The following is a 55,717-nucleotide window of genomic DNA, read 5'->3' on the forward strand; positions in this document are numbered from 1 at the left end:
CGGAAAGCTGTTCGTAGGCATCGTGGATGGCTTTTTCCAGCTCCGGCTGGAAAGGCGTGTCGATAATCCACTGGCGGATCTGCGCCCCGGCTTTGGCGAGCTCGGAAACGTCGTCGATATCCGTTTTATCCAGCAGTTCGTAAATGCGCTGGTTCACGCCGCTCTGGTCGAGAAAGAGGTTAAACGCCTCGGCGGTCGTTGCAAAACCGTTCGGCACGGAGACACCCACGCCGGAAAGGTTGGTAATCATTTCACCCAGGGAGGCGTTTTTGCCCCCGACCCTGTCTACATCATTCATGCCGAGTTGGTTATACCAAAGCACCAGCGGTGACGAGCCATTGTTGGACATCGAAACAATCCTTTTATGAAATATGAGTGGGCACAGAACTTCCTGACTTCATATTAAGATTGGCATATTTAGCCCCCCGAGTGAAACGGGTGAATCGTTCAAGCAAAATAAAAATATGAAATTTTCAGATAGTTTCCCGAAAAAGCTAAACCTTTGATTATTCATTTAATCCTTATTTTTATTATGGTTTATCTGCGCCTTATATTTTTGACTCATACGGTTCATTAAAAATAAAAACACCATTTCATTTTAATTTTGCGACAACGGCTATCACGGAATGCGTTGTTTTAATTTATGCTTTATAAAATTGTCGCAAAGATTGGGTGCAAAAAATGGATAACGCGGTAGACAGGCAGGTATTTTATATTTCTGACGGCACGGCGATTACCGCCGAAGTGCTGGGCCACGCGGTGATGTCGCAGTTCCCGGTCGCTATCAACAGCATCACGCTGCCGTTTGTGGAAAACGTAAGCCGTGCCAACGCGGTGAAGGAGCAGATCAACGCGATTTATCAGCAAACCGGCGTTCGCCCGCTGGTTTTCTATTCCATCGTGCTGCCCGAAATTCGCGACATTATCGTGCAAAGTGAAGGCTTTTGTCAGGATATCGTCCAGGCTTTAGTGGCTCCGCTACAGCAGGAATTGAAGCTCGAACCGACGCCCGTCGCCCATCGCACCCACGGCTTGAACCCCGGCAATTTAATTAAATATGACGCCAGGATCGCCGCCATTGACTACACGCTCGCTCACGATGACGGCATTTCCATGCGCAATCTCGATCAGGCGCAGGTGATCCTGCTGGGCGTCTCCCGCTGCGGCAAAACGCCGACAAGTTTGTATCTCGCCATGCAGTTCGGCATTCGCGCGGCGAACTACCCGTTTATCGCCGACGATATGGACAATATCCAGCTTCCGGCGGTGCTGAAACCGTTGCAGCATAAGCTCTTTGGCCTGACGATTAATCCCGAACGCCTGGCCGCCATTCGCGAAGAACGACGCGAAAATAGCCGCTACGCCTCGATGCGCCAGTGCCGCCTGGAAGTGGCGGAAGTCGAAGCGCTGTTTCGCAAAAACCAGATCCGTTACCTAAATAGTACAAATTATTCCGTCGAAGAAATGGCCACAAAAATCCTTGATATCATGGGCCTGAATCGGCGCATGTACTAAGAAACTAGTACACAAGACGAGTTTTATGTGTCAGGATTGGCGTATTGCGGTGCCGTTAATCCCTTTATGCGGTTGAAATTGGCATAAATTGGTTTATCGTGATCGCCATCACTTCCCGGCACTTTCGCCGCGCAGAAGACAAAATTTCTGAGACACACAATGAATAAAACAGATGAACTGCGAACCGCGCGCATCGACAGTCTTGTCACACCTGCTGAACTGGCAGAGCGCTTCCCGGTCTCTCCGGAGGTCGCTCAAAACGTTATCGCCTCCCGCCGCCGCATTGAAAAAATCCTCAACGGTGAAGACAACCGCCTGCTGGTCATCGTTGGCCCATGCTCAATTCATGACCTGGACGCGGCGATGGATTACGCGCGCCGCCTCGAGACGATGCGCCAGAAGCATGGCGATCGTCTGGAAATCGTCATGCGCACCTACTTTGAAAAACCGCGCACCGTGGTCGGCTGGAAAGGCCTTATTTCCGATCCGGAACTTAACGGCAGCTACCGCGTCAATCACGGCATCGAACAGGCCCGCCGCCTGCTATTGCAGGTGAACGAACTCGGCGTGCCGACGGCGACCGAATTCCTCGATATGGTGATCGGCCAGTTTATTGCCGACCTGATTAGCTGGGGCGCCATCGGCGCACGCACGACCGAAAGCCAGATCCACCGCGAAATGGCCTCCGCACTTTCCTGCCCGGTGGGCTTTAAAAACGGTACGGACGGCAATACGCGAATTGCCATTGACGCCATTCGCGCCGCTCGCGCCAGCCACATGTTCCTCTCGCCGGATAAGCACGGTCAGATGACAATTTATCAGACCAGCGGCAATCCGTTTGGGCATGTGATCATGCGCGGCGGCAAGCAGCCGAACTACCACGCCACGGATATCGCCGCCGCCTGCGATAGCCTGCAGGAGTTCGATTTGCCGGAGCAGCTGGTTATCGACTTCAGCCACGGCAACTGTCAGAAGCAGCATCGCCGCCAGCTGGAAGTCTGCGAGGACGTGTGCAATCAGATCCGCAACGGTTCACGCGCGATTGCGGGCATCATGGCGGAAAGCTTTATCCGTGAAGGCACGCAGAAAATCGTCGCCGGCCAGCCGCTGGTTTACGGCCAGTCGATTACCGACCCGTGCCTGAGCTGGGAAGATACCGAGACGCTGCTGGCGATGCTTGCCGACGCGACGAGTAGCCGTTTTTAGTTAATATTTTTGGTGGATGGCGCTTGCGCTTATCCACCCTACAAAACCTAACTCATGTAGGTCGGGTAAGCCCAGCACCACCCGACATCACCATGGCCCAACCGTAGGTCGGGTAAGGCGCAGCGCCACCCGACATCACCATGACCCAACCGTAGCTCGGGTAAGCGCAGCGCCACCCGACATTCTCCATTCGCAGCAAAATTGATCCATTCACAGATTTATTACAAATAACGCTTGCCGCTGAAACAGGCTTTATTGATAATGATTATCATTGTTACATTAATTGTCATTTGTATACAGAGTGGATCGTATGGACAAACCGTTCACCCCTGCCGCCTCCCAGCCCCTGGCTGAACCCCGTCAGATTGACAGTAAGCTCCTGCTGGGCCCTGATGGTCGTGTCGTCATCGTGCACGAAGGACAGCAGTATCTGTTACGCCAAACCCAGGCCGGGAAGCTCATCCTGACCAAATAAACCAAAGTTTGATTCGCAAGCCACCCAGGTTATCCCCAGGCAGCCAGCGCTTTTCGTTTTTTCCTTATGGAGAGTTGCGCTATGCCATTTTTACACACAGCCGGATTCCGCCTGTCAATGCTGACCGTCGCGGTGTTCGCCGCCCTGCCCGCCTGCGCGAAGGACGACCAGGTTACCGTGGTGGCCACCGGTAACCAACGCAGCACCTTTGAAGCGCCGATGATGGTTAGCGTCATCGATGCCGATACCCCCGAGGGGCAAACGGCCTCTTCCGCCGCCGACATGCTGCGCAAAGTGCCGGGCATTACGCTTTCCGGCACCGGCCGCACTAACGGCCAGGATGTCTCCATGCGCGGCTATGACCGTCGCGGCGTGCTGATGCTGGTTGACGGCGTACGCCAGGGCACGGATACCGGGCACCTGAACAGCACTTTCCTCGATCCGGCGCTGGTAAAACGCGTTGAAATTGTCCGTGGCCCTGCGGCCCTGCTGTACGGCAGCGGCGCGCTTGGCGGCGTGATTTCCTATGAAACCGCCGACGCCAGCGACCTGCTTTTCGAAGGGCAAAACAGCGGCTACCGCGTGTTCGGCACGGGGGCAACCGGCGATCATAGCATCGGCATGGGGGCCAGCGCCTTTGGCCGCACCGACGATCTGGACGGCCTTGTTTCCTGGGCGAGTCGCGATCGCGGGGATATTCGCCAGAGCGACGGCGATACGGCACCGAACGACGAAAACATCAGCAATTTCCTGACAAAAGGCACCTGGCGCATCGACCCCGCGCAGTCGCTTTCCGGCTCCCTGCGCTACTACAACAACAGCGCTCAGGAACCCAAAAACCCGCAGACCACCGACGCCAGCTCGTCTAACCCGATGACCAATCGCTCCACCATCCAGCGCGACGCGCAGCTGAAATACCATCTTGGCCCGCAGGACAACGACTGGCTGAACGCCGATGCCACCGTCTACTGGTCGGAGGCGCGCATCAACGCTGAAACCCAGGTAGACGGCGGCGAGTTCCGCAAGCAAACCACCAAAGGCGGCAAGCTTGAGAACCGCAGCCGCCTGTTTAACGACAGCTTTGCCTCGCACCTGCTGACCTACGGCGGCGAATACTATCGCCAGGATCAGCGCCCTGGCGGCAACACCACCGGCTTCCCGCAGGCGAAAATCGACTTTGGTTCCGGCTGGCTGCAGGATGAAATCACCCTGCGCGATATCCCGGTTTCCCTGCTTGCCGGCACCCGCTACGACAACTACAGCGGCAGCAGCGACGGCTACGACGACGTGAATGCCGACAGGTGGTCATCTCGCGGCGCGATGTCCATCACGCCAACCGACTGGCTGATGATTTTTGGCTCCTACGCGCAGGCCTTCCGCGCGCCGACCATGGGCGAAATGTATAACGACGCCAAACACTTCTCCATCGGCAGCTTCTACACCAACTACTGGGTGCCAAACCCGAACCTGCGCCCGGAAACCAACGAAACCCAGGAGTACGGTTTTGGGCTGCGCTTTGACGATTTGATGCTTGCCAACGACGGCATTGAGTTCAAGGCCAGCTACTTCGACACCAACGCGAAGGACTATATTTCCACCACCGTGGACTTCGCGAAGGCCACCACCATGTCCTACAACGTGCCGAACGCCAAGATCTGGGGCTGGGACATGACGGCGAAATACACCAGCGATCTGTTCAGCCTCGACGTGGCCTACAACCGCACGCGCGGCAAAGATCGGGACACCGGCGACTGGATCTCAAGCCTGAACCCGGACACCGTGACCAGCATCCTGGACGTTCCCGTGGCGCAAAGCGGTTTTTCCGTAGGCTGGGTGGGCACCTTCGCCGAGCGTTCCACGCATATCAGCAGCAGCTACAGCGCGCAGCCGGGCTACGGCGTCAACGATTTTTACGTCAGCTATCGCGGCCAGCAGGCGCTGCGCGGCCTGACCACCTCGCTGGTGTTTGGTAACGCCTTCGACAAAGAGTACTGGTCGCCTCAGGGTCTTCCTCAGGATGGCCGCAACGGCAAAATCTTCGTGAGTTATCAATGGTAAGGAGCATCGCATGACGCAACGCTATGACAGCTGGCTGCAGCTTAAGCAGCAGCATCCAAAGAAATATGCCCGCGATATCGCAAAGCTGATGGGCATCAGCGAAGCCGAGCTGGCCCACGCCCGCGTCGGCCATGACGCCTGGCGTTTAAAAGGCGAAGCGCGCGAAATTATTACGGCGCTGGAAAGCGTCGGCGAAACCAAGTCTATCTGCCGCAACGAATATGCGGTTCACGAGCAGGTTGGCCGCTATGAAAATCAGCATCTTGAAGGCCATGCGGGCCTGGTGCTCAACCCGCGCGCGCTGGATTTGCGCCTGTTCCTCAACCAGTGGGCAAGCGCCTTCCACGTTCGTGAAGCCACCGCGCGCGGCGAACGCCAGAGCATTCAGTTCTTCGATCGCCAGGGCGACGCGCTGTTAAAGGTCTATACGACCGATAACACCGATTTCACCGCCTGGGGGCAGCTGCTGGCGACGTTCATCTACGCCGATAACCCGCCGCTTGCGCTGAGCGCGGCGGAGGAAGCCATCATGACTCCGGCCCCTGACGTCGCGCAGGTCGAAGCGGAATGGCGCGCCATGAACGATGTTCACCAGTTCTTCGGCCTGCTCAAGCGCCACCAGCTTACGCGTCAGCAGGCTTTCCGCCTGGTGGCGAACGATCTGGCCCAGCAGGTGGATAATTCCGCGCTTGAGCAGCTGCTGCGCCAGGCGAAGCAGGACAAAAACGAGATTATGATTTTTGTCGGCAACCGTGGCTGCGTGCAGATTTTCACCGGTACGATCGAAAAAATTGTGCCGATGGACAGCTGGATCAACATCTTCAACCCCGCGTTCACGCTGCACCTGATGGCCGATACCATCGCCGAAAGCTGGGTAACCCGTAAGCCAAGCGGCGACGGCTTTGTGAGCAGCCTGGAGCTGTTTGCCGCCGACGGTACGCAAATCGCCCAGCTCTACGGCCAGCGCACCGAAGGCCAGCCGGAACAGCAGCAGTGGCGCACGCAGCTTGCGGCGCTGACCAACAAAGGGCTGGCGGCATGAAACGCTGGCTAGCCGTCCTGCTTGCTCTGCCGATCTTCGCCACGGCGGCCGAGCGCGTGGTGACTATCGGCGGTGACGTTACGGAAATCGCCTTTGCTTTGGGGGCCGGCGGGCAGGTTATCGCCCGTGATACCACGAGCCTCTATCCGGCGGCGGCCGCTAAGCTGCCGGACGTGGGCTATATGCGCCAGCTCAGCGCGGAAGGAATTCTGGCGATGCGCCCGGATCTGGTGCTGGCAAGCGCGCAGGCCAGCCCGTCGCTGGCGCTTGAGCAGGTTGCGGCGAGCGGGGTCGAAGTGGTGACGATCCCGGCGGAAAACTCGCTCGAAGGCATTGAAACTAAAATCACCGCCGTCGCTAAAGCGCTGGGTAAAACCGCGCAGGGCGAAGCGCTGCGTAAGGAAGTCAGTGACAAACTGGCTTCCGTCCCCTCGCAAAAGCTGCCGGTGAAGGTGCTGTTTATCATGAGCCACGGCGGCATGTCCGCAATGGCCGCGGGGCAGCAGACCGCCGCCGATGCGGCCATTACCGCCGCCGGGCTGCGCAACGCGATGCAGGGATTCAACCGCTATCAGGCGCTGTCTCAGGAAGGGACGATTGCCAGCCAGCCGGACTTAATTCTGGTGACGAAAGACAGCGTAAAAAGCCTCGGCGGTGAGAGCAACGTTTGGGCGCTGCCGGGCCTGGCGCAGACACCGGCGGGTAAGCACCATCGGCTTGCGATCGTAGATGATATGGCGCTGCTCGGCTTCGGCCTGCAAACGCCGGATGCGATCCTCGCCCTGCGCAAGCAGGCGGAGCGGCTCCCGTGATGCGCCGCCCTCTACCACGCCAGACGCTGCTCGCTCTGGGGCTGGCGCTCCTTGCCCTGGCGCTGGTCGCCACTAATATGGGAGCGATGAGACTGTCCATCTCGGTGCTGTGGCAGGCGCACGATGACGCGCTGCGCCATATCTGGCTTAACATTCGCCTGCCGCGGGTGCTGCTGGCGGCGCTGGTAGGGGGCGCACTCGCCCTGTCCGGCTGCGTAATGCAGGGACTGTTCCGTAACCCGCTGGCCGATCCGGGCCTGCTCGGCATCAGCAGCGGTGCCGCGCTGGCCGTAGGTTTGTCGGTGGTTTTACCTTTGGCTTTACCCGCCGTTCTGGCGCTTTACGTGCCGATGCTGGCGGCTTTTCTTGGCAGCCTTGCCGTGACGCTGGTGATTTTTCTGCTTAGCCGCCGGGGCGATAACAGCCTTTCGCGCCTGCTGCTCGTCGGCATCGCGATTAACGCCCTGTGCGGTGCGGCGGTCGGCGTGCTTTCGTGGTTCAGCAACGATACACAGCTTCGCCAGCTTTCGCTTTGGGGCATGGGCAGCCTCGGCCAGGCGCAGTGGTCCACGCTGCTTGCCACCGCATCATTTGTGCTGCCCGCCTCGCTCGGCATCGCGTTCTTAGCCCCTCGCCTGAATCTGCTCCAGCTGGGCGACGAAGAGGCGCATTACCTGGGCGTGGACGTTAAGCGCACGCAGCGACGGCTGCTTATTCTCAGCGCGCTGCTGGTTGCGGCGGCGGTTGCGGTGAGCGGCGTGATCGGCTTTGTCGGCCTGGTGATCCCCCATCTGGTCCGCATGTGGCTTGGGGCGGATCACCGCTGGCTGATCCCCGGCTCTGTTCTTGCCGGAGCGATGCTGCTGCTGGTAGCCGACACCTTAGCCCGCACGCTGGTGGCCCCCGCCGAAATGCCGGTTGGCCTGCTGACCAGCCTGCTCGGCGGCCCGTGGTTTTTAGCGATGATTTTCCGTCAACGGAGAGCAACCGATGGCTGAGGTTTTACGGGCGCAGCGCGTTTCCCTGCGGGCGGGGGCGAAGCTTCTGCTCAATGACATTACCCTTTCTTTAATTCCCGGCGAGGTCGTCGCGCTGATTGGCCCCAACGGCGCGGGAAAATCGACGCTGCTGCGCGTGCTGACCGGGTATCAGTTACCGGACGGCGGCAGCATCAGTCTGGCAGACCGCCCGCTCGAAGCCTGGCCGAACGAAGCGCTTTCCCGCCGACGAGCGGTGATGCGACAGCGCAGCGGCATGGCGTTTAGCTGGACGGTGGAAGACGTTATCGCCATGGGCCGCGCGCCGTGGCCGGGCGGCGACACGCAGGATATCGTTAATGAAGTCATGGGCTTAACCGGCTGCGATTGCCTTGCCGGGCGCGATTTCTGCCAGCTTTCCGGCGGCGAGCAGCAGCGCGTACAGCTGGCGCGCGCGCTGGCTCAGCTGTGGCATAACGGGCAGCCGCACGGCTGGCTGTTTCTGGATGAGCCCACGTCGGCCCTCGATCTCTACCATCAGCAGCACGTACTGCGGCTGCTGCGCAGGCTGGCGCTGATGGGCACGCTTGCGGTTTGCGTCGTGGTGCACGATTTGAATCTCGCGGCGCTGTGGGCGGATCGTATCGTGCTGCTGCACGGCGGCAGGCTTGTGGCTGAAGGCACGCCGCAGGAGGTTTTAAACGAGGCAACGCTCAGGCACTGGTATCAGGCGGACCTCAAGGTGTTCAGCGATCCCGAACACCCGGTGCCGCAGGTGTGGTTAGAGCCGTGAGCGGGGTGGAATGCGTTGTAATGTCGGATTGGAATGTCGGGCTGGAATGTCGGATGGCGCTGCGCTTATCCGACCTACAAATTCTGAGTGGGTTGTCTGGGTGCAATGTCGGATGGCGCTGCGCTTATCCGACCTACAAATTCCCGGCCAGGTAGGTCGGGTAAGCGCAGCGCCACCCGACAAAATCCTTACCGTCGGTCGGATAAGCATCGACGCCACCCGGCTATTATCAGCTTGAGCAACTCACTTCTAGCCGCTTGCCCCAGTCAGGCGGGCGCTGGGTTAAATCCCCTTCATGATCCTCAAAGGGTTTGCTTAACGCCAAATGCAGGCGTTCAAGCTCGCCGATATCCCCCTGCTCCGCCGCGCTAATCGCCCGTTGCGCAAGCCAGTTGCGCAGCACCACGGCCGGGTTCGCGGCCTTCATGGCGCTTTGCCTTTCTTCGTCGCTCACCTGTTCAATTTGCAGCCTTTCACGATAGCGGGTAAACCAGCTATCAAACCCGGCGCGGTCAATAAATTCATCCCGCAGCGGCGAGTTTGCGTCTTTTTGCTCGGTCAGGCTGAGCATGCGGAAGGTGCGCGTGTAGTCGCTGCCCTCTTTTTCCATCAGGCCAAAGAGTTCGGTGAGGATTTCGTTGTCCGCCTTTTGCTCGGTGGTGAAGCCGAGCTTTGCGCGCATCCGCTGGCCGAAGGCGCGCATCAGTGCAAACTGATAGTGGTCGAGCGCGTCATTAAGCTTATCAACCGCAATAAACGGCGACAGGGACTGGCCGAGGCGCTGCAAATTCCATAGGCCGACGGCGGGCTGATTGTCGAAGGCGTAGCGGCCCTGGTGGTCGGAATGATTGCAGATGTAGTCCGGCTGGTAGTCATCCAGGAAGCCGTACGGCCCGTAGTCCATGGTCAGGCCGAGGATCGACATATTGTCGGTGTTCATAACGCCATGCGCGAAGCCAACCGTCTGCCAGTGGGCAATGAGCCGCGCGGTGCGCTCTACCACGTCGCGGAACCAGCGTTCGTAGCGATCCGCCTGCCCCACCAGCTCGGGCCAGTGGTGTTCGATAACGTAATCTGCAAGCTGCTGAACTTTTTCCGGCTCGCGGCGGTAGTAGAAGTGTTCGAAGTGGCCGAAGCGGACGTGGCTTTGCGCCACGCGCACCAGCATCGCCCCCTGCTCGGTTGTCTCACGGCGAACGGGCGTGTCGCTGGTGACGATAGTGAGCGCGCGGGTGGTGGGAATGCCCAGCGCGAACATCGCTTCGCTGGCGAGAAATTCACGAATGGTTGAACGCAGTACCGCGCGGCCGTCGCCCATTCGCGAATAGGGGGTCAGGCCTGCGCCTTTCAGGTGCCAGTCGAATTTACGCCCGTCTTCGAGCTGCTGTTCGCCCAGCAGGATACCGCGACCGTCGCCGAGCTGGCCTGCCCAAACGCCGAACTGGTGCCCGCTGTAAACCTGTGCCACGGGCTGCATGCCCGGAAGGAGGGTTTCGCCGCTCCAGATGCCAACATTCGCGGCGTGAAACAGGTCGGCAGACAGCCCCAGATCGTCGGCGAGCTGGCGGTTGTGATAGAGCAAACGCGCGTTGTGCAGCGGCGTCGGGCTGAGTTCGCTATAAAAGCCGGGTAATTCGTCACGCCAGGTATTGTTGAACACGGGGTTTTCAGTCATGAGTCCTCCAGACTGATAGTGTAGTGCCTTCGCCGGCATTTAAACACGGCACGGCGGCAGGGTCTTTATGGCTATAAGCCTTATTGCGGATGGATGAGTTCCGGTAATGATTCCGCTGGCACCGCGGGCCACAGATTGCCCAGCATGGCGCTAAACCCAAGCGAGTTTACCTTAAGGCGTGAGGCTTCATCATTTATGCCCGTGATGATTAACGCGCGGCACGAGGGGGAAAGCTGACCGATAATGGCGAGCATAAACGGGGCAAAGGATCCCGCGTTGATTTGCTTAAGAATGAAGCCCTTGTCGAGAATGACCGTGGTAAACAGGCCGTCAAAAATAGACGTTGTGGTGGCAATTCCGGCACCAAAGTTCGCCAGCGCAAGCGGGAATAGCTGGCTTAATTCACGCAGGCGAAGATTGCCGCTGCCGAGATTTAAATCTGCAAAATTCTCATTAACGGTGAACTCAATGAAGGGCAATCGGCCTAGGCGGGTAATTAACTGTCGGTCAGAAAGAATAGCATCCACATTATTTTCATTTATATTAACCCAGACTTTTATCTTCTGAGTCATTAACAAATCTTGATAGTTTTCGAGTAATGCTATTTTTTCGCAGAACAATGTTAATTCTTGTTCTGCGCTAATATGTGGGAGAACCAGCTCGGTTGGAATACGAACCGGCGTATCAACGCCGATAAAGTTGGTGATTAATTCTATACCAAAAAGTAAACCTTCCGGCTTAAAGGCTGGCTGTAAATAAAAATGCGAACGATAAACAATATCCAGAGAGACGATCATATTGCCAGCCGTGATTCTACAAGGGGGAACGGCATCGTCACGCGATGAACACCCAGCATGAGCTGGATTGATTTTTCTAGCATTAATATAGGTTTCATCCCTGAAGCTTTTAAGAATTTTCCTTAAGTATATATTTAGCTTATCCTGGATATTGGCTTATTGCTAGTTTTACCTTACGCGGCGAACTGAATCTCGGTGGACAATCTGCGGCGTGAAAGTTTCATTCAGGCAGTTTTTATCAAGCAATTTTCGGGTGGCAAACCTGGCCATTTCACTAATCGGAAAATGTACGCTGGTTAATGCCGGACGCACAAATGCTGCTCTTTCTCCACTGTCATAACAAATAAGGGATATATCTTGCGGAATGCGCAAACCGCGTTCGGTAATTGCCAGCATTGCGCCAATGGCCATTTCCTCATTACAGCAGTAAATAGCCGTGGGCCGGGTATCGGCAAGGAGCTGTGATGTCCGCAGATGGCCGCTGGGCATGTCGTAGGCTCCTTCCAGCACCGCAACGGGCGTGAGCCCCGCCCTGTCCATAGCATCTAAAAATCCCTGCCGACGCAACAGGCTGGATTCGCGACTCGTCGGCCCGTGCAGGCAGGCGATGGCGGTATGACCCGCATCGGTAAAGACCTGTGTCGCCAGCGCGCTTGCCGCGCGATGGTCAAAGACGACGCAGCGATCTTCCAGACCGGGGACATCTCTATCTAAAACGATAAATCTTTTCCCCTGCTCGGCTAGATGCAGCAGCGCTTCATCCTCCAGCGCGCGAATATGCAAAATCAGCCCGTCGCAGCGCAGGTTATACAGGCGCTGCATGGCGCTCAGCTCTTTGTCCGCGAAGCTGCGTCCCTGTGTGACCAGCAGCTGTTTGCCCTGCCGCTCCGTTTCGCTTTGTACGGTATCCATCAGCGCCCCGAAAAAACCACCGCGATAGGACGTGGTGACCAGACCAATGGTGTTGCTCTGGCTTGAGGCAAGGGCCCGAGCCGCCGGATTCGGTGAATAGCCCAGCGCTGCTATCGCCGCTTCAACTTTAGTACGCGTCTGGGCCTTAACGTTGGTATCACCGTTTACCACGCGTGAAACGGTAGCGCGCGAGACGCCGGCGTTTGCGGCAACATCTTCCAGGGTAACCATGGGGATCCTTAACAAAGAGTCGGGAAAACTGCTTTTTGATATTACCTGATATAGGGCGCGTTGCCTGGGCTAACCCCGGATTTATGGAAGAGAGTCACGCTTTGGAGAAAAAAGATGTGCGGCTGGCCCAACGAGGGCCAGCGCAAAGCTAGATACGGCGCGCCTGCCAGAATTTCTTGCGCCAGTAGACGTTATCCAGCGAAGAGCGCATGACGCCCCGGCTGGTTGAGGCGTGGATAAACTGATTATCAGTGTCGTAAATGCCGACGTGCAGCCCGTTTTCGCCGGAGCCGGTTTTAAAGAACACCAGGTCACCCGGGAGCAAATCGTCTTTATCGATTTTGGTGCCGACTTCAGCCTGCTGGCTGGTCATACGCGGGAGCTGCAGATCGAACTGGTCGCGAAACGTTGTCAACACGAAGCCGGAACAGTCAACGCCACGACGGCTCATCCCGCCGTAGCTGTACGGCGTGCCGCGCCAGCCGCTGAGCTGGTCGTTAAGTTTGGCGATGACGGTGATGGAGTCTGAAAGCCGCGCGTTTGGCGGTGGAGCATTGTGGCTACACCCCGCGAGTATCAGACAGGCCACTACAATAAACCAGACACGCATCTCAGGCAGATCCTCAGCCGTTTATAATTTCCGGTAATTTAGCGCTTACCCATGATTTGTTGCAAGTTTTACCCCTCCGTTAGCGGGGTAATTAGCATACTATGCCCCTCTATTTGCAATCTTCGGAAGTGCATATCGTAAGCTTTGGTTAAGTTTTGCGGGGAAAGTACGGCGTCGCGGCTGCCCTGGGCGACCATTTTACCGGCCCGCAATAGCCAAACCGTGTGCGCATGGCGCAGGGTGTGGTTAAGGTCGTGGCTGCTCATGACCACCGCAACGCCCGCCTCGCACAGCTGCATTAGCAGCCGGTCGAGCGCCACCTGTTGGGCAACATCGAGGCTGTTCATCGGCTCATCCAGCAGCAGCAGACGCCCCGCCGGGTTGATATCGGGATGGATTTGCAGTATTACCGCCGCCAAACGCACGCGCTGCCATTCCCCGCCGGAAAGCTGATTCACCGGGCGAGTGAGCTTGTCCTTCAGCCAGAAGGCCTCGGCAAGCTGCATCATTACGGCTTCGGCCTGAGCGGCCCCCTGATGCAGCTGAAGATAATGCCAGACCGGCATAGCAAAGGGAGGAAGCTGCTGCTGCGTGAGATAAGCACGCGCCCGCGCCAGCGCAACTGATGTCCAATCATCCAGCGGCGAACCGTTGAGTACAATCCGCCCTTTTCCCTCGGACAAGCCCGCCATATGCGTTATCAGGGTGCTTTTCCCGGCACCGTTAGGCCCTACGAGATGAATCAGCTCACCCGGTTTCACCGTGGCGGAAATCGGCCCAAGCCGCTCCGCCACCGAAACGTCGTTTAACTGCAAAAGCGACATTGCCTACTTCGCCAGCGCCATTTTGATGGCTTCCATGACGATAGGATCTTCCGGCGTCATGTCCGGCGAGAAGCGCTGCACCACCTGCCCGTCACGACCGACGAGGAATTTTTCGAAGTTCCACAGAATGTCGTCCGGGTACAGCGGCGCTCGGCCTTTGCTGCTCATGCGTTCATAGAAGCCGCTGTTTTCCGGGGCAACGGCCGTTGGCGCCGCATCGATAAGCTTCTGGTAAAGAGGATGGCGATTTTCACCGTTCACGTCGATTTTGCTGAACATCGGAAAAGTCACGCCGTAGGTGGTGCTGCAAAAAGTTTTAATCTCTTCTTCGCTGCCCGGCTCCTGGCCCAGGAACTGATTGCAAGGGAAGCCCAATACGCTAAATCCCCTGTCCGCCCAGGCTTTATGAATGTTCTCCAACTGCTCATACTGCGGCGTCAGCCCGCATTTAGAAGCAACGTTGACCAGCAGCAGCACCTGGCCTTTCCAGCGTTCCAGTGTGGTAATTTCACCATCAATAGTTTTAATTTCAGTATTCAGAATGTCTTGCATAGCGTCCCCTTAATGATCAAGTGCGGCGTCGTTACCCGCATAAACAAGCATAGCCTGCTAAGCTATCGCCCGGCCTTTAATAATAGCCAGATAAACACCGGTGCGCCCAGCGTTGCGGTAACGACACCGATAGGAAGTTCGGCTGACGTCAGCGCCAGGCGCGCGATGATATCCGCCCCAAGCAGCACCGAAGCCCCTGCCAGCGCGCTGGCGGGCAGCAAAACGCGATGATCGGTCAATCCTTTGAGACGAAGCATGTGTGGGATAACGAGGCCGATAAAGCCGATGGCTCCGGCAAGCGCGACGCTCACGCCGACCAGCCAGCCGGTGGCAATCACCAGAATGTTGCGCCACATCCACACCGACAGGCCGAGCTGACGCGCGGAGGTTTCGCCCAGCGCCATTAGGTTCAACGGCGCGTAGCTGCGACACAGCCAAACCATCACCGGAAGCAGCGTCACCATCAGCCACCACTGCCGCCAGTCCACGCCGCCAAACCCGCCCATCATCCAATACATGAGCTGACGCAGGTCGAGGCTGGTGCTGAAGTAAACTGCCCAGGTCATCAGCGCGCTACAGATAATCCCAAGCGCGACGCCCGCAAGCAACAGGCGGCTGGTGGAGAGATGGCGGCGAGAAAAACGCAGCAGGATAAGCGTAATAAGCAGCGCCCCGGCAATGGCGCACAGCCCCAATGCCCAGGTCGGGAACATGCCTTGCCCAAGCAAGACGGCGGCAATCAGCGCCACGCCCGCGCCGTTAGAGACGCCAAGCAAACCGGGCTCCGCCAGCGGGTTTTCAAAAAGCGCCTGCATGATGGTGCCTGAAACGGCGAGAGCGGCTCCTACCAGCAGCACGGCAAGCGTGCGCGGCATTCTGATTTGCCAGATGAATAACTTTGCATCCTCGCTCCACCACGTTAGCGGAGAGAACCACCTGTCCCCCGCGCACAGGCTCAGCACGCCCATGCCCGTCATGACCATCATCAGGATAATGAGCCACAGGCGTTCAAGGCGGCGCTGTCGGGAGACAAAAGTGAGCATTAGCGTGAAAGGTCCATTGAGCGGCAGTCAGGCTGCTGATTTTACGGGGAGTTTGTCGGGAAGGACAAGCAAAGAAAAAGGCCGCGGATGCGGCCTTTTTGGTTAACTCAGGTTACTCGTCTTTTGGCGACGCGTTTTCAACCCGACTCTTCAACTTCTGACCAGGTCGGAAAGTCACCACACGGCGGGCCGTGATGGGAATGTCTTCACCAGTCTTCGGGTTACGCCCGGGACGTTGGTTTTTATCGCGTAAGTCAAAATTACCGAAGCCTGATAGTTTAACCTGCTCGCCGTTTTCCAGAGCGCGACGGATCTCTTCGAAAAACAGCTCTACCAGCTCTTTAGCGTCTCGTTTGCTAAGCCCAAGCTTATCAAACAGATATTCTGACATTTCAGCTTTTGTAAGCGCCATACGTTCAATCCCTCAATGATGCCTGGAATCGCTCTTTTAATGCCTCTACGCATTTTGCAACGGTAGCGGCAATCTCCTCTTCTTCGAGTGTACGGCCGGTATCCTGAAGGATAAGGCTAATGGCCAGGCTCTTATAACCTTCGGCTACGCCCTTGCCACGGTACACATCAAACAAGTTTACGCCAACTACCTGATTTGCGCCAACTTTCTTACATTCGACCAAAATATCTGCTGCGGGAACGTTTTCAGCAACCACGACAGCGATGTCGCGGCGGTTCGCTGGGAAGCGAGAAATTTCCTGCGCCTCAGGCACCGCGCGGTCTGCGACCTTGCTCCACAACACTTCAAACACAAGCGTGCGGCCATTGAGTGAAAGCTTGCGCTCAAGCTCCGGATGCACAACACCAATGAAACCAATGCATTCGCCATGTAAATAAATAGCAGCACTTTGGCCAGGATGCAGGGCCGGGTTGCTTGCCGCTCTGAATTCAATGTCGGCCAGTTTGCCCGTCAGATCGAGAACGGATTCCAGGTCACCTTTCAAATCATAGAAGTCGACCGTATTACGCGCCAGATCCCAATGCTCTTCATAGCGGTTGCCGCAGATAGCCCCCGCCAGCATAAGATCCTGGCGAATGCCAAGGTCTGCCTGAGTATCAGGGACAAAGCGCAGGCCGGTTTCGAAAATACGCACGCGGCTTTGCTGGCGGTTCTGGTTATAGACCACGGTATTCAGCAGGCCGGTCAGCAGAGACAGGCGCATCGCGGACATGTCGCTTGAGATAGGATTAGGAAGAATCAGATTTTCTTCGCCCGGATGCAGCAGCTGCTGGATTTTCGGGTCGACGAAGCTGTAGGTGATCACTTCCTGATAGCCTTTGTCCACCAGCATGGTTTTCACACGCTTGAGGGAAAGGTCCGCTTCACGATGCGTCCCCATCACCAGGCCAGCCTGAACGGGCTCGTCCGGGATGCTGTTGTAGCCGTAAACGCGAGCGACCTCTTCAACCAGATCTTCTTCGATCTGCATATCAAAACGCCAGCTTGGCGCGACGGCCGTCCATTGATCCTGACCATCGGTGACTTCGCAGCCCAAACGACGAAGAATATCGCCAACCAGCGCGTCTTCAATGTGGTGACCAATCAGACGGTCCAGCTTGCTGCGACGCAGGGTGATGGTCGCAGGTTTTGGCAGATGCGCTTCATTCGTCACATCAATCACCGGGCCCGCTTCACCGCCGCAAAGGTCGATCAGCAAACGTGTAGCACGCTCCATCGCCTTATACTGTAGCGCAGAGTCAACGCCGCGCTCATAGCGGTGGGACGCGTCGGTATGCAAGCCGTGACGGCGTGCGCGGCCTGTGATGGACAGCGGGCTGAAGAATGCGCACTCAAGCAGGACGTTTTGCGTTTCGTCATTTACGCCAGAATGTTCGCCACCGAAAATGCCGCCCATTGCCAGCGCTTTGTTATGATCGGCGATAACCAGCGTGTCGGCGTTGAGCTTGGCTTCGTTGCCGTCCAGCAGGGTCAGGGTTTCACCTTCTTCTGCCATACGCACGACGATCCCGCCATCAATGCGATCCAGATCGAAAGCGTGCATCGGCTGACCAAGCTCAAGCAGCACGTAGTTAGTCACGTCAACTACGGCATCAATGGAGCGAATACCGCAGCGACGCAGCTTTTCTTTCATCCACAGCGGCGTGGGCGCCTTAACGTTGATGCCTTTAACCACACGGCCCAGATAGCGAGGGCATGCCTGTGCGGCGTCAACACGAATCGGCAGCGTGTCGTTGATGGTGGCTGCAACCGGGGACATTTCCGGCTCAACCAGCGGCAGCTTGTTCAGCACGGCCACGTCGCGAGCGACACCGATGATGCCCAGGCAATCCGCACGGTTTGGCGTCACGCTGATTTCGATAGTGTTGTCATCAAGCTTCAGATATTCACGGATATCGGTGCCGATCGGCGCGTCGGCTGGCAGTTCGATAATGCCGTTATGGTCATCGGAAATGCCCAGTTCGGAGAAGGAGCAGAGCATCCCTTCAGACGGTTCGCCGCGCAGCTTAGCCGCCTTAATTTTGAAATCGCCCGGTAATACCGCACCAACCGTCGCCACGGCTACCTTCAGACCCTGACGGCAGTTAGGTGCACCGCAGACGATATCCAGCAGGCGTTCGCCGCCGACATTCACTTTTGTTACGCGCAGCTTGTCCGCGTTCGGGTGCTGACCGCACTCGACAACTTCACCCACTACCACGCCATGGAACGCCCCTGCAACGGCATCAACGCCATCGACTTCAAGACCGGCCATGGTAATTTGGTTGGACAGATCTTCACTGCTATTGGCTGGGTTTACCCATTCGCGTAACCAGAGTTCACTGAATTTCATTGGATATCCCGCCTTTATTTGAACTGTTTGAGGAAACGTAAATCATTTTCGAAGAATGCGCGCAGATCGGTGACGCCGTAGCGCAGCATGGTTAAACGTTCCATGCCCATACCGAATGCGAAACCTGAGTACACTTCAGGATCGATACCTACATTGCGCAGTACGTTTGGGTGCACCATGCCGCAGCCAAGTACTTCCAGCCACTTACCGTTTTTACCCATCACATCCACTTCAGCGGAAGGTTCGGTGAACGGGAAGTAGGACGGGCGGAAACGAATCTGCAGGTTTTCTTCGAAAAAGTTATTCAGGAAATCGTGCAGCGTGCCCTTGAGGTTGGTGAAGCTGATGTTCTTATCAACAATCAGACCTTCCATCTGGTGGAACATTGGGGTGTGGGTCTGATCGTAGTCGTTACGGTAAACGCGGCCTGGCGCAATAATGCGGATTGGCGGCTGCTTATCCTTCATGGTACGAATCTGAACGCCGGAGGTTTGCGTGCGCAGCAGGCGGGTGGCGTCGAACCAGAAGGTGTCGTGGTCCGCGCGCGCCGGATGGTGGCCTGGAATGTTCAGCGCGTCGAAGTTGTGATAGTCATCTTCAATTTCCGGGCCGGTTGCCACGGTAAAGCCAAGCTCGCCAAAGAAATGCTCAATACGATCGATGGTGCGGGTTACCGGATGCAGCCCGCCGTTTTCGATGCGGCGACCAGGCAGAGAGACATCGATAGTTTCCTGCGCCAGGCGTGCGTTCAACGCAGCGCTTTCAAGCGAAGCCTTACGTGCGTTGAGTGCTTCCTGTACCTGTTCTTTGGCTTCGTTAATTACCGCACCTGCTGCCGGACGCTCTTCCGCTGGCAGTTCACGCAGGGTGGTCATCTGTAGGGTCAGGTGCCCCTTTTTCCCTAAATATTCGACGCGTACGCTATCTAACGCGGCAACATCCTGGGCCTCGTTTATGGCGGCCGTTGCGTTGGCAACCAGCTCTGCGAGATGTGGCATGGTATTCCTCTTATGCCGGCATAATTACCGGGGTGGTTTGTCTGTATACAAAATCGATATGCAAAAAAAAAGCCTCCACAAAGGAGGCTTTCAGCGCTGTTTTTCGTTTCTTTTCTTACGCGCAAAGCCCCCTGATTCAGGCGCTAAAGTAAAAAAAGAAACGGAAAATAGCAGCATTCATGCTTGCAGTTACCTTAATCGACGCTTTTCGTTCTGTGTATTGAAAAGGCTCAGACCCGAAATGTCAATAATTTGATTAGGTTAGAAATTAAAAGAGGGAGACAAGCTCCCTCTGATAACTGGCTTACGCCAGAGCTGCTTTCGCTTTTTCAACCAGGGCAGAGAATGCCACTTTGTCGAAAACTGCGATGTCAGCCAGGATCTTACGGTCAATTTCAACAGAAGCTTTTTTCAGGCCGTTGATGAATTTGCTGTAAGAGATACCGTTCTGACGAGCTGCAGCGTTGATACGTGCAATCCACAGCTGGCGGAACTGACGCTTACGTTGACGACGGTCACGGTAAGCATACTGACCAGCTTTGATAACAGCCTGGAAGGCAACGCGGTATACGCGAGAACGCGCACCATAGTAGCCTTTAGCTTGTTTGAGGATTTTTTTGTGACGAGCACGTGCGATTACACCACGTTTTACGCGAGCCATGTTAGCTCTCCTGTTCTATATTCTGAATTAATTAAAAAGTTAACTTATGCGTACGGCAGGCACGCGACTACCAGGCCCAGATCCCCTTTGGAGACCATGCCTTTTGGACGCAGATGACGTTTACGCTTAGTAGACTTTTTAGTCAGAATGTGACGCAGGTTAGCGTGCTTGCGCTTAAAACCACCACCGGCAGTTTTCTTGAAGCGCTTAGCGGCGCCGCGTACTGTTTTAATCTTTGGCATTTAATTACTTTCCACTTCGCATTGTTAATTAAACGAACCAGAAGGCGAACAAATCCTGCGAGGCCGAAGCCCCGCGGGAACTGTTACTTGAGTGCCTTACTGTTTCTTCTTAGGAGCGAGCACCATGATCATCTGGCGGCCTTCGATCTTCGATGGGAAGGATTCGACCACTGCCAGTTCACTCAGATCGTCACGGACGCGGTTAAGCACTTCCATACCGATCTGCTGGTGAGCCATCTCACGACCGCGGAAACGCAGCGTGATCTTAGCTTTATCACCCTCTTCCAGAAAGCGAACCAGGCTGCGGAGTTTTACCTGGTAGTCGCCATCGTCAGTGCCAGGTCGGAATTTGATTTCCTTAACCTGAATAACTTTTTGCTTCTTCTTCTGTTCCTTAGAAGATTTGCTTTTTTCGTAGAGGAACTTGCCGTAGTCCATGATGCGGCAAACAGGCGGTTCGGCATTAGGGCTGATTTCTACTAAATCTACCCCAGCCTCTTCGGCTTTTTCTAAAGCTTCATTCAGACTGACAATACCTAGCTGCTCGCCGTCTATACCTGTTAGACGAACCTCAGTGGCACGAATTTCTCTGTTAATGCGATTAGGACGCGCCGGTTGAACTCTTTTTCCGCCTTTAATACTTTATTCCTCCAGTTGATTTAGATTGCGGCTGCGGATTTCTTGCTGCAGCTTTTCAATCAATTCGTTGACGTCCATGCTTCCCAAGTCTTTGCCACGACGGGTACGAACGGCAACTTTGCCTGCTTCTACCTCTTTGTCGCCACAAACTAACATATAAGGGACACGACGCAACGTGTGTTCACGGATTTTAAAGCCTATCTTCTCATTTCTCAAGTCTGCTTTTACGCGAATGCCTGCATTTTGTAGTTTACGGGTCAATTCGTTAACGTAATCAGACTGTCCATCAGTGATATTCATGACCACTGCCTGGACCGGCGCAAGCCAGGTTGGGAAGAACCCAGCGAACTCTTCGGTGAGGATGCCGATAAACCTTTCCATGGAGCCCAAAATGGCGCGGTGAATCATCACCGGCACCAATCGCTCGTTGTTTTCGCCGATGTACGACGCATTTAAGCGCGTAGGCAGGGAGAAGTCGAGCTGGACGGTACCACACTGCCATGCACGATCCAGGCAGTCATACAGGGTAAATTCAATCTTAGGACCGTAGAAAGCGCCCTCGCCCGGCTGGTATTCAAACGGGATTTCGTTCTCTTGCAGCGCCACGGCCAGGTCAGCTTCCGCACGATCCCACATTTCGTCGGTACCAATGCGTTTTTCTGGACGCGTTGACAGTTTCACGACGATTTTTTCGAAACCGAAGGTGCTGTACATGTCATAAACCATGCGAATACAGCTATTCACTTCGTCGCGAACCTGATCTTCAGTACAGAAGACGTGGGCATCATCCTGGGTGAAACCGCGAACGCGCATCAGGCCATGCAGCGCGCCTGATGGCTCGTTACGGTGGCAGCTACCGAATTCAGCCATACGTAACGGCAGGTCGCGGTAGGATTTTAGACCCTGGTTGAAAATTTGCACGTGACCCGGGCAGTTCATTGGCTTAATGCAATATTCACGGTTCTCAGAAGAGGTGGTGAACATGGCATCTTTATAGTTGTCCCAGTGGCCGGTTTTTTCCCACAGCACACGGTCCATCATGAACGGGCCTTTTACTTCCTGATACTGATACTCTTTAAGCTTGGAACGTACGAACACTTCCAGCTCGCGGAAGATTGTCCAGCCGTCGTTGTGCCAGAACACCATACCCGGCGCTTCTTCCTGCATGTGATACAGGTCGAGCTGTTTACCGATTTTACGGTGGTCACGCTTAGACGCTTCTTCCAGACGCTGCAGGTAGGCATTGAGTTGTTTTTTATCCGCCCATGCAGTGCCATAAATGCGTTGCAGCATTTTATTGTTGCTATCGCCACGCCAGTAAGCACCGGAGGTTTTCTGCAGTTTGAAGTGATGGCAGAAACGCATATTCGGTACGTGCGGACCGCGGCACATATCAACGTATTCTTCATGATGATACAAACCAGGTTTGTCATCATGGCTGATGTTTTCATCAAGAATTGCCACTTTGTAGCTTTCGCCACGGTTGACGAAAGTTTCGCGGGCTTCATGCCAGCTCACTTTCTTCTTGATAACGTCGTAATCTTTTTCAGCCAGCTCGTGCATACGCTTTTCGAGCAGCTCAAGATCTTCCTGGGTTAGGGTGTGGTCAAGATCGACGTCGTAATAAAAACCGTTGTCGATAACCGGGCCAATCGCCATTTTGGTATTCGGCCACAGCTGTTTGATAGCGTGACCCAGCAGGTGCGCACAGGAGTGACGGAGAATTTCCAGACCGGCTTCATCTTTAACGGTGATGATGGCAAGTTTTGCATCGTGTTCGATGAGGTCGGTTGCGTCAACAAGCTCACCGTCTACGCGACCAGCAATACAGGCTTTTGCAAGACCGGGGCCGATGTCCAGCGCCACATCCAGCGGGCTAACGGGGCGGTCGAAATGGCGTTGGCTACCATCAGGAAGAGTAATAACAGGCATGATAAGTCCTTATTTGCAGTGGTGACCCGCACGAAAGATCACATGCAACTTTATAAAGTTTTAAATAAATCAGAAGGTTAGGAAGGGTCGAATGCTTCACTCTGCAAACTATGTACTTGATACTTAACGTACCCACAACCGCCTACTGATTACACCCGGCAATAGTACACGTCATTAGGTGAGGGTTAAAGGACACAAATGGATATTTCAGCTGGGCATAGCTGTGTGACACATCGCCAGAACGATGATATTTTCCCATCAGTTACGTAATGCATGATTGAAGCAAGCGGGAAATTTAATGGATCTTTTTGATGAAACTTACGAGCGCCATAAACAGTCGGTGGGCAGTCAGGAAGCGCGTTGGAACGCCTGGCTGAGTCAACACCCATTGGTTTTGGTCGCGGTTGCCATGGTGACCGTGTTAATTATTTTATTGGCAATGCACTTTTCATAGCTCTGAACGTTAAGGCTATGTCTTGGCTAAATATACTACTTATCCACGATGTTTTGTTGCGAAAATATTCGGCAGAAATTCGCAATGTAGCAAAGCCCCCTTTAGTGAATAACCTGCGATATTAAAGACATAAAAAACCGGATTATTATCTCCGGTTTTTTATATTGCGCCTGTATAAAATACGCATTCATAGAGGGAAAAGCGCAGGCGGGAATTTTCAAAAGCAGGACTTATCAATACCACTCGCCGGCAACCAGCGTATGCACGTTAAAGGCATCATCCATTGAACGACCGGTGGACTGTGAGCCAGGAGCGATGTTAGAGCCCGCTTCGACAGTGGTTACATGGGAAGTTTTGACTGTAGATTGCGTTGCGGCGCTGGCGGCAGGCTGAGCTGCAAATGCACCGAATGAAACGACAGAAAGGATGCTGGCCGCAGCGATATAGTTAATAGTTTTCATCTTAATTTTTCTCTTATTTAGTGGATTCCAGGGCATTCGCCGGATAACGTTATAAGAGTAGATCCCGATCACACTTTTGGATAGTCAATTTATTTGTCAAAAGGTTTCAAAGATACTGAATATATGACCTGAAGAGCGATTGTGGAGGAATGATGGAGAAAAGTTGGCTGATTTCATTTTACTATAAATAAAACGGAAGACCGAATTAATAATAACACTTCTTGCTAAATTAAAACATTAAAGCCGGGTCGAACCCGGCTTTGACAATTACATCTTATAACCGAGAGTAATCGCGGTTTTTCTGTCGGTATGATTGGGAGCAGAGTCCGGTGGATTGGAGTTCCAGGTCACGTTGTAGGCGACTTTAAGCCCAAAATGCTCGTTGATGGCCACTTCAAGGCCCGTCTCTGAGTTTACCGTGGTGTCTTCGCTACCCAGCACCGACACACCCTCGATAAACTTCGCGTTATCCGTAAGCTGCCAGTTATAGATGCCGGAAGCATAGCCCAGCGCCTGAGTTTCATGGCCGCCATCGGTATATTCGTCGTAACGCACGCCAGGACCGAATTCCAGACGGAAACTGTGCACCGGGCCGCTTAGGAACTGACGACCATAACCCGCAGTGAGGATATCGCGCGCCTGGTAGCCGTTAAAGCGGTCGGTCAACCAGCTTGCCTGGCCAAAGAGGTAGTCGCTATCGGTCATGTTGTAACGGCTACGCGCGCCCGCAGAGTAAGTCTCTGAAGAGCGTTCATCGTTGGAAGAGGTGTTGTTCGCGTTACCCCAAAGTGACCATGCTGTAGAGGTGTTATACCAGGTCATATTGGTATTTGCCGTCAGCGTAGAGCTTTTGGTGTTGCCTGACTGAGCGAGATAGCCTGCGTTAAGATTACCTTCAAAGGGTTTCTTCGCGGTGCTTGGGTCATCCATGACAGTGAAAACGGTATTATCTGCAAGTGCAAAATGGCTAAATAGCGCACTCCCGGTCAGCAAAACTGCTGCCGGTACTGTCTTAACAAGCTTCATTTATTAATCCGTACGACAAAAATAGAAACCACCAAGGTTCCGGAATCTTCCCTAAGGATCAAATCTAAATGTCCTAAGAAAGGTTACAAATTATAAAAAAGCCAGAATAACATAGCAATGAATTCCTCTTTCATTTTTTGAATAAGAACGCTCTTAAAACATCTTTCTTTTCATATATATAGCTAACGCTTGCTTTTTGGCAATCAATTGAAAAATCATGACGTTAATTAAAATTTATCGTTCCGATTTGGTGCTAAGCTCTCCTTAATCACGATAAAAGGAGGATTCATGGCTCGCATCTATACGTTGACACTCGCTCCCTCTCTCGACAGCGCCACTCTTACTCCGCAAATATACCCGGAAGGCAAACTTCGTTGTACTGCACCGGTTTTCGAACCCGGCGGCGGCGGCATTAACGTCGCGCGCGCTATTTCGCATCTCGGCGGTAAGGCAACGGCCATTTTCCCTGCAGGCGGCGCAACTGGCGAACATCTCTCCGCCCTGCTCCGCGACGAGAAAGTAACGATAGACACCGTTGAATCACATGACTGGACGCGTCAAAACCTGCATGTGCATACCGAATCAACCGGCGAACAGTATCGATTTGTCATGCCGGGTGCGGCGCTTAGCGATGACGAATTCCACCGCCTGGAGGAAAAAGTACTGGCGATTGATTCCGGCTCAATTCTGGTTATTAGCGGTAGCCTGCCGCCGGGCATCAACGTTGAAAAACTCTGCTCGCTAGTGAAAGCAGCCCAGGGTGCAGGCATTCGCTGCATCGTCGACAGTTCTGGTGAAGCACTCAAAGCGACGCTTGAGATTGGCAATATCGAACTGGTAAAGCCGAACCAGAAAGAGCTAAGCGCGCTGGTAAACCGCGATTTGACGCAGCCTGACGACGTTCGCAAAGCCGCGCAGGAAATCGTCGAAAGCGGAAAAGCCCGTAGGGTAGTTGTCTCACTTGGCCCACAGGGTGCGCTGGGCGTCGACGCCAGCGGCTGCGTTCAGGTTGTGCCACCGCCGGTTAAAAGCCAGAGCACCGTAGGCGCGGGCGACAGCATGGTCGGCGCCATGACCTTAAAACTCGCGGAAAACGCCCCGCTACTCGATATGGTCAGATTTGGCGTTGCCGCGGGCAGCGCCGCCACGCTAAACAAAGGCACGCGGCTGTGCTCTCTTGAAAATACCCAAAAGATTTACGATTACCTGCGTTCATAATGCCCGCCCCCGTTCGCGGGGGCCTTCCCTTCTATTCTGCTTCCCGCCGTCGCGCTAAAAGTCGCCATTTCAGTCAGATGAACTATGCTAAAACCTTTGGGATAACAATGAGGTGAACCATGAGTAGTGGAGACATTGTGCGCTATGTCATCACGGTGAAGTTTCACGAGGAAGGCCTGACCGACATCAATGAACTCAATAACCACCTGACTCGCGGCGGTTTTTTGCTCACGATGAGCGATGAAGACGGTAAAGTTCACGAGCTGGGCACCAATACTTTTGGCCTGGTAAGCGCGTCTGGTAAAGATGAAGTGGCGGAACTGGCAAAGGCGCTGGGCAAAGTTGCGCTTGGTGCTGAGCCAGAAGTGACCGTAGTGACCTGGGAGGAGTGGCAAAAGTCGCAGGAGTGACAATTCTGTACAATACCTGGCCGGGATGTGCGTTGGTTCGTGGTTTTTACCCGGTTAACAGTGCAAGCTAATGATCTACCAGAGCAACTGGGGGGAAATATCATGTGGCAAGCCATCAGTCGTCTGTTAAGTGAGCAGTTGGGAGAGGCTGAAATTGAACAACGCACCGAGCTTCCCGGCGGAGAGATCCACGCGGCGTGGCGGCTGCGCTATGCCGGCCATGAGATCTTTGTCAAAAGCGACAATCGGGAGATGCTGCCGATATTCACCGCCGAGGCAGACCAGCTCGAGCTGCTTTCGCGCAGCAAAACCGTGCGCGTCCCGCAGGTTTGGGCGGTAGGCGGTGACAGGGATTACAGCTTCCTGCTGCTGGAATATCTTCCGGCCAAACCGCTGGATGCCCACAACGCCTTCCTGCTCGGGCAACAGCTGGCAAAGCTCCACCAGTGGAGCGACCAGCCGCAGTTCGGGCTCGATTTCGATAACGATCTTTCCACCACTCCACAGCCAAATGCCTGGCAACGCCGCTGGTCGACCTTCTTCGCCGAGCAGCGCATCGGCTGGCAGCTTGAAATGGCCGCCGAAAAGGGTATTCACCTGGGCGATATCGATCTGATTGTGGATTTTGTCCACCAGTCCCTTGCCTCGCACCAGCCGCAGCCCTCTTTGCTGCACGGCGATCTGTGGTCCGGCAACTGCGCGCTGGGTCCTGACGGGCCGTATATTTACGATCCCGCCTGCTACTGGGGTGACAGAGAGTGTGACCTTGCGATGCTACCGCTGCATCCCGACCAGCCGCCGCAAATCTATGACGGCTACCAGTCGGTGTCGCCGCTCCCGGCGGGTTTTCTTGACCGTCAGCCCATCTACCAGCTTTATACGCTGTTGAATCGCGCCATACTTTTTGGCGGCCAACACCTGGTCACCGCGCAAAAGGCGCTGGATCGCGTGCTTGCTGCTTAAAAGAATGAAGCCACTCACGAAAGAGTGGCTTTTTGCTAGATGAAGCCGAGAAGCGAGAAGAAGAAGTAGCCCGCAACGATCACAATGACCGGCAGGATATAAAGAGGGAAAATTTGCAGGAAGATCGTGTGGCGTGGCACAACGATTTTGGCATCCAGCTGCTCTTTGGTTAGCCCTTCTGGCCCCTTTGCCTGCTCCAGTATCAATTGATCCTGCACCCCTTCGCGCAAAAACTTTGCCTGGCGGCTCATGCGCGCGCCGGAAGCCTGCAGCGCCAGCCCGACGAAAATCAGCGCAAAAATCACCCAAAACAGCACGTTTGTATGCTGGTGGAACTCCGGCTGCGGCGAGTTGTACCAGAAGAAATTCAGGAACGGCGTATTAAAACGCATCATCTCAATCATTACGTGCGCGAAGTCCAGCATTACGGCGTTTATGCCCGCCTGCTTCTCGCTGTGTTCATACATAAATTTCAGAATCGAAATTAACGTTGATACCACTGCGGGTATGAAAATCACCCAACCGGCAACGCGTTTCAGCACTGCAATGCGTCCAGCTTGTTGATACGTCATTCTTTCCCCTTGGTTAAGACGTAACTTACTGGCACAAAGTCTACCTTGTCTCACCGTATTTCGCCTGAGCTTTGCAGGCGAAATTCACAAAAGCGGTGGCGTCTGCCGACTTTTCCCGCTATTCATAGGGCAACTTTTAAATGGGTAACGACAGGAGTCTACAATGGCCGATACGCGCCGGGTTTTAGCCGCAATTTTTGATATGGATGGTTTACTGATTGATTCAGAGCCGTTATGGGACGAGGCCGAGCTGGAGGTTATGGCCAGCATCGGCGTGGACATAACCCGCCGCAACGAACTGCCCGACACGCTCGGCCTGCGCATCGACCTCGTTGTTGACCTGTGGTTTAGCCACCAGCCGTGGAATGGCCCATCGCGGGAAGAAGTTACCCAGCGGGTCATTGCCCGCGCGATTACCCTGATTGAGGAACGCCGCCCGCTGTTGCCCGGCGTGCGTGAAGCCATCGCCCAGTGCAAGGCACTTGGTCTGAAGGTCGGCCTCGCCTCCGCGTCACCATTACATATGCTTGAACGCGTGCTGGAAATGTTCGACCTAAGAGAGCAGTTTGACGCGATTGCCTCCGCGGAACATCTGCCTTACAGCAAACCGCATCCGCAGGTTTATCTCGATGCGGCGGCGAAACTGGGTATCGATCCGCTGTCATGCGTCACCTTTGAAGACTCCGTTAACGGGATGATCGCCACCAAAGCCGCTCGCATGCGCTCCATTGTTGTTCCCGCTGAAGAAAACCGCAGTAATCCGCGCTGGTGTCTGGCCGACGTTAAGCTCGACTCCCTTTTGTCGCTTAGCGCCGCCGACATTACGGGATAACATTTCGGGGCGGTTTAAACCGCCCTTTTTTAAAATCTCGCCGCATCATATTTTGAAACGCCATTTCAAATAAATTTGTAATTCTGCTAACCCCTACCTATCCTATTGATATACGCGCTGCTGCGCTCTCTATATATATGGGGTAGATATGATTCTCGACGCTTTTAATCTGCAGGGTAAAGTGGCTCTGGTCACGGGCTGTGACACCGGGCTGGGTCAGGGGATGACGCTCGGACTCGCCGAGGCCGGATGTGACATCATTGGCGTGAACCGCAAAATCCCTCACGACACGGCAGAAAAAGTGCTGGCGCTGGGCCGCCGCTTTACCGCAATCCAGGCGGATCTGAGCCAGCCGGGCGTTATCCCAGGCATTGTCGAAGAAGCTGTCGCAAGAATGGGAAGAATAGATATCCTGGTGAACAACGCCGGAACGATTCGCCGCGAGGACGCGCTTGAATTCAGCGAAAAGAACTGGGATGACGTGATGAACCTGAACATCAAATCCGTGTTCTTTCTTTCGCAGGCCGTGGCGAAGCAGTTTCTCAAACAGGGCGGCGGCGGAAAAATCATTAATATCGCCTCAATGCTCTCTTTCCAGGGGGGGATTCGCGTGCCTTCTTATACGGCATCAAAAAGCGCGGTATTAGGCATCACACGCCTGCTGGCAAACGAATGGGCGCAGCACAACATTAACGTCAATGCGATTGCCCCGGGCTACATGGCGACTAACAATACCCAGCAGCTTCGCGACGATGAGGCCCGCAGCCAGGAAATTCTCGACAGAATCCCGGCGGGCCGCTGGGGTAAACCGGAGGATTTACAGGGTGCCGCCGTGTTCCTTGCGTCCGATGCCGCGAACTACATCAACGGTTACACCCTCGCCGTTGATGGCGGCTGGCTGGCGCGATAGCATCGCCCGCCGCCGGAGAAACGGGCGGTGAATAAAATGTTACAGCGTCACCTCTTCCGCCCACTGTATAAAAACCCTATACTGGATGAATCGACAGTTTCATCCGGGTAGTATCATGACGGCGGAAGGCCATCTGCTTTTTTCCATAGCCTGTGCAGTTTTTGCCAAAAACGCCGAACTCACGCCCGTTCTGGCGCAGGGTGACTGGTGGCACATCGTGCCGTCTGCGATCCTGACCTGCCTGCTGCCGGACATCGATCACCCAAAATCGTTTTTAGGGCAGCGCCTGCCGTGGATATCAAAACCCATCGCGCGCGCCTGCGGGCACAGGGGCTTTACCCACAGCCTGTTCGCCGTCTTTGCCGGGCTTGCCCTGTTCTATTTAAAGGTGCCCGAAAGTTGGGTAATACCAGCGGATGCGCTACAGGGGATGGTGCTCGGTTATCTGAGCCATATTCTGGCCGACATGCTGACGCCTGCGGGCGTGCCGTTGCTATGGCCCTGCCGCTGGCGTTTCCGGTTTCCCATCGTCAGGCCGCAAAAGGGCAACCAGCTAGAAAGGTTTCTATGCATGGCGCTGTTCGGCTTCGCGGTCTGGATGCCCCAGAGCCTGCCCGAAAACAGTGCGGTACGCTGGTCGTCACAGATGATAAATTCGCTGCAAACCACCTTTAACAGCTTTTTAAATCACCATTTAGAACAATAATCAGACGAAACTATCCATTTCGTAATAAACAATTCCTTTTGAATATAAGTGACCCGCGTCTCATCTGATACGATTTACGGCATAAAGGTGGGCTAGCGCCCGCCTGCTTACAATAAATCAGGAGATACGGGGATGAATTTTCCACTTATAGCGAACGTTATCGTGTTCGTTATTCTGCTACTGCTGCTGGCGCAAACGCGCCACAAACAGTGGAGTCTTGCGAAAAAAGTGCTGGCGGGTCTGGTCGTCGGCGTGGTGTTTGGCATCGTGCTGCATGCTATTTATGGCGCGGACAGCCAGGTGCTGAAAGATTCCATTCAGTGGTTCAACGTGGTCGGCAACGGCTATGTCCAACTGCTGCAAATGATCGTTATGCCGCTGGTGTTTGTTTCTATTCTTAGTGCCGTAGCCAAGCTGCACAACGCCTCTTCGTTGGGTAAAATCAGCTTCCTGACCATCGGCACCCTGCTCTTCACCACGCTGATTGCAGCGCTGGTCGGCGTGCTGGTCACCAACCTGTTCGGCCTGACGGCGGAAGGCCTGGTGCAGGGGACTGCGGAAACCGCGCGTCTGAGCGCGATCGAAACCAACTACGCGAGCAAAGTTGCCGATCTGTCCGTACCACAGCTGATCCTCTCGTTTGTACCGAAAAACCCGTTTGCCGACCTGACCGGCGCAAGCCCGACCTCCATCATCAGCGTGGTTATCTTTGCGGCCTTCCTGGGCGTCGCGGCGCTTAAGCTGCTGAAAGACGATGCGCCAAAAGGCGAGCGCGTGCTGGTTGCCATCGACACGCTGCAAAGCTGGGTGATGAAGCTGGTGCGTCTGGTGATGCAGTTAACGCCTTACGGCGTGCTGGCGCTGATGACTAAGGTCGTTGCCAGCTCCAACCTGCAGGACATCATTAAGCTGGGCAGCTTTGTGGTTGCCTCTTACCTTGGCCTTGCAATCATGTTCGGCGTGCACGCCCTGCTGCTTGCGGTTAACGGCGTCAGCCCGCTGAAATACTTCCGCAAAGTGTGGCCGGTGCTGACCTTTGCCTTCACCAGCCGCTCCAGCGCGGCCAGTATCCCGCTGAACGTTGAAGCGCAAACCCGCCGCCTGGGCGTGCCGGAGTCTATCGCCAGCTTCTCTGCTTCCTTCGGTGCCACTATCGGACAAAACGGCTGTGCCGGTCTGTACCCTGCGATGCTGGCCGTGATGGTTGCGCCAACGGTTGGTATCAACCCGCTGGACCCGCTGTGGATTGCAACGCTGGTCGGTATCGTCACCGTTAGCTCCGCAGGCGTTGCGGGCGTCGGCGGCGGCGCTACCTTTGCCGCACTGATCGTCCTGCCAGCTATGGGCCTGCCGGTAACCCTGGTTGCCCTGCTGATTTCCGTCGAGCCGTTAATCGATATGGGCCGTACCGCGCTGAACGTCAGCGGCTCCATGACCGCCGGGACCATCACCAGCCAGCTAATGAAACAGACCGATAAAGAAATACTAAACAGCGAAGAAGAGGCTGAACTCGCCCACCGCTAACGAGTCGTAAACAAGACAAAGGCCGCAGAATCTGCGGCCTTTTTTTATATCTCGTTTTCCTGACGCACCTGGGTTGCCCAGCGCTGGGCGGCTTCCGGCAGCGTAAACGGCGGAGACTGGCGAAACGCGTCCCCCACCAGCACAAAAGCCACGAACTTGTTGCGCAGCAGCCACACGTCCTTGAAGCCCTCCACCCGCCAGGCGTGGGACGGCGGCGCGGGCTCAACGCGCGGCTGGTAGCTGATTATAGGGCGAGTACTTTTTTGACGAAGTGGTTTCATAGGCGGAGACATTCGAAGCTGAATTAATGAATAACATCACTATGATAACGGATCCCCTCCGGTTCGTCGCCTCCCTAAGAATAACGCCTGGTTTTCGACGTCCGGGGGAGTTAAGGCAGCAGGTTTAACGCATTGTTCTATAGTTAGAGGGGTTTATTCATAACGCAAACCGGTTTAACAGCCATGAAAACTGGAGACGAGTTCAATGTCGAAGAAAGATAAACAACCGCTGAGCCACAGCGCACCGATTCACGATGCCAATGAATCAAAGCCCGGCATGGATTCTCTTGCCCCGGAAGATGGATCTCACCGCCCGGTCCAGGAGCCAACACCACCCGGCGCACAGCCAACCGCTGCGGGCAGCTTTAAAAGCCCTGACACCTCGAATGACAAATTAAAATCGCTCGATAAACACCGTAAAGACGGCGAAAACTTTCCGCTGACCACCAACCAGGGCGTGCGCATCGCCGACGACCAAAACTCGCTGCGCGCCGGTACGCGTGGGCCTACGCTCCTGGAAGATTTTATCCTGCGCGAGAAAATCACCCACTTTGACCATGAGCGTATCCCCGAGCGCATCGTGCACGCTCGTGGTTCCGCAGCACACGGTTTCTTCCAGCCATACAAAAATCTTTCGGACGTCACCAAAGCAGACTTTCTGTCAGACCCGGATAAAATCACGCCGGTATTTGTACGCTTCTCAACGGTACAGGGCGGCGCAGGCTCGGCCGATACCGTGCGAGATATCCGTGGCTTCGCCACCAAGTTTTACACCGAAGAAGGGATTTTCGATTTAGTCGGCAACAATACCCCGATCTTCTTTATTCAGGATGCCCATAAGTTCCCGGACTTTGTTCACGCCGTGAAGCCCGAGCCGCACTGGGCGATTCCGCAGGGCGGCAGCGCGCACGACACCTTCTGGGACTATGTCTCGCTCCAGCCGGAAACCCTGCACAACGTCATGTGGGCGATGTCCGACCGCGGCCTGCCGCGCAGCTACCGCACCATGGAAGGCTTTGGTATCCACACCTTCCGCCTGATCAACGCCGAAGGCAAAGCCACCTTTGTGCGCTTCCACTGGAAGCCGGTAGCGGGCAAAGCCTCACTGCTGTGGGATGAATCGCAAAAGCTGACCGGCCGTGACCCGGACTTCCACCGCCGCGACCTGTGGGAATCCATCGAAGCGGGCGATTTCCCGGAATACGAGCTGGGTCTACAGCTGATCCCAGAAGAGGACGAGTTCAAATATGATTTCGACCTTCTCGACCCCACCAAACTGATCCCCGAAGAGCTGGTGCCGGTGCAGTTGGTCGGTAAAATGACGCTAAACCGCAACCCGGACAACTTCTTCGCGGAAAACGAACAGGCCGCGTTCCACCCTGGGCATATCGTCCCGGGTCTGGATTTCAGCAACGATCCGCTGCTTCAGGGGCGCCTGTTCTCCTACACCGATACGCAAATCAGCCGTCTGGGCGGGCCGAACTTCCACGAAATCCCGATTAACCGTCCGGTTTGCCCGTACCACAATTTCCAGCGCGACGGCATGCACCGGATGGACATCGACAGCAACCCGGCGAACTACGAGCCGAACTCCATCAACGACAACTGGCCGCGCGAAACGCCTCCAGGCCCGAAACGCGGCGGCTTTGAAAGCTACCAGGAACGTGTTGAAGGCCACAAGGTTCGCGAACGCAGCCCGTCCTTCGGCGAATATTACTCCCAGCCTCGCCTGTTCTGGCAAAGCCAGACGCCGGTGGAGCAGCAGCATATTATCGGCGCGTTTAGCTTCGAGCTCTCGAAAGTCGCCCGCCCTTACATCCGCGAGCGCGTGGTCGATCATCTTACCCATATCGATATCTCCCTCGCCCAGCCGGTGGCCGACAATCTTGGCATTGAGCTTTCCGACGAGCAGATGCACGTCGCGCCGCCAAAAGACGTTAACGGTCTGAAAAAGGATCCAAGCCTCAGCCTGTACGCCGTACCGAGCGGCACGGTAAAAGGACGCGTGGTGGCGGTGCTGCTGAGCGAAAAAAGCAAGGCGGCGGACGTGCTCGGCATCGTGAAGGGGCTGAAGGCGCAGGGCGTTCACGCCAAGCTCCTGTTTGCACGCATGGGCCAGGTGGTTGCCGACGACGGCTCCGTTGTCCCGGTTGCGGCGACCTTCACCGGCTCGCCGTCGGTCACCGTTGATGCGGTTATCGTGCCGGGAGGCGATCTCAGCTCGATTCTTAACAACGGCGATGCGGCTTACTATCTGCTGGAGGCTTACAAGCATCTGAAGGTGATCGGCCTCGCCGGGGATGCCCGTAAATTTAAGGCAAAACTGGGCATCGACGATCAGGGTGAAGAAGGCGTGGTGGAAGCCGATAAAGCGTCGGATAAATTTATCGGCGAGTTCCTGAAATTACTGGCGGGCCATCGCGTCTGGGCGCGCAGTAATAAGGTTGATAAAATTCCTGCGTAAATAACTGCGCCATAGTCGTTGCGGCTATGGCGTATTTTTTCAAGTTTTAAATCCGACTTATTAAATAACAGAAATAAAAAAAGCCCGAGCACGATAATAATCGTATTCAGGCTTTTCTTTTCGTGTACGTTAACTGCTCCGGGTTAACCCATCTTCGCTATCGTAACGCAACACGGCAACACTTTATTTAGCTGTTATTACAGCGCAACTACGTTCGCAGCTGCCGGGCCTTTAGCACCGTTTTCAACGCTGAACTTCACTTTTTGACCTTCTTCGAGGGTCTTGAAGCTGTCGCTCTGGATGGCGGAGAAGTGCACGAACACGTCTTTGCTGCCGTCATCAGGAGTGATAAAGCCGAAGCCTTTATCTGCGTTAAACCATTTTACTAAACCAGTCTGTTGATTAGACATTGATACTTCCTCATTATTTTATTTTGCTACGCTGTAGCACCATGGTCTGCATGTCAGAATTTCTTATGGGACTTTAGGAGGAGACTCACGGAGAAGAGGTATCTTTGGATAACGCTTGAACTGAGAACTGCTTTACTAAAATGCTTTACATAAGGTCTGCTGAACAAACCGATGAAGCTATTAACGCATGCCGCTCCCCTTTAAGCAAGTTTTTATTTCGCACAAAGGTAATTAAGACATTTCTTTACGTTCAAACAAATTAAACGAAGCGGTAAATACACATAAAAAAACCGCCTGCGGGCAGGCGGTTCTTTTTAAAATTAATTACTTCTTAGCAGCCTGCGGGTCGGTGTCATATTCCGCACAGCTCTGATAGCCGGAATTCATTACGTGACCGGTGTCATCAAGCGCGACGAAATAGGTTTCGGTTTTGCCGTCACGCTGGCCCAGAATGTAGGTCTGGCAGGTACCACGAGCGTGGATCATGGTCACTTCTGAAGATGGTTTACCGGCAACCTGCTGAACCTGTGCACGGCTCATGCCTTTTTTCACATCTTTCACCACCGGCGTCGCGACCTGATCTTTAGTACGATCGTAAGCGGTACAACCTGCCAGCATGGTCATCACAGCCGCTGCACTTAAAATTCCTGCTAAGTTCTTGTTCATTTTATATCCTCGTTTTTCAGCATATGGCTTGCTTGTGTCAGTTAAGCCTGGAATATAAAAGAACATTTTTCAACTTGTTAGCCGAAATGAATGGAAATTAGGATTATTGGCTATTACTCAGGCCCGGGCGTTATATCGCTCTAAATCGCGCCGCTTAGCGGCCTGGTGCGGCCCCGAGCCTTGTCGTTTCTGCCGCAAAAGGTTAGTTTTAACAGATCTGTATTTTTGCTGCCTGCGCATTGCAGGTACACCGTAACCGGAGGGGTTAAATGGCTCTGCAACAAGAGATTATTCAGGCATTAGGGGTTAAACCACAGGTCGACCCGCAGCACGAAATCCGCGTCAGCGTCGATTTCCTGAAATCCTATCTGAAAACCTACCCATTTATTAAATCCCTGGTGCTGGGCATCAGCGGCGGCCAGGACTCTACGCTGACCGGTAAGCTGTGCCAGATGGCTATCAGCGAACTGCGCGATGAAACCGGGGATGAAGGCTACCAGTTTATCGCCGTGCGCCTCCCGTTTGGCGTGCAGGCAGATGAACAGGACTGTCAGGATGCCATCACCTTTATCCAGCCAGACCGGGTGCTAACGGTGAACATCAAGGGTGCGGTACTGGCAAGCGAACAGGCGCTGCGTGAGGCGGGCATCGAACTGAGTGACTTCGTGCGCGGCAACGAAAAAGCGCGCGAGCGAATGAAAGCCCAGTACAGCATTGCGGGCATGACCAAAGGCGTCGTTGTCGGCACCGATCACGCGGCGGAAGCGGTAACCGGCTTCTTCACCAAATACGGCGACGGCGGCACCGACATCAACCCAATCTTCCGCCTCAACAAGCGCCAGGGCAAACTGCTGCTCAAAACGCTGGGCTGCCCGGAGCATCTCTATCTGAAAGCGCCAACCGCCGACCTGGAAGACGACCGCCCTTCTCTGCCCGATGAAGCCGCGCTCGGCGTAACCTATGAAAATATCGATGACTATCTGGAAGGCAAAACGCTGGATAAGGCCGTTAGCGCCACTATCGAAGGCTGGTACACCAAAACCGAGCACAAACGCCGTCCGCCGATTACGGTTTTCGACGATTTCTGGAAAAAATAAGTTTTAATCGTGGAGCGGCGGATGGCGCAGGCTTATCCGCCCTACGTTTACGACCACGCTCCTTTCACGTAGGTCGGATAAGCGCAGCACCATTCGACATTTCGCATCCACGAAGGTCGAATAAGCGCAGCCCCATCCGACATTTCGCATACACGTAGGTTGGATAAGCGCAGCACCATTCGACATTTCGCATCCACGTAGGTCGGATAAGCGCAGCGCCATCCGACACATTTGAGATCACATGGAAAGTTCTACCCAACGCGCCACCCTTTTCGGCCTCCTCGCCATCCTCCTCTGGAGCACCTCCGTTGGCCTGCTGCGCAGCATCGCCGAACACTTTGGCCCGGTCGGCGGAGCGGCGCTCATCTACACCGTCAGCGCCGTTTGCCTTTGCCTTGTTCGCGGCCTCCCCAGGGTTCGCGAGATGCCGCCGCGCTACCTGTGGATCGGCGGCGCGCTGTTCGTCACCTACGAGATAAGCCTCGCCCTCGCCATAGGCCTTGCCCACAGCCGCAGCCAGTCACTTGAGCTGGGCATGATCAACTACCTGTGGCCGAGCCTCACCATCGTGCTGGCGCTTTTCATCAACCGTCAGCGCGCAGGCCTGTGGCTGTGGCCCGGCCTTGCCCTGTCGCTCGCGGGCATCATTCAGGTGATGAAAGGCGACGGCGCGTGGTCGCCGGTCGAAATGTGGCGCAACATCCAGGACAACCCCCTGGCCTATGGCCTGGCGTTCGGCGCGGCGCTAATCTGGGCGCTGTATTGCAACCTCACACGGCGCTGGAGCGAAGGCAAAAACGGCGTGTCGCTGTTCTTCTGCGCCACCGCGCTGGTGCTGTGGGTCAAATACGCTTTCGTCAGCGAAGCGCCGCTTAGCTTTACGCTTCCCGCCACGCTACAGCTGCTGTTTATGGGCGTTTCGACCGCCGTCGCCTACTCCGCCTGGAACCACGGAATTCAGCGGGGAAACATGACCTTACTCGCTACCGCCTCCTACTTTACGCCCGTACTGTCGGCTTTGATCGCCAGCCTCTGGCTCGGGCTGCATCCGGGCTGGTCCTTCTGGCAGGGAGTGGTCATGGTGGTCGGCGGATCGCTGCTGTGCTGGCTCGCCACCCGGCGCTATGGATAAATTGCCGCTTTTTTGCGCTCCGCTTCCCTGCTAGACTGTACAGGCAACCAGTACTCAGGAGTTTACGAAGTGGTCAGGCGTGTCAGCGCTCCGCGCATGCAGTTTGAAGCAGCAGCAGTTTACGAATATCCCGAACATCTCCGTCCGTGGCTTGAGGATCTCCCGAAAGCGTCAGGGGTGTATGTCTTTCACGGCGAAAGCGACGTTATGCCGCTCTACATCGGCAAGAGCGTCAATATCCGCAGCCGCGTCATGTCCCACTTTCGCACGCCGGACGAAGCGGCCCTGCTGCGCCAGTCGCGCCGCATCACCTTTACCCGCACGGCGGGCGAGCTGGGCGCGCTGCTGCTGGAAGCGCAGATGATCAAAGAGCAGCAGCCGCTGTTCAACAAACGCCTGCGCCGCAACCGCCAGCTCTGCTCGCTGCAGTTTGACGGCTCGAAACCGCAGGTGGTCTACGCGCGCGACGTCGATTTCTCAAAGCAGACGGGGTTATACGGCCTGTACGCCAACCGCCGCACGGCCCTGCAAACGCTGCAAACGCTGGCCGACGAGCATAAGCTTTGCTACGGCCTGCTGGGGCTGGAAACGCTAAGCGCCGGGCGAGGCTGCTTCCGCGCGGCCCTCAAGCGCTGCGCCGGAGCGTGCTGTGGAAGAGAAACCGTCGAAGAGCATCACGCGCGCCTGCTGGCGGCCATGGAACGCATTCGGGTCATGTGCTGGCCGTGGCAGGGGCCGGTCGGCCTGAAGGAAACCGGGCCGGAGATGACGCAGTATCACGTGATCGATAGCTGGTTTTATCTGGGTTCGGTGCAAAATCTGCGCGATGCAAAAAAGCTCGCCGCACCGCCGAAGGGCTTCGACAACGACGGCTACAAAATCCTCTGCAAGCTGGTGCTGAGCGGCGACTACGAAGTGGTGGAGCTTTCACGCCCCACCCTTTAACGGCTTATTTCACCATCGGCAAATTCAGATCGTGTTCATGGGCGCAGGCAACCGCACTTTCATAGCCCGCGTCCGCATGGCGCATTACGCCGGTGGCCGGGTCGTTCCACAGCACGCGGCCCAGGCGCACCTCCGCTTCCGGCGTCCCGTCCGCAACAATCACCACGCCCGCGTGCTGCGAGAAGCCCATCCCCACGCCGCCGCCGTGGTGCAGGCTGACCCACGTCGCGCCGCCCGCGGTATTGAGCAGCGCGTTGAGCAGCGGCCAGTCGGACACCGCGTCCGATCCGTCCATCATCGCCTCCGTTTCACGGTTTGGCGATGCCACCGAGCCGCAGTCCAGATGGTCGCGCCCGATCACCACCGGCGCTTTAAGCTCGCCGTTGCGCACCATTTCATTAAAGGCAAGCCCGGCCCGATGCCGCTCGCCGAGCCCCAGCCAGCAGATTCGCGCCGGTAGCCCCTGGAAGGCGATACGCTCCTGCGCCATATCCAGCCAGCGGTGCAGGTTCTGGTTATCCGGGAACAGTTCTTTGAGCTTCGCATCGGTTTTCGCAATGTCTTGCGGATCGCCGGACAGCGCCACCCAGCGGAACGGGCCTTTGCCCTCGCAGAACAGCGGGCGAATGTAGGCCGGTACGAAGCCGGGGAAATCAAAGGCGTTTTCCACGCCCTCGTCGAAGGCCACCTGGCGAATGTTATTGCCGTAGTCCACCGTCGGCACGCCCATCTGCCAGAAGTCGAGCATCGCCCGCACGTGTACCGCCATAGAAGCGCGGGCGGCCATTTCCACCGCTTTCGGCTGGGTCGTACGCTCCTGCTGCCAGCGCTCTACGCTCCAGCCTTCCGGCAGGTAGCCATTGACCGGATCGTGCGCCGAGGTTTGATCGGTCACGATGTCAGGCCGAATCCCACCGGCTTTTGCACGTTTGACCAATTCAGGAAGGATCTCGGCGGCGTTGCCCAACAGCCCCACGGAGATCGCTTTTTTCTGCGCGTTCGCCGCTTCGATCATCCCCAGCGCCTCGTCAAGCGACGTGGCTTTAAAATCCAGATAGCGGGTGCGCAGGCGGAAATCAATGCGTGACTCCTGGCATTCGATCGCCAGCACGGAGGCCCCGGCCAGCACGCCCGCTAACGGCTGCGCGCCGCCCATTCCGCCAAGGCCGGCGGTGAGGATCCATTTGCCACGCAGATCGCCGCCGTAGTGCTGACGCCCCGCCTCGGCGAAGGTTTCAAACGTCCCCTGCACGATGCCCTGCGCGCCGATGTAAATCCACGATCCCGCCGTCATCTGGCCGTACATCATCAGGCCCGCCCGATCGAGCTTGTGGAAATGATCCCAGTTCGCCCAGTGCGGCACCAGGTTGGAGTTGGCGATCAGCACGCGGGGCGCGTCGGCGTGGGTGCGGAAGACGCCAACCGGCTTGCCGGACTGCACCAGCAGGGTTTCATCGGCCTTCAGCGCGCGCAGCGAGGCAAGGATCTGCTCGAAGCACTCCCAGTTGCGCGCGGCTTTGCCAATCCCGCCGTACACCACCAGATCCTCCGGGCGTTCTGCCACGTCAGGGTCGAGGTTGTTCTGGATCATGCGGTACGCCGCTTCGATCAGCCAGTTTTCGCAATGCAGTTCCGTGCCGTGCGGCGCGCGTACCGTGCGGGCTACCGCCTGTTTTACAGATTCAGTCATGTTGGTGGCTCCCGGCATCACGCCGCAGTTGAAGGAAGGATATTTACGATAGCGGCAGGCCAGCTGTCGCTGCAGCCCCACTGGCGCATCTGTTCGATATCAGGTGCCAGCAGCCGGTCTTTTTCGAGAAAGGCAACGCGCTCGCGGATGCCGTTAAACGCCTCTTCCACCAGCGCCGAGCTGCGTAACGGGCGGGAAAACTCCATGCCCTGCGCCGCCGCCATCGCTTCAATGCCCACCACGGCGGCGGTGTTGAAGCACATTGCACCAAGACGGCGGGCCGCGTAGGTCGCCATCGAAACGTGATCTTCCTGGTTGGCCGACGTTGGCAGGCTGTCAACGCTGCCCGGATGGGCCAAAGATTTATTTTCCGAGGCCAGCGCCGCCGCCGTCACTTGGGCAATCATAAAGCCGGAGTTAATTCCGCCCTCCTTAACGAGGAACGGCGGCAGGCCGGAGAGGCCGGTATCCAGCAGCAGCGCGAGGCGGCGCTCGGAAATCGCGCCGATTTCCGCGATAGCCAGCGCAAGGATATCCGCCGCAAAGGCCACCGGCTCGGCGTGGAAGTTGCCGCCGGAAATGACTTCGCCCGTGTCGCTGAACACCAGCGGGTTGTCGGAAGCCGCGTTTGCTTCAATTTGCAGCACGCGGGCGGCGTGGCGCAGGTTGTCCAGGCACGCGCCCATCACCTGCGGCACGCAGCGAATAGAGTACGGATCCTGCACGCGGCCGCAGTGCCGGTGAGAGTCGACAATTTCACTGCCTGCAAGCAGCGCGCGCACCGCCGCGGCCACGTCGATTTGTCCTGCCTGCCCGCGCGCTTCGTGAATGCGGGCATCGAAAGGTTTAACCGAACCTTTGATGGCTTCAAGCGACAGCGCGCCGGCCACCAGCCCGGCGGCGAAAACCTTCTCGCCTTCGAACAGGCCGCGCAGCGCGAGCGCGGTTGAAACCTGAGTGCCGTTAAGCAGCGCCAGCCCCTCTTTCGGGCCAAGCACCAGCGGCTCGACGCCCGCCAGATTTAAGCCCTGAGGTGCCGGCATCTCCTCGCCGTTGACGCGAACGTTGCCTTCGCCCAACAGCATCAGCGAAAGATGCGCCAGCGGCGCCAGGTCGCCCGAAGCGCCCACGGAGCCTTTCTCGGGGATAACCGGCATCACGCCCGCGTTAAACAGATTGAGAAGATTGTCGATAACCTGTCGGCGTATCCCGGAATGGCCGCGCGCGAGGCTGATGACCTTGCTCGCCATCACCAGCCGCACCACGTCATCCGGCAGCGGTTCGCCAAGCCCGACGCTGTGAGACAGCACGAGGTTTCTTTGCAGTTCGGCAAGGTGGTCGTGGGCAATGGTGGTCTGCGCGAGCTTGCCAAACCCGGTGTTAATGCCGTAAACCACATCGCCATGATTAACGATGGCCTCCACCGTTTGCTGGGCGCGATCGACGGCGGCGTAAGCCTGCGGGTCCAGCGCAAGCGTGACGTTACCGTGGTAAATTTCGCGCAGCGTGGCGAGCGAAACGTGGCCGGGAGTCAGGGTACAGCGCTTCTTTTGCATCGACATGGATTTTTGCATCGACATAATTACATCCTGTTGGCATCACTTCGTATGACGGTATATGGTTGTATAGACAACTTAACTAATAAACCAAATGATTCGCCAGTCGGTCATACGAAATTTTTATCGAACAGTGAGCAAGATCGCGCTTAACCCATAGGAAGATTAAGGACAAAGCATGTCTGAAACAGATACTCTCGAGCAGCTACGCTCCGCGATTAGCGATCTCCCCGCCCCCATTTACCAGCGGGTAAAGCAGGCGATCGTCGGCCAGATCCGCAGCGGAGCCTGGCAGCCGCACCGGCGGGTGCCCTCCGAAACGGAGCTGGTTAACGCGCTGAACGTCAGCAGAATGACGATTAACCGCGCGCTGCGGGAGCTGACCGGTGAAGGATGGCTGGTGCGCATGCAGGGCGTGGGCACCTTTGTGGCGGAGCTGAAGGGCCATACCGCGATGCTCGAAGTGCGCAGCATCGCGGAGGAAATCACCGCGCGCGGTCATCACTACCGTAACTACGTGGTGGCTTTGGAACAGGTGGCGGCGAGCGGCGAGCTGGCGCACGCGTTTTCCATTCCGCCGGGCGACCCGCTGTTCTACTCGCAGATGGTGCATTACGACAACGACGAAGCCGTCCAGCTCGAAACGCGCTACGTAAACCCGGCGCTAGTGCCCGAATATTTGCAGCAGGACTTTCGTCTGTTTACCCCGCACCACTATCTGAGCCAGATGGCACCGCTAACGTCCGGTGAGCATATCGTCGAGGCCGTGCTGGCCGACGAGGCGCAGCAGGCGCTGCTGGAAGTGACGGCGAGGCAGCCGTGTCTGCTGGTGAAGCGCCGCACCTGGCATCATTCGCAGGTGGTGACGGTAGCCCGACTGCTGTATCCGGGCTCGCGCTATCAGCTGGTGGGCAGCTTTACCGGCCAGTAGCTACAGATAGGTGATTTCGCTAAACAGCAGCTGGCCCTGCGATTTCAACAGGCGCAGCGTGTGGCGACCGTCCTGCCACCATGCGCCCTGATCGGGCATCAGCAGCTTATCGCCCAGCTGCCATTCCCCGCTCAGCACGTAGACAATGCCGCCGCGCGTGCCGAAGGTGGTAAAGGTGCGGTCGGCGACGCGCACCTTTGCCCGGCAGCGGTCGCGGCGCGTCATCACGTTAAAATCCATCGACATTCCGTGCGTAAGCTCGGCTTTCACGACCTGCTCGCCCGCAAACGCAAACGGCTGATGGCGTTTGAGCGTATGGCGAAACGCCTTCCCGGCGTCGAGAATCACCTCGCCGCCTTCCAGCAGCGTGATCACCCGGTCAACCTGCGGGAAGGCAGAAAACTCACCGCTGCTGGCAATCGAGGCAATGCTCGCTCGCCAGTTAAAATCGCGGGTTGCAGGCGGAAAGCAGCAAATCTCACGGGTTTCCCCTGCGCCGTTGCGCCACAGGCTGACCGGCACTTTCCGAATATCGAAGAATTCCATCACTACTCCTGGAGGCTGCGCATCACCTGCGCAAACTGTACGTTGCTTTGTTCATCGAGCGGATGCTGCCTGTCAGTTATCACCTGCCTTCCAGCGACCCACACGTCTCTAATTTGTTCTCTTTGCCCGCCGAACAGCCAGCGGTTGATCAGCGCGTAATCTTCTACGTGGGCCAGCCACGAATCCTTTTCTAGCACCAGCCAGTCTGCGCGATAGCCAGGCGCGATGATTCCCATCGTCACGCCACAGGCCTGCGCGCCACCTGCGGCGGCCTGCCGCCAGAGCACTTCGCCCACCTGCGGCAGCTCCGGCAGCGTAATACGATTGCGGCGACGGTCGCGCAGGCGCTGACCGTATTCGAGCCAGCGTAATTCTTCAAGCGCGCTCACCGACACGTGGCTGTCCGAGCCAATCCCCCAATGGCCGCCCTGGGCGATAAAATCATTCGCCGGGAAAATGCCGTCGCCAAGATTTGCCTCGGTGGTTGGGCACAAACCCGCCACGGCGCGGCTTTCGACGATCTGCGTGACTTCGTCTGCCGCCAGATGCGTGGCGTGGATCAGGCACCAGCGGTCGTCCACCGCGAAGCGGTTATACAGCCAGTTAATCGGCCGCTCGCCGCTCCAGGCGATACAGTCGTTGACTTCTTTTTCCTGCTCGGCGATATGGATATGCACCGGCAGGCGGTAGTCGCTGGCCTCGAGCACGTCTTCCATCTGCTCCTGGGTCACCGCCCGCAGCGAATGGAAACACAGCCCCTGGTTAATGAGCGGATAGCGGCTCAGCGCCTTCGCCAGCGCCTGCTGCTGGCGTAAATAGCGGTCGACGTCCTGAATAAAACGTTTCTGCCCCGGCTGCGCGGGCTGCGCGCCAAATCCGGCATAGCTGTACAGCACGGGGAGCAGCGTTTGGCCGATGCCACTGTTATCGGCAGCAACCACCAGTTGCTGTAGCATCATATCGCCCGAGGCATAGGGTTTGCCATTAACGTCATGATGTAAATAGTGAAATTCCGCGACCTGGGTGTAGCCGCCCTTGAGCATATCGATATACAGCCGGGTGGCGATAGCGCCGATCTGCTCCGGCGTGAGCTTTTGCACCATGCGGTACATAAGCTCGCGCCACGTCCAGAAACTGTCCTGCGGATTGCCCGCCACTTCGGTCAGTCCGGCCATCGCCCGTTGAAAAGCGTGCGAATGCAGGTTTGCTATCGAAGGGATAACCACGCCCGGCAGCAGCGTTGCGCCGTCGGGCGACGCGCCGACCTCGATGTGGCTAATCACGCCCTGCTCGTTGACGGTAATACGCACATTGTGTCCCCACCCCTGCGGGAGCATCACGGACGGTGCAAAAAATGCCGGCATAGTTCGGTTCCTTCTCTTAACGGTGACAATGATTTAGCGATAATTCCGCGCCGACGCAAAAGAAATTTATGGCCGTCCGCAAGGGGCGACAAAATTTGTGTGGCGGGCTGCAAATTGCTGCAACGGGGCCGTCAAAACGACCGGCGGCTGTTGATGAATTTAGCACGCTGTGCCAGGTTGTTTGTAATTGTCTATACAACCCAACCGGAGAATGTCATGTCCTCCCCCGTAACTTGCGATAGCCTGTGGAGCGGTGCCACCCTGGTCACCATGAAAGACGGGCAGTACCACGTCATCGAAAACGGCGCGCTCGCCGTGCAGCACGGAAAAATAATCTGGCTCGGGCCGAAGGATGAACTGCCCGAGATACGCGCGCAGGCGCATCACCACCTGGACGGCGGCATCGTGATGCCGGGCTTTATCGACTGCCACACGCACCTGGTCTTTGGCGGCGACCGCAGCGCGGAGTTTGAAAAACGCCTGAACGGCGTGAGCTACGCGCAGATTGCGGCGGAGGGAGGCGGCATAATCTCGACGGTGCGCAACACCCGCGCGGCAAGCGAAGATGAGCTGCTGGCCAGCGCCCGGCAGCGGCTAAATCATCTGCTGGCGGAGGGCGTCACCAGCGTCGAGATAAAATCAGGCTACGGCCTGGATATCGACAACGAAATCAAAATGCTGCGCGTGATCCGCAGGCTTGGCGAGCTGGCCCCCGTTGAGGTCTATGCCACCTGCCTTGCGGCCCACGCCATTCCCCCCGAATTTAACGGCGACGGCGACGCGTGGATAGATGTGGTCTGCGAGCAGCTGTTGCCACGGGTTGCGCAGGAAAAGCTGGCCGATGCGGTAGACGCATTCTGCGAGCACCTGGCCTTCAGCCCGACGCAGACGGAGCGCGTTTTTGAAGCCGCGCGCGAGCTGGGCCTGCCGATAAAACTGCACGCCGAGCAGCTTTCCCCGCTCGCCGGAAGCAGCCTTGCCGCCCGCTACCACGCCCTGTCCGCCGATCACCTCGAATACGCAACGGATGAGGACGCACGCGCGATGGCCGCAGGCAACACCGTCGCGGTGCTGCTGCCCGGCGCGTTCTACCTGCTGCGCGAAAAACAGCATCCGCCGGTTGCCGCGTTTCGCAAGCACGGCGTACCGATGGCGATTGCCAGCGACGCCAATCCCGGCACCTCGCCCGCACTCTCCCTGCGCCTGATGCTCAATATGGCCTGCACCCTCTTTGGCCTGACGCCGGAAGAGGCGCTGGCGGGCGTGACGATCCATGCGGCGCGGGCGCTGGGTATTCACAGCAGCCACGGCAGCCTTGAGGTGGGCAAAATTGCCAACTTTGTGCACTGGCCCGTGGCACGCCCGGCGGAACTGGTCTATTGGTTAGGGGGGCAACTGCCCTGCACCGTGATTTATCAGGGAGAGAAACGTGAAAGCAGCCTTTGAGTTTACCCCAGGGAAACTGCCGCTTCTGGTGAGTATCCCCCACGCGGGAACGGCCCTGACGCCGGAAGTTGAGGCAGGACTGAGCGAAGCCGCGCGTCCACTTCCGGATACCGACTGGCACATCCCGCAGCTTTATAATTTCGCGCGCGACCTGGGCGCAGGCGTGCTGATCGGCAACTATTCCCGCATGGTTATCGACCTGAACCGTCCGGCGGACGACGCGCCGCTCTACGCCACGGCGACCACGGGCCTCTACCCGGACACGCTTTTCGACGGCACGCCAACCTTCCTGCCGGGTAAAACGCCGAACGACGCGCAGCGCAAAGCTGCGCTGGAGAACATCTGGCAGCCCTATCATCAGAAAATCCGCGCCGAGCTGGAACGCCTGAAAGCCGAACACGGTTACGCCCTGCTGTTTGACGCGCATTCCATCGCCAGCCGCATCCCGCGCCTGTTCGACGGGCAGCTGCCGGACCTCAACTTGGGTACCAACAGCGGGCGCAGCTGCGATGAGCTGATCGAAGAACACCTTGTGGCCTGCGCCGCAGGTCAGAAAGAATTTAGCTGGGTGGTCAACGGGCGCTTTAAGGGCGGGTATATCACCCGCGCCTACGGCAATCCTGCGCAGGGCATTCACGCCGTGCAGCTGGAGCTTGCGCAGCGTAACTATATGGAAGAAGAAGCGCCGTTCGCCTGGCGTGAGGATCGTGCAGCACGGCTACAGCCGCTGCTTGAACAGGTTATCCGCGCCATGCTCGGCAGCGCGCGGCAGATAGCGTAACAAAGAAAACCGCCGGTCCTGTCCACAGCGACTTCGCTATTGTGGACAGGACCGGCGGTCTTAAGTCAATCGATCGGTTATTCCTGATCTACGGGCATTTTACCGTCATGCGCCGGACGTTCTGTCAGACGCTTCTCAAAATTGGCATTAAACTGCTTTTTCTGTTCCGGGGTCAGAATGTTGTAGATCTTGTTCTGCGTTTCCATGTGGGCAAGCATGCGGGCTTTATTCTGCTCGGCCATTTTATTCACCTGCGCCTCGGCCTTAGCCTTGTCGAAGCTGTCGCTGGCGATGATGCTGTGCGCCGCGCGGCGTTCCTCTACGGATGGACGATCCATCTTACCGCGCTGCTCTTTCATGATGTCGCGGATCTGCGTTTTCTGCGCGTCGGTGAGGTTTAGGTTTTTGAACATCATGTCGTGATGACCGCCGCGTGGGCCTTTATGGTGCATCATCGGCGCGTCGGTTTTCGCCGCGGTGGTGGTGGTCGCATCAGCGGCATGAGCCAGGTTAGCCGCGCCCAGGGCCAGAGTTGAAGCAACAAACAGAGCAGTTAATTTACGCATAGTTTTTTTCCTTTCGTTTTGCCCGTCATCTTTTCTGCTACAGCGGCGTTGGCTTCACAGTTTCCTTCTGGTCACTTAGCAAACTAAGCTCCCAGGCATCTTCTGCTTGCCGCCTTGCTGTAACCGAAAATCTTTAGGGCAAGGACATTTTATTTACGACAGGTTCTGCCGTGTTGACGAGATTAAGTCTACGGGAGGTATCGTCAAGGAGTCGGTAGCATCGGTAAAGCATTGAAAGGGTAAAAAACAATCTTGCAGCAATTATGGAGAAAATAAGAATAAAGGCGGGGAGAATTGCAACGAAATATAACAATATGTTGATTTTAAAGAAATTATGAAGAGAGTGTATATGATTTAAGGCGTCGAAGAAAGCAGCAGCTTCGGATTTATCCGTATATTGATAACGCGCCGGGATTAAATAAACGGCTCTTGCGTTAAGAGCCGACTAAATTATATTTCCCGCAGCATCAAACCCGCCCGTAAACCCAGGGCAACGTTGGGGTTGGGGAATAAAACAAACTCTTTATCTTCCTGCACCACGTAGCGCGTGCTGCCGTCTTCGGCCAGCAGCGTGCCTTTCGGAAAGGCGGTGAAGTTTTGCGTCTGCTCGCCCATGTGCAGCACGAAGGTTTCCGACAAACGAGTGATCTGCTGCGCCACCTCGTAATGCAGCGGTTCGGCCTCGGCAATAGGCAGCTCCCCGCCGACAAGCAGCGCCCCAAGCGCCCGCTTCGTCACCTCAAACTGGCTAAGGTCATTTTTGCCGAACGGCTGCGCCTTGCCCAGCTCGAGCGTGCAGCTCAGCGCCGTAAAGTGCTCGCCGCTAAAGTGGCTGAAGGTGCCGCCCGGCTCGCGGTGAAAGACCAGCGCCTGTAGCCCCGCGCAGCCCATCCAGGTGAGAAAACCCGGATCGTAAGGCACGGCCCGCGCGGGCAGCACGCCAAAACGAGGGTGGTAAGAGCTGCGAATCGCGGTGTGCATATCAAGATGCCAGAGAACGGCCTCTTCGCCCTGTGACCAGAACAGCTCAAGCGCGTGTTCAAGGCGGCAGGCCCGCTGGGTTTCAATGCTTTCCGGAAACTGCTGCCAGCGCCCGCCGAACATGCGGTTCATGTCGCTGTGCATAAAACGTTTGTTGTGGCGCAGCGCCGCCGGGTTGCCAAGAATAACCAGCAGCCGCCACTGAAGCGGCATGTTTCCCGCCAGCAGCTCATCCACCAGCTCGGCGAGGATTTCGACCGGTGCCGTTTCGTTGCCGTGCACCCCGGCCGACAGCACCAGCGCCTTATCCACGGGCTGGTTTGGCGTAATCGTTAAAATACCTTCGTCACACAGCTGCCAGTGCAGATGCGCGTTTTTCCCTTCGGTTTGCGTTGGCGCTTTCCCCGCCAGGGTCTGCGCCAGAAAATCCAGCATTGTGCCTCCTTTATGTATGCATCGTTGGGCCGCTATGTTGGATGGCGCTTACGCTTATCCAACCTACAAACCAAACAGAATTCGTAGGGCGCTTCCATTTATCCAAGCTACTTATCCAAGCTACGAACTAAAAACCTGCAGGGCGGATAGGTGATGCGCCGTCCGCCGCTATCCGTGCATTAAAGCTGAAACGGATAAACTGACCCTAAGTCTAGTATACGCGTCAGCTCGTCGAGCGCGTCTCTTCCTTCGCGCAGCAGCTGCGGGTCCGCCAGGTCGGCCTGCGTCAGGCGGTCGCGATACCAGCGGTCCACCCAGCTATTCAGCGTTTCAAACAGCGCGTCGTTCATCATGACGGCCGGATTGACCGCCTGCTGCTCGGCCTCGGTCAGGACGACGCGCAGGCGCAGACACGCCGGGCCGCCGCCGTTCGCCATGCTTTCGCGCAGGTCGAACACCTTCAGTTCGCTAATGGGATTATCCGCCTCCAGCAGCTCGTTGAGATAGCGCCACACGCCCGCATGCTGGCGGGCCTCTTCCGGCAGGATCAGCATCATGCTGCCGTCGTCGCGGCTCAGCAGCTGGCTGTTAAACAGATAGGTAGCAACGGCGTCCGCCACGGAAACCCGGTTTGCCGGGACCTCAACGGCCGAAAAGCCCGCTACTTTCTCACGTAGGGTTTGATAAAGCTCGCGCTGATGCAAAAAAGCCTGCTCGTGGCAGAACAACACCTGGCGGTTGGAGACCGCAATCACGTCGTTGTGGAACACGCCCTGGTCGATAACCGCCGGGTTCTGCTGGGCGTAAACCACCTGCTCGGGGTTAACCTGGTTAAGACGAGCCACGGCCCGGCTTGCCTCAAGCGTCTGGCGGGCCGGGTAGCGCGCCGGGATCAGCCCCGCCTTCGCCTCCTCGCGCCCGTAGACGAAAAGCTGCACGCAGGGATCGCCGTACGTCCCGCCGAGGCGGTTGTGGTTCGCTGCCCCTTCGTCGCCAAACATGGCCACCTGCGGCAGCGCGCCGTGCACGCTGAAATACTGCTCGTTGTGAAAGATGGCGTGCAGCAAGCTTTCGGTGGTCGGCGCTTCGCTTGCGCGGTGGAATTTGTTGTTCAGGTTGGCGACCGTCAGGTGCACCTTGCCGTCCAGGCTGTCCGCCGAAGGGGAAACGGTTGCCGCGTTCGCCACCCACATAGAGGACGCAGAGCTTGCGGCAGAAAGCAGCTGCGGAGCCTGCTTCGCGGCACGCTCAACGACCTGCGCGTCGCTGCCGGTAAAGCCAAGCTGGCGCAGCACGGGCACGTTCGGGCGCTCCTGCGGCGGGATCACGCCCTGCACAAATCCGGCATCGGCCAGCGCTTTCATCTTCAGCAGGCCCTGTTTAGCCGCAAGCTTCGGGTTGGAAACCCGATACTGATGCCTGGTGGACGCTTCGTTGCCGAACGACAGCCCGGCGTAGTGGTGGGTCAACCCCACCAGGCCGTCAAAATTGACCTCGCGGGCTTTCATGGCTGCTCCTCACGGCTGAAATCAAGCCCCGGGCTGAGCGTTTCCGGCAGCGAAAATCTCGAGCTTTCCAGCGTCGCCATCGGCCAGGCGCAGTAGTCCGCCGCGTACCAGGCGCTGGCGCGGTGGTTGCCGGAGGCGCCCACGCCGCCAAAGGGTGCGGTGCTCGCCGCCCCGGTCAGAGGTTTGTTCCAGTTAACGATACCGGCGCGCGCCTCAAGCAGCAGCTGTTCGAACTGCTCGCGGCTCGGGGAAATCAGCCCGCTCGCCAGCCCGAATCGCGTGTCGTTCGCCATGCGGATAGCATCGTCAAAGCTGTCGTAGCGGTACACCGCCAGCAGCGGGCCGAAGACTTCTTCATCCGGCACGTTCGCCACGTCGGTCAGCTCGACAATCCCCGGCGTGAGCAGAGAAGTGCCCGCTTCAACAAGCTTCGGCTCAAGCAACGCTTTACCGCCGCGCGCCAGATGTTCCTGCCACGCGGTCAGCACGCGCTCTGCGGCCTGCGCGGAAATCAGCCCGCCGATAAACGGCTGCGGCTCGGCGTCCCACGCGCCGGGCTTAATGCGCGACGCCACTTCCACCAGACGCCTGATAAACGCGTCGCCCTGCTCGCCCGTCTTCACCAGCAGGCGGCGGGCGCAGGTGCAGCGCTGCCCGGCGGTGATAAACGCGGACTGAATCGCCAGATGCACGGCACCGTCCAGATCCAGCGGATCCTCAACGATTAACGGGTTATTGCCGCCCATTTCCAGCGCGAGAATTTTCTCCGGCTGCCCGGCAAACTGGCGGTGCAGCTGGTAGCCGGTGTTGGCGCTGCCGGTAAACAGCAGGCCGTCAAGACTGCTCTGCTGCGCCAGCGCCTGGCCGGTTTCCCGCCCGCCCTGCACCAGGTTCAGCACGCCGGGCGGCACGCCAGCCTCTTCCCACAGCTTCATCACCTGTTCGCCGATGCGCGGCGTCAGCTCGCTCGGCTTGAGAATAATCGTGTTGCCCGCCAGCAGGCCGGGAACGATATGGCCGTTCGGCAGGTGGCCCGGCAGGTTATAAGGCCCAAAAACCGCCAGCACGCCGTGGGGACGATGGCGCAACGTTGCCGCGCCGTCCGGCATGACGGTGTGCGTTTCGCCGGTACGCGTGTGGTATGCCTTAATGGAAATGGCGATTTTGTTAATCATCGCGGTGGCCTCGGTCGCCGCCTCCCAGCGCGGCTTGCCGGTTTCCTGGGCGATGGTGGCGGTCAGCGCATCTTTGTTTTCTTCCAGCAGGCGAGCGAACTGCTCAACGATGGCCTGGCGTTCGGCAAAGCTTTTTTTGGCCCACGCCGGGAATGCCGCACGTGCAGCGCCACAGGCAGACGCAACCTGCTCGCCGTCCGCGGCCTGGCCTTCCCAAAGCAGATCGCCGTTCACCGGGTTGTGCTTTTGCATCGCTTCGCCGCGGCCTGCGGTCCATGTTCCGTTAATCCACTGGGTCATACTTTTTTCTCCTCGGGGCACAGGCGCACCAGGCGCACCCTGTCGCCCGCGCTGCATTTCAGGGCATCCGCCGTAGCGGCATCAATCACCAGCCGGTCGCCTTTCGGGTTGGCCTTAACCAGCGTCGCGCGGAAATTATCGTATTTTTCATTCGCCACCAGGCACATCGGCAGCTCGTCGGTCGCGGGCTGACCGATAGCTACCTCCACCATGCGGCTTTTGCGAATGGCGCGCACGCGGTCGATATCGCATTCCAGCGTCGGGCCGCCGTCGAAAATATCGACGTAGTTGCGGTAGCGGAATCCTTCCGCCTCAAGCACCGCGCGGGCTGGGGCAGTTTGCGGATGAACCTGGCCGATAACCGCCTGGGCTTCCGGCGACAAAAAGTCGGTATAAATGGGGTGTTTGGGCATCAGCTCGGCGATAAACGCCTTTTGCCCGGTGCCGCACAGGTAGTCGGCGCGGCTGAACTCCATCGAGAAGAAGCGGTTGCCGAGGCTTTCCCAGAACGGCGAATGGCCGTGCTCGTCGCTAACGCCGCGCATCTCCGCCACGACCTTCTCGTTAAAGCGTTCACGAAACGCCGCCATAAACAGAAAGCGCGATTTCGCCAGCAGGTAGCCGTTGCCCTCTTTGCGCCAGTCGGGGTCAAGGAACAGCGAGCACAGTTCGCTGCTGCCCGTATGGTCGTTGCTCAGGAACAGCGTCGGCAGGGCGTTGTAGATGTTCAGCTCTTTCGAGGCGTGGACCAGGGTACCGAACTTGTAGTTGTACCAGGGATCGTTAAGGCCCACGGCAACTTCAATGGCGCAGATGCCAACAACCCTGCCGCTGCTGGACTCTTCGAGCACGAAAACGTAGCCCTGGTCGCCCTTCGGCAGCCCGCCTTGCCAGGTTTTAATCGACCTGTCGATGCGTTCCGCCAGCGTCTTTTCATCGGCGGGCAGCGACGTCAGCCCGCCCCCCGTTTTACCCGCAAGCGCCAGCAGCCCGGGCAGGTCGCCGCGCTCGATTGGCCGGATCGTCATCATGATTTTTCTCCCGCAAGAAAGCGTTCACAGGCGCGTTCAAAGCGGTCAAGTCCCTTTTGCACTTCCGCCTCGCTTACGATAAGCGCGGGCGCGAAGCGCACCACGTTGGCACCGGCAATCAGGATCATCAGTCCTTCCTGCGCTGCGGCCTGTAGAATAAGTTTAGCCTTCCCGGCGTATTCCTGTTGCAGCACGCAGCCGAGCAGCAGGCCCAGGCCACGCACTTCGCTAAACAGCTGATGCTTCTGGTTAATTTTATTCAGACGTTCAACAAACCATTCATGGCGCTGCTTCACGCCGTCGAGCACTTCAGGCGTGTTGATAATCTCCATCACGCGCCCGGCGACGGCCCCGGCCAGCGGGTTGCCGCCGTAGGTTGTGCCATGGGTGCCCACCACCATCACTTTGGAGAACTTATCGGTGGTCAGCATCGCGCCAATTGGGAAGCCGCCGCCCAGCGCTTTCGCGGTGGAGAGCACGTCCGGCACGATGCCGTAGTGCATGTAGGCATACAGCGAGCCGGTGCGGCCCACGCCGGTCTGCACTTCGTCGAAAATCAGCACCGCGTTATGGCGGTCGCACAGCTCGCGCAGCCCCTGCAGGAACGTTGGGTCCGCGGGCACCACGCCGCCCTCGCCCTGCATCGGCTCGACGATCACCGCGCAGGTGTTTTCATTAATTAACTCGCTTGCAGACTGAAGATCGTTATACACCGCGTGGCTGATTTGCGGCGGCAGCGGCGCAAAGTCCTGGGAATAGGCAGGCTGCCCGCCGGCGGATACGGTGAACAGCGTGCGGCCGTGGAAAGCGTTTTTGAACGCCACGATGCCGCTTTTCTGCGGGCCGAAGTTGTCGTGGGCGTATTTACGAGCGAGCTTGAGCGCCGCCTCGTTCGCCTCCGCGCCGGAGTTACAGAAGAAAACCTTATCGGCAAAGGTCGCGTCGATAAGCTGTTTTGCCAGGCGCAAAATCGGCTCGTTGGTGTAGCCGTTGCCGGTGTGCCAGAACTTAGCCGCCTGGGCCTCCAGCGCCTGGCGCAGGTCCGGGTTCGCATGCCCCAAGGCGTTAACCGCAATCCCGCCCGCAAAATCGATGTAGTCCTTGCCCTGCTGATCCCACAGGGTGGAACCTTCGCCGCGTACCGGAATAAAAGCCGCAGGGGCGTAAACGGGCATCATCCATTCGTCGAAGTTCTGGCGTGTAATTGACTGCTGCATAGCGACCTCTTCCGGTAAATAAAAAGTAATTTAAATGTTAAATAATTGAGTGTTTGCGCTGTAAATGTAGATTGCAGCCTTCGTGCCAGCCAGAGGCAAAAGTGCATAACGAGAGGTAGCTAACGGAAAATCAACGGCTTAGATACGGTTTATATGCAGATAATGTGAATAATAAGTGCATAGTTTTACGAGCGGGGCGGGTTTGCGGCATGAAAACAAGAAATATTATGCACCGGTAAAATATAATGCTGGATTTGTGATCGTACGCGAGATTTGCCTGCCGATTACGCCCCAAAACGGGGCTGCGCGCGCCATATTGGTGCGGATATTGCTCTAATAAGCTGCCCGGCCGTTAGATGACGCTGGCGCTTATCTAACCTAAGACCGATTCATAGAGCGGATAAGCGAAGTGTAAAACCGGCCTCTGGCAACACGGCCGCAGCATTTATTGACGTTTTCTGCTAACATCCTGCCACCCTGATTTGTCACCACGGCAGCGACTCATGAAATTTGTCTCTTTTAATATCAACGGCCTGCGCGCCCGTCCGCACCAGCTTGAAGCCATTATCGAACAGCACCAGCCGGACGTTATCGGCCTGCAGGAAACGAAAGTGCACGACGACATGTTCCCGCTCGAGGATGTCGCGAAGCTGGGGTACAACGTCTTTTATCACGGCCAGAAGGGCCACTATGGCGTTGCCCTGCTGACCAAAGAAACGCCGATCGCGGTGCGCCGCGGCTTCCCGAACGACGATGAAGAGGCCCAGCGCCGCATCATCATGGCGGAAATCCCTTCCCCGCTGGGCAACCTGACCGTGATTAACGGCTACTTCCCGCAGGGCGAAAGCCGCGACCATCCGACAAAATTCCCGGCAAAAGCGAAGTTCTACCGGGATCTGCAGGATTACCTGGAGAACGAGCTGAACAAAGACAACCCGGTGCTGATCATGGGCGACGTGAACATCAGCCCGACGGATCTGGATATCGGCATCGGTGAAGACAGCCGCAAGCGCTGGCTGCGCACCGGCAAATGCTCCTTCCTCCCGGAAGAGCGCGAGTGGATGGAACGCCTGATGAACTGGGGCCTGGTGGACACCTTCCGCCACGCCAACCCGGAAACGCAGGACAAATTCTCGTGGTTTGACTACCGCTCGAAGGGCTTTGATGATAACCGCGGCCTGCGCATCGACCTGCTGCTGGCAAGCAAACCGCTTGCGGAACGCTGCATCGCCACCGGCATTGATTACGACATCCGCAGCATGGAAAAGCCGTCTGACCACGCTCCGGTCTGGGCGCAGTTCAAGCTCTGAGGCGCGCGTGC

57 protein-coding genes and 1 other annotated feature (2 of these 58 running past the window's edge) are annotated in these 55,717 nt (G+C 56.9%); of the genes, 25 read left to right on the top strand and 32 right to left on the bottom strand.

Annotation, left to right across the window (positions count from 1 at the left end):
• Positions 1-349, bottom strand: partial view of a phosphoenolpyruvate synthase gene (gene ppsA, locus ACSPHG_RS13180; protein WP_435953984.1) — the start only. It extends 2,030 nt beyond the left edge of the window; 349 of the gene's 2,379 nt are visible here — the first part of the coding sequence; it begins with the start codon at positions 347-349; the stop codon falls past the left edge of the window.
• 332 nt (positions 350-681) lie between these two features.
• On the opposite strand from ppsA, the gene ppsR reads away from it, so the two are divergent.
• The 8 genes from ppsR (at position 682) to ACSPHG_RS13220 (ending at position 8,878) form a co-directional block, all read left to right on the top strand.
• Positions 682-1,515: a posphoenolpyruvate synthetase regulatory kinase/phosphorylase PpsR gene (gene ppsR / locus ACSPHG_RS13185; RefSeq protein ID WP_435953985.1), complete on the top strand. Its 834-nt coding sequence runs from the start codon at positions 682-684 to the stop codon at positions 1,513-1,515.
• A 159-nt stretch (positions 1,516-1,674) separates the two neighbouring features.
• Positions 1,675-2,721, top strand: coding sequence for a 3-deoxy-7-phosphoheptulonate synthase (locus ACSPHG_RS13190; protein ID WP_435953986.1), 1,047 nt, complete (start codon positions 1,675-1,677; stop codon positions 2,719-2,721).
• A gap of 310 nt (positions 2,722-3,031) precedes the next feature.
• Complete coding sequence (gene hemP / locus ACSPHG_RS13195; protein WP_435953987.1) at positions 3,032-3,196, top strand: hemin uptake protein HemP; 165 nt, start codon at positions 3,032-3,034, stop codon at positions 3,194-3,196.
• 81 nt (positions 3,197-3,277) lie between these two features.
• Positions 3,278-5,254 carry a TonB-dependent hemoglobin/transferrin/lactoferrin family receptor gene (locus tag ACSPHG_RS13200; RefSeq protein ID WP_435953988.1) on the top strand — a complete coding sequence of 659 codons (1,977 nt, stop codon included), beginning with the start codon at positions 3,278-3,280 and terminating at the stop codon, positions 5,252-5,254.
• A gap of 10 nt (positions 5,255-5,264) precedes the next feature.
• Complete coding sequence (locus ACSPHG_RS13205; protein ID WP_435953989.1) at positions 5,265-6,296, top strand: hemin-degrading factor; 1,032 nt, start codon at positions 5,265-5,267, stop codon at positions 6,294-6,296.
• Complete coding sequence (locus ACSPHG_RS13210; RefSeq protein WP_435953990.1) at positions 6,293-7,108, top strand: heme/hemin ABC transporter substrate-binding protein; 816 nt, start codon at positions 6,293-6,295, stop codon at positions 7,106-7,108. The genes ACSPHG_RS13205 and ACSPHG_RS13210 overlap by 4 nt, the downstream gene beginning before the upstream one ends.
• A complete protein-coding gene (locus ACSPHG_RS13215; protein ID WP_435953991.1) occupies positions 7,108-8,106 on the top strand; it encodes a FecCD family ABC transporter permease in 999 nt (332 codons plus the stop codon). The genes ACSPHG_RS13210 and ACSPHG_RS13215 overlap by 1 nt, the downstream gene beginning before the upstream one ends.
• Positions 8,099-8,878, top strand: coding sequence for a heme ABC transporter ATP-binding protein (locus tag ACSPHG_RS13220; RefSeq protein ID WP_435953992.1), 780 nt, complete (start codon positions 8,099-8,101; stop codon positions 8,876-8,878). The genes ACSPHG_RS13215 and ACSPHG_RS13220 overlap by 8 nt, the downstream gene beginning before the upstream one ends.
• A 229-nt stretch (positions 8,879-9,107) precedes the next feature.
• On the opposite strand, the gene selO is transcribed toward ACSPHG_RS13220, so the two are convergent.
• The 15 genes from selO to thrS all read right to left on the bottom strand — a co-directional run bounded on the left by selO (position 9,108) and on the right by thrS (position 22,798).
• A complete protein-coding gene (gene selO / locus ACSPHG_RS13225; protein ID WP_435953993.1) occupies positions 9,108-10,553 on the bottom strand; it encodes a protein adenylyltransferase SelO in 1,446 nt (481 codons plus the stop codon).
• 80 nt (positions 10,554-10,633) lie between these two features.
• Positions 10,634-11,350, bottom strand: a complete 717-nt coding sequence (locus tag ACSPHG_RS13230) for an EAL domain-containing protein (RefSeq protein WP_435953994.1) — start codon at positions 11,348-11,350, stop codon at positions 10,634-10,636.
• Positions 11,351-11,518: 168 nt separating this feature from the next.
• The gene (locus ACSPHG_RS13235; protein ID WP_435953995.1) at positions 11,519-12,493 is read right to left on the bottom strand and encodes a LacI family DNA-binding transcriptional regulator; all 975 of its coding nucleotides are present in this window, start codon (positions 12,491-12,493) and stop codon (positions 11,519-11,521) included.
• Positions 12,494-12,641: 148 nt separating this feature from the next.
• Positions 12,642-13,103 (bottom strand): NlpC/P60 family protein, encoded by a 462-nt coding sequence (locus tag ACSPHG_RS13240; RefSeq protein ID WP_435953996.1) that lies wholly within the window; start codon positions 13,101-13,103, stop codon positions 12,642-12,644.
• Between the two features lie 68 nt (positions 13,104-13,171).
• Positions 13,172-13,927: a vitamin B12 ABC transporter ATP-binding protein BtuD gene (gene btuD, locus ACSPHG_RS13245; RefSeq protein ID WP_435953997.1), complete on the bottom strand. Its 756-nt coding sequence runs from the start codon at positions 13,925-13,927 to the stop codon at positions 13,172-13,174.
• Between the two features lie 3 nt (positions 13,928-13,930).
• Positions 13,931-14,479: a glutathione peroxidase gene (locus tag ACSPHG_RS13250; protein WP_435953998.1), complete on the bottom strand. Its 549-nt coding sequence runs from the start codon at positions 14,477-14,479 to the stop codon at positions 13,931-13,933.
• Positions 14,480-14,541: 62 nt separating this feature from the next.
• Positions 14,542-15,522: a vitamin B12 ABC transporter permease BtuC gene (btuC, locus tag ACSPHG_RS13255; protein ID WP_435953999.1), complete on the bottom strand. Its 981-nt coding sequence runs from the start codon at positions 15,520-15,522 to the stop codon at positions 14,542-14,544.
• Positions 15,523-15,634: 112 nt separating this feature from the next.
• On the bottom strand, positions 15,635-15,934 hold the full coding sequence (gene ihfA / locus ACSPHG_RS13260) for an integration host factor subunit alpha (protein WP_001229265.1): 300 nt from the start codon (positions 15,932-15,934) through the stop codon (positions 15,635-15,637).
• Positions 15,935-15,938: 4 nt separating this feature from the next.
• Positions 15,939-18,326 (bottom strand): phenylalanine--tRNA ligase subunit beta, encoded by a 2,388-nt coding sequence (gene pheT / locus ACSPHG_RS13265; RefSeq protein WP_435954000.1) that lies wholly within the window; start codon positions 18,324-18,326, stop codon positions 15,939-15,941.
• Between the two features lie 14 nt (positions 18,327-18,340).
• The gene (pheS, locus tag ACSPHG_RS13270) at positions 18,341-19,324 is read right to left on the bottom strand and encodes a phenylalanine--tRNA ligase subunit alpha (protein WP_435954001.1); all 984 of its coding nucleotides are present in this window, start codon (positions 19,322-19,324) and stop codon (positions 18,341-18,343) included.
• Positions 19,325-19,386: 62 nt separating this feature from the next.
• Positions 19,387-19,510, bottom strand: a sequence feature (Phe leader region).
• Positions 19,461-19,505, bottom strand: a complete 45-nt coding sequence (gene pheM / locus ACSPHG_RS13275; RefSeq protein WP_106120997.1) for a pheST operon leader peptide PheM — start codon at positions 19,503-19,505, stop codon at positions 19,461-19,463. Its footprint overlaps the feature before it by 45 nt.
• Before the next feature lie 118 nt (positions 19,511-19,628).
• Positions 19,629-19,985, bottom strand: a complete 357-nt coding sequence (rplT, locus tag ACSPHG_RS13280) for a 50S ribosomal protein L20 (RefSeq protein ID WP_000124849.1) — start codon at positions 19,983-19,985, stop codon at positions 19,629-19,631.
• A gap of 44 nt (positions 19,986-20,029) precedes the next feature.
• Positions 20,030-20,227 (bottom strand): 50S ribosomal protein L35, encoded by a 198-nt coding sequence (gene rpmI, locus ACSPHG_RS13285; RefSeq protein ID WP_004263702.1) that lies wholly within the window; start codon positions 20,225-20,227, stop codon positions 20,030-20,032.
• Between the two features lie 96 nt (positions 20,228-20,323).
• Positions 20,324-20,866, bottom strand: coding sequence for a translation initiation factor IF-3 (gene infC / locus ACSPHG_RS13290; protein WP_072009408.1), 543 nt, complete (start codon positions 20,864-20,866; stop codon positions 20,324-20,326).
• Positions 20,867-20,869: 3 nt separating this feature from the next.
• The gene (gene thrS / locus ACSPHG_RS13295) at positions 20,870-22,798 is read right to left on the bottom strand and encodes a threonine--tRNA ligase (RefSeq protein WP_435954002.1); all 1,929 of its coding nucleotides are present in this window, start codon (positions 22,796-22,798) and stop codon (positions 20,870-20,872) included.
• A gap of 298 nt (positions 22,799-23,096) precedes the next feature.
• Between thrS and ACSPHG_RS13300 the strand changes: the two genes are divergently transcribed.
• Complete coding sequence (locus tag ACSPHG_RS13300; RefSeq protein ID WP_435954003.1) at positions 23,097-23,252, top strand: hypothetical protein; 156 nt, start codon at positions 23,097-23,099, stop codon at positions 23,250-23,252.
• A 233-nt stretch (positions 23,253-23,485) separates the two neighbouring features.
• Here the strand turns inward: ACSPHG_RS13300 and ACSPHG_RS13305 are convergent, their stop codons facing one another.
• Complete coding sequence (locus ACSPHG_RS13305) at positions 23,486-23,713, bottom strand: hypothetical protein (RefSeq protein WP_435954004.1); 228 nt, start codon at positions 23,711-23,713, stop codon at positions 23,486-23,488.
• Positions 23,714-23,980: 267 nt separating this feature from the next.
• Positions 23,981-24,739 carry a DUF481 domain-containing protein gene (locus ACSPHG_RS13310; protein ID WP_435954005.1) on the bottom strand — a complete coding sequence of 253 codons (759 nt, stop codon included), beginning with the start codon at positions 24,737-24,739 and terminating at the stop codon, positions 23,981-23,983.
• 288 nt (positions 24,740-25,027) lie between these two features.
• Between ACSPHG_RS13310 and pfkB the strand changes: the two genes are divergently transcribed.
• The 3 genes from pfkB (at position 25,028) to ACSPHG_RS13325 (ending at position 27,330) form a co-directional block, all read left to right on the top strand.
• Positions 25,028-25,957, top strand: a complete 930-nt coding sequence (gene pfkB / locus ACSPHG_RS13315) for a 6-phosphofructokinase II (protein WP_435954006.1) — start codon at positions 25,028-25,030, stop codon at positions 25,955-25,957.
• Between the two features lie 119 nt (positions 25,958-26,076).
• On the top strand, positions 26,077-26,367 hold the full coding sequence (gene ghoS, locus ACSPHG_RS13320) for a type V toxin-antitoxin system endoribonuclease antitoxin GhoS (RefSeq protein ID WP_435954007.1): 291 nt from the start codon (positions 26,077-26,079) through the stop codon (positions 26,365-26,367).
• Positions 26,368-26,469: 102 nt separating this feature from the next.
• Entirely contained in the window at positions 26,470-27,330 is an 861-nt protein-coding gene (locus ACSPHG_RS13325; RefSeq protein WP_435954008.1) for a fructosamine kinase family protein, read from the top strand.
• A 35-nt stretch (positions 27,331-27,365) separates the two neighbouring features.
• Here ACSPHG_RS13325 and ACSPHG_RS13330 read toward each other — a convergent pair whose 3' ends face one another.
• Positions 27,366-27,902 carry a YniB family protein gene (locus tag ACSPHG_RS13330; RefSeq protein WP_435954009.1) on the bottom strand — a complete coding sequence of 179 codons (537 nt, stop codon included), beginning with the start codon at positions 27,900-27,902 and terminating at the stop codon, positions 27,366-27,368.
• 163 nt (positions 27,903-28,065) lie between these two features.
• Here ACSPHG_RS13330 and hxpB point away from each other — a divergent pair, with 163 nt between their 5' ends.
• The 4 genes from hxpB to ACSPHG_RS13350 all read left to right on the top strand — a co-directional run bounded on the left by hxpB (position 28,066) and on the right by ACSPHG_RS13350 (position 31,874).
• Positions 28,066-28,734, top strand: coding sequence for a hexitol phosphatase HxpB (hxpB, locus tag ACSPHG_RS13335; protein WP_435954010.1), 669 nt, complete (start codon positions 28,066-28,068; stop codon positions 28,732-28,734).
• A 148-nt stretch (positions 28,735-28,882) separates the two neighbouring features.
• On the top strand, positions 28,883-29,644 hold the full coding sequence (kduD, locus tag ACSPHG_RS13340; protein WP_435954011.1) for a 2-dehydro-3-deoxy-D-gluconate 5-dehydrogenase KduD: 762 nt from the start codon (positions 28,883-28,885) through the stop codon (positions 29,642-29,644).
• Between the two features lie 115 nt (positions 29,645-29,759).
• On the top strand, positions 29,760-30,350 hold the full coding sequence (locus ACSPHG_RS13345) for a metal-dependent hydrolase (RefSeq protein WP_435954012.1): 591 nt from the start codon (positions 29,760-29,762) through the stop codon (positions 30,348-30,350).
• Between the two features lie 132 nt (positions 30,351-30,482).
• On the top strand, positions 30,483-31,874 hold the full coding sequence (locus tag ACSPHG_RS13350; RefSeq protein WP_435954013.1) for an L-cystine transporter: 1,392 nt from the start codon (positions 30,483-30,485) through the stop codon (positions 31,872-31,874).
• A gap of 44 nt (positions 31,875-31,918) precedes the next feature.
• On the opposite strand, the gene cedA is transcribed toward ACSPHG_RS13350, so the two are convergent.
• Positions 31,919-32,155: a cell division activator CedA gene (gene cedA, locus ACSPHG_RS13355; protein ID WP_435954014.1), complete on the bottom strand. Its 237-nt coding sequence runs from the start codon at positions 32,153-32,155 to the stop codon at positions 31,919-31,921.
• Positions 32,156-32,360: 205 nt separating this feature from the next.
• Here cedA and katE point away from each other — a divergent pair, with 205 nt between their 5' ends.
• Positions 32,361-34,619 (top strand): catalase HPII, encoded by a 2,259-nt coding sequence (gene katE, locus ACSPHG_RS13360; protein WP_435954015.1) that lies wholly within the window; start codon positions 32,361-32,363, stop codon positions 34,617-34,619.
• Between the two features lie 197 nt (positions 34,620-34,816).
• Here the strand turns inward: katE and cspE are convergent, their stop codons facing one another.
• Both cspE and osmE read right to left on the bottom strand, forming a co-directional pair.
• Positions 34,817-35,029, bottom strand: coding sequence for a transcription antiterminator/RNA stability regulator CspE (gene cspE / locus ACSPHG_RS13365; protein ID WP_435954016.1), 213 nt, complete (start codon positions 35,027-35,029; stop codon positions 34,817-34,819).
• 324 nt (positions 35,030-35,353) lie between these two features.
• Positions 35,354-35,695, bottom strand: coding sequence for an osmotically-inducible lipoprotein OsmE (osmE, locus tag ACSPHG_RS13370; RefSeq protein ID WP_435954017.1), 342 nt, complete (start codon positions 35,693-35,695; stop codon positions 35,354-35,356).
• A gap of 269 nt (positions 35,696-35,964) precedes the next feature.
• On the opposite strand from osmE, the gene nadE reads away from it, so the two are divergent.
• From nadE to cho, 3 genes are all read left to right on the top strand, one after another.
• Positions 35,965-36,792 (top strand): NAD(+) synthase, encoded by an 828-nt coding sequence (gene nadE / locus ACSPHG_RS13375; RefSeq protein WP_435954018.1) that lies wholly within the window; start codon positions 35,965-35,967, stop codon positions 36,790-36,792.
• A 241-nt stretch (positions 36,793-37,033) separates the two neighbouring features.
• Positions 37,034-37,924: an aromatic amino acid DMT transporter YddG gene (gene yddG / locus ACSPHG_RS13380; protein WP_435954019.1), complete on the top strand. Its 891-nt coding sequence runs from the start codon at positions 37,034-37,036 to the stop codon at positions 37,922-37,924.
• 69 nt (positions 37,925-37,993) lie between these two features.
• Entirely contained in the window at positions 37,994-38,869 is an 876-nt protein-coding gene (gene cho / locus ACSPHG_RS13385) for an excinuclease Cho (RefSeq protein ID WP_435954020.1), read from the top strand.
• A 4-nt stretch (positions 38,870-38,873) separates the two neighbouring features.
• Here the strand turns inward: cho and hutU are convergent, their stop codons facing one another.
• Positions 38,874-40,559, bottom strand: coding sequence for a urocanate hydratase (gene hutU, locus ACSPHG_RS13390; protein WP_435954021.1), 1,686 nt, complete (start codon positions 40,557-40,559; stop codon positions 38,874-38,876).
• Between the two features lie 17 nt (positions 40,560-40,576).
• Positions 40,577-42,121: a histidine ammonia-lyase gene (gene hutH / locus ACSPHG_RS13395; protein WP_435956015.1), complete on the bottom strand. Its 1,545-nt coding sequence runs from the start codon at positions 42,119-42,121 to the stop codon at positions 40,577-40,579.
• A 172-nt stretch (positions 42,122-42,293) separates the two neighbouring features.
• Here hutH and hutC point away from each other — a divergent pair, with 172 nt between their 5' ends.
• The gene (hutC, locus tag ACSPHG_RS13400; RefSeq protein ID WP_435954022.1) at positions 42,294-43,046 is read left to right on the top strand and encodes a histidine utilization transcriptional repressor HutC; all 753 of its coding nucleotides are present in this window, start codon (positions 42,294-42,296) and stop codon (positions 43,044-43,046) included.
• On the opposite strand, the gene ves is transcribed toward hutC, so the two are convergent.
• Positions 43,047-43,592, bottom strand: a complete 546-nt coding sequence (ves, locus tag ACSPHG_RS13405) for an environmental stress-induced protein Ves (RefSeq protein ID WP_435954023.1) — start codon at positions 43,590-43,592, stop codon at positions 43,047-43,049.
• 2 nt (positions 43,593-43,594) lie between these two features.
• Positions 43,595-44,956: a formimidoylglutamate deiminase gene (locus ACSPHG_RS13410; protein ID WP_435954024.1), complete on the bottom strand. Its 1,362-nt coding sequence runs from the start codon at positions 44,954-44,956 to the stop codon at positions 43,595-43,597.
• Positions 44,957-45,172: 216 nt separating this feature from the next.
• Here ACSPHG_RS13410 and hutI point away from each other — a divergent pair, with 216 nt between their 5' ends.
• Together hutI and hutG are read left to right on the top strand one after the other, a co-directional pair.
• On the top strand, positions 45,173-46,402 hold the full coding sequence (hutI, locus tag ACSPHG_RS13415) for an imidazolonepropionase (RefSeq protein ID WP_435954025.1): 1,230 nt from the start codon (positions 45,173-45,175) through the stop codon (positions 46,400-46,402).
• Positions 46,386-47,183, top strand: a complete 798-nt coding sequence (gene hutG / locus ACSPHG_RS13420; RefSeq protein ID WP_435954026.1) for an N-formylglutamate deformylase — start codon at positions 46,386-46,388, stop codon at positions 47,181-47,183. Before hutI ends, hutG begins: the two co-directional genes overlap by 17 nt.
• Positions 47,184-47,260: 77 nt before the next feature.
• Here the strand turns inward: hutG and spy are convergent, their stop codons facing one another.
• The 6 genes from spy to ACSPHG_RS13450 form a co-directional block, all read right to left on the bottom strand.
• Entirely contained in the window at positions 47,261-47,749 is a 489-nt protein-coding gene (gene spy / locus ACSPHG_RS13425) for an ATP-independent periplasmic protein-refolding chaperone Spy (RefSeq protein ID WP_435954027.1), read from the bottom strand.
• Positions 47,750-48,199: 450 nt separating this feature from the next.
• Positions 48,200-49,165, bottom strand: a complete 966-nt coding sequence (astE, locus tag ACSPHG_RS13430; protein WP_435954028.1) for a succinylglutamate desuccinylase — start codon at positions 49,163-49,165, stop codon at positions 48,200-48,202.
• A 179-nt stretch (positions 49,166-49,344) separates the two neighbouring features.
• Positions 49,345-50,673 (bottom strand): N-succinylarginine dihydrolase, encoded by a 1,329-nt coding sequence (astB, locus tag ACSPHG_RS13435; RefSeq protein ID WP_435954029.1) that lies wholly within the window; start codon positions 50,671-50,673, stop codon positions 49,345-49,347.
• Complete coding sequence (astD, locus tag ACSPHG_RS13440; protein WP_435954030.1) at positions 50,670-52,148, bottom strand: succinylglutamate-semialdehyde dehydrogenase; 1,479 nt, start codon at positions 52,146-52,148, stop codon at positions 50,670-50,672. The genes astB and astD overlap by 4 nt, the downstream gene beginning before the upstream one ends.
• Positions 52,145-53,179 carry an arginine N-succinyltransferase gene (gene astA, locus ACSPHG_RS13445; protein ID WP_435954031.1) on the bottom strand — a complete coding sequence of 345 codons (1,035 nt, stop codon included), beginning with the start codon at positions 53,177-53,179 and terminating at the stop codon, positions 52,145-52,147. Before astA ends, astD begins: the two co-directional genes overlap by 4 nt.
• Entirely contained in the window at positions 53,176-54,396 is a 1,221-nt protein-coding gene (locus ACSPHG_RS13450) for an aspartate aminotransferase family protein (protein ID WP_435954032.1), read from the bottom strand. Before ACSPHG_RS13450 ends, astA begins: the two co-directional genes overlap by 4 nt.
• A 503-nt stretch (positions 54,397-54,899) precedes the next feature.
• Here ACSPHG_RS13450 and xthA point away from each other — a divergent pair.
• Both xthA and ACSPHG_RS13460 read left to right on the top strand, forming a co-directional pair.
• Positions 54,900-55,706, top strand: a complete 807-nt coding sequence (gene xthA / locus ACSPHG_RS13455) for an exodeoxyribonuclease III (RefSeq protein ID WP_435954033.1) — start codon at positions 54,900-54,902, stop codon at positions 55,704-55,706.
• 7 nt (positions 55,707-55,713) lie between these two features.
• A protein-coding gene (locus tag ACSPHG_RS13460; RefSeq protein ID WP_435954034.1) for a TVP38/TMEM64 family protein crosses the window boundary here: on the top strand, positions 55,714-55,717 show its beginning. 662 nt of this gene lie beyond the right edge of the window; only the first 4 of its 666 coding nucleotides appear in the window; it begins with the start codon at positions 55,714-55,716; its stop codon lies beyond the right edge, outside the window.

Source organism: Dryocola baronae (assembly GCF_051297175.1).
Classification (GTDB): domain Bacteria; phylum Pseudomonadota; class Gammaproteobacteria; order Enterobacterales; family Enterobacteriaceae; genus Dryocola.

What these genes read in the sequence shown, in the direction of transcription:
- ACSPHG_RS13230 (WP_435953994.1), bottom strand. Translation starts at nt 11,350, where the DNA reads ATGATCGTCTCTCTGGATATTGTTTATCGTTCGCATTTTTATTTACAG.
- hutU (WP_435954021.1), bottom strand. Translation starts at nt 40,559, where the DNA reads ATGACTGAATCTGTAAAACAGGCGGTAGCCCGCACGGTACGCGCGCCG.
- ACSPHG_RS13450 (WP_435954032.1), bottom strand. Translation starts at nt 54,396, where the DNA reads ATGCAGCAGTCAATTACACGCCAGAACTTCGACGAATGGATGATGCCC.
- ghoS (WP_435954007.1), top strand. Translation starts at nt 26,077, where the DNA reads ATGAGTAGTGGAGACATTGTGCGCTATGTCATCACGGTGAAGTTTCAC.
- ACSPHG_RS13190 (WP_435953986.1), top strand. Translation starts at nt 1,675, where the DNA reads ATGAATAAAACAGATGAACTGCGAACCGCGCGCATCGACAGTCTTGTC.
- rplT (WP_000124849.1), bottom strand. Translation starts at nt 19,985, where the DNA reads ATGGCTCGCGTAAAACGTGGTGTAATCGCACGTGCTCGTCACAAAAAA.
- selO (WP_435953993.1), bottom strand. Translation starts at nt 10,553, where the DNA reads ATGACTGAAAACCCCGTGTTCAACAATACCTGGCGTGACGAATTACCC.
- cedA (WP_435954014.1), bottom strand. Translation starts at nt 32,155, where the DNA reads ATGAAACCACTTCGTCAAAAAAGTACTCGCCCTATAATCAGCTACCAG.
- thrS (WP_435954002.1), bottom strand. Translation starts at nt 22,798, where the DNA reads ATGCCTGTTATTACTCTTCCTGATGGTAGCCAACGCCATTTCGACCGC.
- hutH (WP_435956015.1), bottom strand. Translation starts at nt 42,121, where the DNA reads ATGTCGATGCAAAAGAAGCGCTGTACCCTGACTCCCGGCCACGTTTCG.
- hutI (WP_435954025.1), top strand. Translation starts at nt 45,173, where the DNA reads ATGTCCTCCCCCGTAACTTGCGATAGCCTGTGGAGCGGTGCCACCCTG.
- ACSPHG_RS13410 (WP_435954024.1), bottom strand. Translation starts at nt 44,956, where the DNA reads ATGCCGGCATTTTTTGCACCGTCCGTGATGCTCCCGCAGGGGTGGGGA.
- ACSPHG_RS13330 (WP_435954009.1), bottom strand. Translation starts at nt 27,902, where the DNA reads ATGACGTATCAACAAGCTGGACGCATTGCAGTGCTGAAACGCGTTGCC.
- astE (WP_435954028.1), bottom strand. Translation starts at nt 49,165, where the DNA reads ATGCTGGATTTTCTGGCGCAGACCCTGGCGGGGAAAGCGCCAACGCAA.
- cspE (WP_435954016.1), bottom strand. Translation starts at nt 35,029, where the DNA reads ATGTCTAATCAACAGACTGGTTTAGTAAAATGGTTTAACGCAGATAAA.
- ACSPHG_RS13310 (WP_435954005.1), bottom strand. Translation starts at nt 24,739, where the DNA reads ATGAAGCTTGTTAAGACAGTACCGGCAGCAGTTTTGCTGACCGGGAGT.
- ACSPHG_RS13305 (WP_435954004.1), bottom strand. Translation starts at nt 23,713, where the DNA reads ATGAAAACTATTAACTATATCGCTGCGGCCAGCATCCTTTCTGTCGTT.
- ACSPHG_RS13240 (WP_435953996.1), bottom strand. Translation starts at nt 13,103, where the DNA reads ATGCGTGTCTGGTTTATTGTAGTGGCCTGTCTGATACTCGCGGGGTGT.
- ACSPHG_RS13200 (WP_435953988.1), top strand. Translation starts at nt 3,278, where the DNA reads ATGCCATTTTTACACACAGCCGGATTCCGCCTGTCAATGCTGACCGTC.
- ACSPHG_RS13205 (WP_435953989.1), top strand. Translation starts at nt 5,265, where the DNA reads ATGACGCAACGCTATGACAGCTGGCTGCAGCTTAAGCAGCAGCATCCA.
- pfkB (WP_435954006.1), top strand. Translation starts at nt 25,028, where the DNA reads ATGGCTCGCATCTATACGTTGACACTCGCTCCCTCTCTCGACAGCGCC.
- btuC (WP_435953999.1), bottom strand. Translation starts at nt 15,522, where the DNA reads ATGCTCACTTTTGTCTCCCGACAGCGCCGCCTTGAACGCCTGTGGCTC.
- ACSPHG_RS13210 (WP_435953990.1), top strand. Translation starts at nt 6,293, where the DNA reads ATGAAACGCTGGCTAGCCGTCCTGCTTGCTCTGCCGATCTTCGCCACG.
- ppsR (WP_435953985.1), top strand. Translation starts at nt 682, where the DNA reads ATGGATAACGCGGTAGACAGGCAGGTATTTTATATTTCTGACGGCACG.
- ACSPHG_RS13325 (WP_435954008.1), top strand. Translation starts at nt 26,470, where the DNA reads ATGTGGCAAGCCATCAGTCGTCTGTTAAGTGAGCAGTTGGGAGAGGCT.
- ACSPHG_RS13345 (WP_435954012.1), top strand. Translation starts at nt 29,760, where the DNA reads ATGACGGCGGAAGGCCATCTGCTTTTTTCCATAGCCTGTGCAGTTTTT.
- astD (WP_435954030.1), bottom strand. Translation starts at nt 52,148, where the DNA reads ATGACCCAGTGGATTAACGGAACATGGACCGCAGGCCGCGGCGAAGCG.
- katE (WP_435954015.1), top strand. Translation starts at nt 32,361, where the DNA reads ATGTCGAAGAAAGATAAACAACCGCTGAGCCACAGCGCACCGATTCAC.
- ACSPHG_RS13300 (WP_435954003.1), top strand. Translation starts at nt 23,097, where the DNA reads ATGGATCTTTTTGATGAAACTTACGAGCGCCATAAACAGTCGGTGGGC.
- ACSPHG_RS13250 (WP_435953998.1), bottom strand. Translation starts at nt 14,479, where the DNA reads ATGCAAGACATTCTGAATACTGAAATTAAAACTATTGATGGTGAAATT.
- hxpB (WP_435954010.1), top strand. Translation starts at nt 28,066, where the DNA reads ATGGCCGATACGCGCCGGGTTTTAGCCGCAATTTTTGATATGGATGGT.
- pheS (WP_435954001.1), bottom strand. Translation starts at nt 19,324, where the DNA reads ATGCCACATCTCGCAGAGCTGGTTGCCAACGCAACGGCCGCCATAAAC.
- astB (WP_435954029.1), bottom strand. Translation starts at nt 50,673, where the DNA reads ATGAAAGCCCGCGAGGTCAATTTTGACGGCCTGGTGGGGTTGACCCAC.
- astA (WP_435954031.1), bottom strand. Translation starts at nt 53,179, where the DNA reads ATGATGACGATCCGGCCAATCGAGCGCGGCGACCTGCCCGGGCTGCTG.
- btuD (WP_435953997.1), bottom strand. Translation starts at nt 13,927, where the DNA reads ATGTCGCTTTTGCAGTTAAACGACGTTTCGGTGGCGGAGCGGCTTGGG.
- ACSPHG_RS13215 (WP_435953991.1), top strand. Translation starts at nt 7,108, where the DNA reads ATGCGCCGCCCTCTACCACGCCAGACGCTGCTCGCTCTGGGGCTGGCG.
- ACSPHG_RS13350 (WP_435954013.1), top strand. Translation starts at nt 30,483, where the DNA reads ATGAATTTTCCACTTATAGCGAACGTTATCGTGTTCGTTATTCTGCTA.
- rpmI (WP_004263702.1), bottom strand. Translation starts at nt 20,227, where the DNA reads ATGCCAAAGATTAAAACAGTACGCGGCGCCGCTAAGCGCTTCAAGAAA.
- osmE (WP_435954017.1), bottom strand. Translation starts at nt 35,695, where the DNA reads ATGAACAAGAACTTAGCAGGAATTTTAAGTGCAGCGGCTGTGATGACC.
- kduD (WP_435954011.1), top strand. Translation starts at nt 28,883, where the DNA reads ATGATTCTCGACGCTTTTAATCTGCAGGGTAAAGTGGCTCTGGTCACG.
- ihfA (WP_001229265.1), bottom strand. Translation starts at nt 15,934, where the DNA reads ATGGCGCTTACAAAAGCTGAAATGTCAGAATATCTGTTTGATAAGCTT.
- yddG (WP_435954019.1), top strand. Translation starts at nt 37,034, where the DNA reads ATGGAAAGTTCTACCCAACGCGCCACCCTTTTCGGCCTCCTCGCCATC.
- pheT (WP_435954000.1), bottom strand. Translation starts at nt 18,326, where the DNA reads ATGAAATTCAGTGAACTCTGGTTACGCGAATGGGTAAACCCAGCCAAT.
- hemP (WP_435953987.1), top strand. Translation starts at nt 3,032, where the DNA reads ATGGACAAACCGTTCACCCCTGCCGCCTCCCAGCCCCTGGCTGAACCC.
- spy (WP_435954027.1), bottom strand. Translation starts at nt 47,749, where the DNA reads ATGCGTAAATTAACTGCTCTGTTTGTTGCTTCAACTCTGGCCCTGGGC.
- hutC (WP_435954022.1), top strand. Translation starts at nt 42,294, where the DNA reads ATGTCTGAAACAGATACTCTCGAGCAGCTACGCTCCGCGATTAGCGAT.
- ACSPHG_RS13235 (WP_435953995.1), bottom strand. Translation starts at nt 12,493, where the DNA reads ATGGTTACCCTGGAAGATGTTGCCGCAAACGCCGGCGTCTCGCGCGCT.
- ves (WP_435954023.1), bottom strand. Translation starts at nt 43,592, where the DNA reads ATGGAATTCTTCGATATTCGGAAAGTGCCGGTCAGCCTGTGGCGCAAC.
- nadE (WP_435954018.1), top strand. Translation starts at nt 35,965, where the DNA reads ATGGCTCTGCAACAAGAGATTATTCAGGCATTAGGGGTTAAACCACAG.
- ACSPHG_RS13220 (WP_435953992.1), top strand. Translation starts at nt 8,099, where the DNA reads ATGGCTGAGGTTTTACGGGCGCAGCGCGTTTCCCTGCGGGCGGGGGCG.
- xthA (WP_435954033.1), top strand. Translation starts at nt 54,900, where the DNA reads ATGAAATTTGTCTCTTTTAATATCAACGGCCTGCGCGCCCGTCCGCAC.